The 57,671-nt window shown below is 61.3% G+C and carries 44 protein-coding genes and 1 tRNA gene (1 of these 45 cut by a window edge); 16 read left to right on the forward strand and 29 right to left on the reverse strand.

Annotation, left to right across the window (positions count from 1 at the left end):
- The first annotated feature begins 306 nt into the window (after positions 1–306).
- A complete protein-coding gene (locus tag HS101_04580; GenBank protein ID MBE7505546.1) occupies positions 307–2,478 on the forward strand; it encodes a tetratricopeptide repeat protein in 2,172 nt (723 codons plus the stop codon).
- Between the two features lie 63 nt (positions 2,479–2,541).
- Here HS101_04580 and HS101_04585 read toward each other — a convergent pair whose 3' ends face one another.
- Complete coding sequence (locus HS101_04585; protein ID MBE7505547.1) at positions 2,542–2,694, reverse strand: hypothetical protein; 153 nt, start codon at positions 2,692–2,694, stop codon at positions 2,542–2,544.
- Positions 2,695–2,765: 71 nt separating this feature from the next.
- Here HS101_04585 and HS101_04590 point away from each other — a divergent pair, with 71 nt between their 5' ends.
- From HS101_04590 to HS101_04600, 3 genes are all read left to right on the forward strand, one after another.
- Complete coding sequence (locus tag HS101_04590) at positions 2,766–3,827, forward strand: hypothetical protein (protein MBE7505548.1); 1,062 nt, start codon at positions 2,766–2,768, stop codon at positions 3,825–3,827.
- Between the two features lie 191 nt (positions 3,828–4,018).
- Positions 4,019–4,858, forward strand: coding sequence for a thymidylate synthase (gene thyA, locus HS101_04595; GenBank protein ID MBE7505549.1), 840 nt, complete (start codon positions 4,019–4,021; stop codon positions 4,856–4,858).
- Between the two features lie 6 nt (positions 4,859–4,864).
- The gene (locus HS101_04600; protein MBE7505550.1) at positions 4,865–5,389 is read left to right on the forward strand and encodes a dihydrofolate reductase; all 525 of its coding nucleotides are present in this window, start codon (positions 4,865–4,867) and stop codon (positions 5,387–5,389) included.
- 4 nt (positions 5,390–5,393) lie between these two features.
- Here the strand turns inward: HS101_04600 and HS101_04605 are convergent, their stop codons facing one another.
- Entirely contained in the window at positions 5,394–5,864 is a 471-nt protein-coding gene (locus HS101_04605; GenBank protein ID MBE7505551.1) for an Rrf2 family transcriptional regulator, read from the reverse strand.
- Positions 5,865–6,139: 275 nt separating this feature from the next.
- Here HS101_04605 and HS101_04610 point away from each other — a divergent pair, with 275 nt between their 5' ends.
- Both HS101_04610 and ric read left to right on the forward strand, forming a co-directional pair.
- The gene (locus HS101_04610) at positions 6,140–8,461 is read left to right on the forward strand and encodes a nitric-oxide reductase large subunit (GenBank protein MBE7505552.1); all 2,322 of its coding nucleotides are present in this window, start codon (positions 6,140–6,142) and stop codon (positions 8,459–8,461) included.
- Positions 8,462–8,496: 35 nt separating this feature from the next.
- The gene (gene ric, locus HS101_04615; GenBank protein ID MBE7505553.1) at positions 8,497–9,228 is read left to right on the forward strand and encodes an iron-sulfur cluster repair di-iron protein; all 732 of its coding nucleotides are present in this window, start codon (positions 8,497–8,499) and stop codon (positions 9,226–9,228) included.
- A gap of 55 nt (positions 9,229–9,283) precedes the next feature.
- On the opposite strand, the gene HS101_04620 is transcribed toward ric, so the two are convergent.
- The 3 genes from HS101_04620 to HS101_04630 form a co-directional block, all read right to left on the reverse strand.
- Positions 9,284–10,636 (reverse strand): tryptophanase, encoded by a 1,353-nt coding sequence (locus tag HS101_04620; protein ID MBE7505554.1) that lies wholly within the window; start codon positions 10,634–10,636, stop codon positions 9,284–9,286.
- A gap of 8 nt (positions 10,637–10,644) precedes the next feature.
- Positions 10,645–12,045, reverse strand: coding sequence for a tyrosine phenol-lyase (locus tag HS101_04625; GenBank protein ID MBE7505555.1), 1,401 nt, complete (start codon positions 12,043–12,045; stop codon positions 10,645–10,647).
- Between the two features lie 201 nt (positions 12,046–12,246).
- Positions 12,247–15,192, reverse strand: a complete 2,946-nt coding sequence (locus tag HS101_04630) for a DUF4091 domain-containing protein (protein ID MBE7505556.1) — start codon at positions 15,190–15,192, stop codon at positions 12,247–12,249.
- 181 nt (positions 15,193–15,373) lie between these two features.
- Between HS101_04630 and HS101_04635 the strand changes: the two genes are divergently transcribed.
- Positions 15,374–17,689, forward strand: a complete 2,316-nt coding sequence (locus HS101_04635; GenBank protein ID MBE7505557.1) for a tetratricopeptide repeat protein — start codon at positions 15,374–15,376, stop codon at positions 17,687–17,689.
- Here HS101_04635 and HS101_04640 read toward each other — a convergent pair.
- The 4 genes from HS101_04640 to HS101_04655 form a co-directional block, all read right to left on the reverse strand.
- Complete coding sequence (locus tag HS101_04640) at positions 17,640–18,794, reverse strand: glycosyltransferase family 4 protein (GenBank protein ID MBE7505558.1); 1,155 nt, start codon at positions 18,792–18,794, stop codon at positions 17,640–17,642. The genes HS101_04635 and HS101_04640 overlap by 50 nt on opposite strands.
- Before the next feature lie 33 nt (positions 18,795–18,827).
- On the reverse strand, positions 18,828–19,712 hold the full coding sequence (gene truA / locus HS101_04645; protein MBE7505559.1) for a tRNA pseudouridine(38-40) synthase TruA: 885 nt from the start codon (positions 19,710–19,712) through the stop codon (positions 18,828–18,830).
- A 189-nt stretch (positions 19,713–19,901) separates the two neighbouring features.
- Positions 19,902–20,990: a diguanylate cyclase gene (locus tag HS101_04650; protein MBE7505560.1), complete on the reverse strand. Its 1,089-nt coding sequence runs from the start codon at positions 20,988–20,990 to the stop codon at positions 19,902–19,904.
- A 268-nt stretch (positions 20,991–21,258) separates the two neighbouring features.
- On the reverse strand, positions 21,259–21,879 hold the full coding sequence (locus HS101_04655; protein MBE7505561.1) for a hypothetical protein: 621 nt from the start codon (positions 21,877–21,879) through the stop codon (positions 21,259–21,261).
- A 130-nt stretch (positions 21,880–22,009) separates the two neighbouring features.
- Here HS101_04655 and lpxK point away from each other — a divergent pair, with 130 nt between their 5' ends.
- Positions 22,010–23,113: a tetraacyldisaccharide 4'-kinase gene (gene lpxK, locus HS101_04660; protein MBE7505562.1), complete on the forward strand. Its 1,104-nt coding sequence runs from the start codon at positions 22,010–22,012 to the stop codon at positions 23,111–23,113.
- Between the two features lie 35 nt (positions 23,114–23,148).
- Here lpxK and HS101_04665 read toward each other — a convergent pair whose 3' ends face one another.
- From HS101_04665 to ftcD, 4 genes are all read right to left on the reverse strand, one after another.
- A complete protein-coding gene (locus tag HS101_04665) occupies positions 23,149–24,327 on the reverse strand; it encodes a hypothetical protein (GenBank protein MBE7505563.1) in 1,179 nt (392 codons plus the stop codon).
- Positions 24,314–24,925 (reverse strand): PH domain-containing protein, encoded by a 612-nt coding sequence (locus HS101_04670; GenBank protein ID MBE7505564.1) that lies wholly within the window; start codon positions 24,923–24,925, stop codon positions 24,314–24,316. Before HS101_04670 ends, HS101_04665 begins: the two co-directional genes overlap by 14 nt.
- Entirely contained in the window at positions 24,922–25,464 is a 543-nt protein-coding gene (hpt, locus tag HS101_04675; GenBank protein ID MBE7505565.1) for a hypoxanthine phosphoribosyltransferase, read from the reverse strand. The genes HS101_04670 and hpt overlap by 4 nt, the downstream gene beginning before the upstream one ends.
- A gap of 178 nt (positions 25,465–25,642) precedes the next feature.
- Positions 25,643–27,331 (reverse strand): glutamate formimidoyltransferase, encoded by a 1,689-nt coding sequence (ftcD, locus tag HS101_04680; protein MBE7505566.1) that lies wholly within the window; start codon positions 27,329–27,331, stop codon positions 25,643–25,645.
- A gap of 233 nt (positions 27,332–27,564) precedes the next feature.
- Here ftcD and HS101_04685 point away from each other — a divergent pair, with 233 nt between their 5' ends.
- Positions 27,565–29,874 (forward strand): protein kinase, encoded by a 2,310-nt coding sequence (locus HS101_04685; GenBank protein ID MBE7505567.1) that lies wholly within the window; start codon positions 27,565–27,567, stop codon positions 29,872–29,874.
- Between the two features lie 12 nt (positions 29,875–29,886).
- Entirely contained in the window at positions 29,887–30,549 is a 663-nt protein-coding gene (locus HS101_04690) for a hypothetical protein (protein ID MBE7505568.1), read from the forward strand.
- On the opposite strand, the gene HS101_04695 is transcribed toward HS101_04690, so the two are convergent.
- The 6 genes from HS101_04695 to HS101_04720 form a co-directional block, all read right to left on the reverse strand.
- Positions 30,520–31,809, reverse strand: coding sequence for an imidazolonepropionase (locus HS101_04695; protein MBE7505569.1), 1,290 nt, complete (start codon positions 31,807–31,809; stop codon positions 30,520–30,522). The genes HS101_04690 and HS101_04695 overlap by 30 nt on opposite strands.
- Positions 31,810–31,859: 50 nt before the next feature.
- On the reverse strand, positions 31,860–32,312 hold the full coding sequence (locus HS101_04700) for a GNAT family N-acetyltransferase (GenBank protein MBE7505570.1): 453 nt from the start codon (positions 32,310–32,312) through the stop codon (positions 31,860–31,862).
- 111 nt (positions 32,313–32,423) lie between these two features.
- Positions 32,424–34,343, reverse strand: coding sequence for an ATP-dependent zinc metalloprotease FtsH (hflB, locus tag HS101_04705; protein ID MBE7505571.1), 1,920 nt, complete (start codon positions 34,341–34,343; stop codon positions 32,424–32,426).
- A gap of 231 nt (positions 34,344–34,574) precedes the next feature.
- Positions 34,575–35,153, reverse strand: a complete 579-nt coding sequence (locus tag HS101_04710; protein MBE7505572.1) for a hypothetical protein — start codon at positions 35,151–35,153, stop codon at positions 34,575–34,577.
- A gap of 149 nt (positions 35,154–35,302) precedes the next feature.
- Positions 35,303–35,800, reverse strand: coding sequence for a hypothetical protein (locus HS101_04715; GenBank protein ID MBE7505573.1), 498 nt, complete (start codon positions 35,798–35,800; stop codon positions 35,303–35,305).
- A 116-nt stretch (positions 35,801–35,916) separates the two neighbouring features.
- Positions 35,917–36,888 (reverse strand): FHA domain-containing protein, encoded by a 972-nt coding sequence (locus tag HS101_04720; protein MBE7505574.1) that lies wholly within the window; start codon positions 36,886–36,888, stop codon positions 35,917–35,919.
- A 183-nt stretch (positions 36,889–37,071) separates the two neighbouring features.
- On the opposite strand from HS101_04720, the gene HS101_04725 reads away from it, so the two are divergent.
- The 3 genes from HS101_04725 to HS101_04735 all read left to right on the forward strand — a co-directional run bounded on the left by HS101_04725 (position 37,072) and on the right by HS101_04735 (position 41,561).
- A complete protein-coding gene (locus HS101_04725; protein MBE7505575.1) occupies positions 37,072–37,809 on the forward strand; it encodes a hypothetical protein in 738 nt (245 codons plus the stop codon).
- Positions 37,810–37,826: 17 nt separating this feature from the next.
- Positions 37,827–39,611 (forward strand): adenylyltransferase/cytidyltransferase family protein, encoded by a 1,785-nt coding sequence (locus HS101_04730; GenBank protein ID MBE7505576.1) that lies wholly within the window; start codon positions 37,827–37,829, stop codon positions 39,609–39,611.
- A 1,197-nt stretch (positions 39,612–40,808) separates the two neighbouring features.
- Entirely contained in the window at positions 40,809–41,561 is a 753-nt protein-coding gene (locus HS101_04735) for a hypothetical protein (protein ID MBE7505577.1), read from the forward strand.
- A gap of 715 nt (positions 41,562–42,276) precedes the next feature.
- Here the strand turns inward: HS101_04735 and sdhA are convergent.
- Positions 42,277–44,241, reverse strand: a complete 1,965-nt coding sequence (gene sdhA / locus HS101_04740) for a succinate dehydrogenase flavoprotein subunit (protein MBE7505578.1) — start codon at positions 44,239–44,241, stop codon at positions 42,277–42,279.
- 53 nt (positions 44,242–44,294) lie between these two features.
- Positions 44,295–45,068, reverse strand: a complete 774-nt coding sequence (locus tag HS101_04745; protein ID MBE7505579.1) for a succinate dehydrogenase — start codon at positions 45,066–45,068, stop codon at positions 44,295–44,297.
- Between the two features lie 186 nt (positions 45,069–45,254).
- Between HS101_04745 and HS101_04750 the strand changes: the two genes are divergently transcribed.
- Positions 45,255–47,558, forward strand: a complete 2,304-nt coding sequence (locus tag HS101_04750) for a hypothetical protein (protein MBE7505580.1) — start codon at positions 45,255–45,257, stop codon at positions 47,556–47,558.
- Between the two features lie 128 nt (positions 47,559–47,686).
- Here the strand turns inward: HS101_04750 and HS101_04755 are convergent, their stop codons facing one another.
- The 8 genes from HS101_04755 to HS101_04790 form a co-directional block, all read right to left on the reverse strand.
- Complete coding sequence (locus tag HS101_04755; protein MBE7505581.1) at positions 47,687–47,929, reverse strand: type II toxin-antitoxin system HicA family toxin; 243 nt, start codon at positions 47,927–47,929, stop codon at positions 47,687–47,689.
- Positions 47,926–48,138: a 2-oxoisovalerate dehydrogenase gene (locus HS101_04760; GenBank protein MBE7505582.1), complete on the reverse strand. Its 213-nt coding sequence runs from the start codon at positions 48,136–48,138 to the stop codon at positions 47,926–47,928. Before HS101_04760 ends, HS101_04755 begins: the two co-directional genes overlap by 4 nt.
- A gap of 141 nt (positions 48,139–48,279) precedes the next feature.
- Positions 48,280–50,121: an elongation factor 4 gene (gene lepA / locus HS101_04765; GenBank protein ID MBE7505583.1), complete on the reverse strand. Its 1,842-nt coding sequence runs from the start codon at positions 50,119–50,121 to the stop codon at positions 48,280–48,282.
- Positions 50,122–50,166: 45 nt separating this feature from the next.
- Positions 50,167–50,730, reverse strand: a complete 564-nt coding sequence (locus tag HS101_04770) for a hypothetical protein (GenBank protein MBE7505584.1) — start codon at positions 50,728–50,730, stop codon at positions 50,167–50,169.
- A 253-nt stretch (positions 50,731–50,983) separates the two neighbouring features.
- The gene (locus HS101_04775; protein ID MBE7505585.1) at positions 50,984–53,272 is read right to left on the reverse strand and encodes an HDOD domain-containing protein; all 2,289 of its coding nucleotides are present in this window, start codon (positions 53,270–53,272) and stop codon (positions 50,984–50,986) included.
- Positions 53,273–53,379: 107 nt separating this feature from the next.
- On the reverse strand, positions 53,380–54,018 hold the full coding sequence (locus HS101_04780) for a response regulator (GenBank protein MBE7505586.1): 639 nt from the start codon (positions 54,016–54,018) through the stop codon (positions 53,380–53,382).
- A gap of 771 nt (positions 54,019–54,789) precedes the next feature.
- Positions 54,790–54,863, reverse strand: a tRNA-Arg gene (locus HS101_04785).
- Between the two features lie 77 nt (positions 54,864–54,940).
- Positions 54,941–55,537 (reverse strand): class IV adenylate cyclase, encoded by a 597-nt coding sequence (locus HS101_04790; GenBank protein MBE7505587.1) that lies wholly within the window; start codon positions 55,535–55,537, stop codon positions 54,941–54,943.
- A 243-nt stretch (positions 55,538–55,780) separates the two neighbouring features.
- Between HS101_04790 and HS101_04795 the strand changes: the two genes are divergently transcribed.
- Together HS101_04795 and HS101_04800 are read left to right on the forward strand one after the other, a co-directional pair.
- Entirely contained in the window at positions 55,781–57,307 is a 1,527-nt protein-coding gene (locus tag HS101_04795) for a leucyl aminopeptidase (GenBank protein MBE7505588.1), read from the forward strand.
- Positions 57,307–57,671: the 5' end (the start) of a hypothetical protein gene (locus tag HS101_04800; protein MBE7505589.1), read on the forward strand. It continues 445 nt past the right edge of the window; only the first 365 of its 810 coding nucleotides appear in the window; the start codon lies at positions 57,307–57,309; the stop codon falls past the right edge of the window. Before HS101_04795 ends, HS101_04800 begins: the two co-directional genes overlap by 1 nt.

Raw genomic sequence — 57,671 nt, forward strand, 5'->3', positions numbered from 1 at the left:
GGAATGCTTACCTTTTTGAACGCCCCTGGGTTCCGGAAAAAATCCATTTCATCACCGGTCTTGATGGCGCGACCTGATTCTCATCGCTGGCGTCCGCTCTATTCGCGGACACTGTAAAAATTGCGCGAGACCAGATCGCCGGGTCCGCATCCTGCCCCCGCGCGCCAAACCAACCAACCACGACGGGGCGACCCAGTTACCATCATCATATATGATCAAGATTCATGCGGCAATTTCGTCCCGAAATCACGCCCCTCGTGCCCGATAAACGAAGGATTTGTGCCGCATTTTAACCGAGGCGACCCTTTGAGCGAAATAATCGACTCCCTATCGCGGCCGCCGATGCACCGGGAGCCGGGACGTCCCGAAGGGGCGCTCAACCAACTCCACCCGGGCCTGCTCGCCGTGATGGTGCTGCTCGTCGCAATGGCGGTCTATCTGCCCACCTTCAGCGCCGAGTTTCTCATCCTCGACGATACGCAATACGTCACCGCCAACCCGTATGTTCTTTTCCCAAGCTGGAAAAACCTCGTCGCCTGTTTCGGCGAAGTTCTGCGCCCTACAACCGTCCTCGGCTATTACCAGCCACTGACGATGGCATCTCTCATGCTCGATCGAGTCGTCGAGGGCGCCCTGTCCGGCGGATACACTCGACATGCCGAACCCTTCATCTTTCATTTCGCCAACATCCTCCTTCACGGTTGCAACGCGGCGCTGGTATTTCTTCTTGTCCTGGGACTGACCCGTCGCAGCGGCACGGCACTCTTCTGCGGACTGCTCTTCGCGGTGCATCCGCTCAACGTCGAAGTCGTCTCCTGGGTCAGCCAGCGCAAGGCGGTCCTCGCTACCCTCTTCGCTCTGCTAGCAGTGATGTCCTACGTACGATTCGCCCGCACGAATAGGCCCCACTGGTATATCGCCGTCGTTGCTACCTACCTCGCCGGCATTCTCGCCAAGCCCACAGGGCTTCTACTTCCACTTGTCTTCGTTCTCATGGACGTATGGCCGCTCGGCCGCGACGTTCGCCGACACGCCCGGGAGAAGGTCCCCTTGTTTGTCCTCGCCGCCATCGGTGGATGGATCGCCTATGTCTCGCAGACCCATGCAGTCGATCTGACCAGGCAGGAAGGTCATCGCCCCTTCGGCATCACCGCCCTCGTCGCCTGCCACAATCTTAGCTTTTATACCGCCAAGATGATCCTGCCGATCCGGCTTTGCCCCGAGTACCTGATGCCCGACGAATCCGTCGTGTCGCTCGGAAATGCGACGTTCCTGCTGAGTGTCATCGCTGTGGCGCTTTTCATCACGACCTGCGCCTGGGCCTACCGCCGCGGGATCGCCTTCGCCTGGACGCTGCCCATCGCCTTCCTGCTCATGATCGGTCCGACACTGACGCCGGTGCGATTCACGCACACCATTGCCGCCGACCGTTTCGCCTACACACCCCTGATCATCGCGATTGTGCTGCTCGCGGAATTTCTGGTTCGACGCATCACCCCTTCGGCCGCGAGCATCACCCGGCGCGGCGCGCCGGTCATCGGCGCTATCGTGATCACACTCTTCGCATTACTCACGGTGCGCCAGCAATCTGTGTGGCGCGACAGCTACGCCTATTACAACGCCGTCATCGCCCGATTCCCCGATGCGCCGGCCGGCCACTACGGCCTGGGGAATGCCGCCATCGGCGAATACCACCGCCTCGCTGCATCCGACCAGCCGGACGCTGAGGAACGCCGCGCTAAGAGCCTCCAGAACGCCCAGGCCGAATACCACCGGGCCATCAAGGCTGACCCGGAGTATTGCTACGCCTATTACCGGCTGGGGCACATCGAGATCATCCGCGGCAACCTAGCCGAAGGCATCACCATCATCGAGCGCGGCCTCTCGCAGCCCAATGCAGACCCCGAGGGATACCTGTTCCTCGGCCTCGCCCGCACTCACGCGGGACAATACGCGCAGGCGGTTGATCCCTACGAGCGATTCCTCGCCTATCAACCCGCAAATGTCGAAGCCAGGAAAAACCTCGCCAATGCACTCCTGCGAACCGGGCGAGCCGCGGAGTCGTTGCCGCATTTCGAGAAGCTCTATGAACTTGACCCCACCGATCTCGACGGCCGCCAGAACTGGGGCGTTGCCCTCATCATGGTCGGTCGCGCGGAGGAGGCGGTCGATCGACTCCAAGTTGTCGTCAGTCTCCGCGCCGAACTGACGTCACAAGAGAATGATCCGACGCGACTTGAGCGGGCCAAGGCAAAGCTCGCCGACGCCCGATTCACGCTCGCCGGGGCCTTGGCAATAGCCGGTGCCGACAATGAGGCACTGGCCGAACTGACGGCGGCGATTGAATTGAATCCGGCACTCCAATCCCAGGCGCTCAATCACCCGGCCTTCAAGCGCCTCCGTGATTCGGCCCAATGGCGGCGGTTGTTCCCGCAGGGCGCCATCCCCACGTCCAGTGACATCGACCCGGGCACTTAGGAACTTCGGGGCGATCCAATTCTTCTGCGGCTTGTCGCGAACCATGGATGATCCCCGGGCCGATCAAGAAAAGTCTGCAAATTTCGGAAGTCGCGCGCGGGTGGTCGGTGTATAATCGGCGTCACCGGATACGACCACGTCATCATCGTTGATATCGCCTGAGGCCCGCGCGACCGGAGAAAATACCAATGCCTCATACGCTTCGATCTCCGACACGGAATTCCACCATATTGGTCCTCACTGCCTTACTGCTGACCTGCGCCGGGTGCGACGAAATTTGCCAGCGATTGGGACTTCCCACCGAAATCTGTAATTCGTTCGGTCGATTCGGCGGCAGGCAGATTCAGGACTTGCAGGTGGCCGTTGAGGTGCGATTCATCACCGTGGAGGATGACTTCTTCGAGCGCATCGGTGTCGACTTTGACTTCAATCTCAATTCCGACGCCGAGCTCGTTCCCGCAACGAACGAAACACCCCAGTTACCCGGCAACCTGCCTGATGACTCTTTCCTCACCAATCCATCGCAAGTCGGCGGCCAGCAGGGCGCATTGATGCTCGTGCCGAAGCTGCTCGGCGGCGGCAGCGTCTTTCTCCCCGCCATTCTGCAAAACCAGAGCCCGCCACAAGCCGGCCACTTTCCGGGGCTGCCGATCATCAGAGATCTTCCCATTACCAATATCTTCAGCCGGCCCGATCTGAACAACCTGCCCGGCGGCGCGATGCTGGGCTCCATGTCAAACGTCGATGCCACTTCCATCGGCTTCGCGATCCTCAGCGACATCGAAGCGTTCTTCTTCCTCCAGGCCGCCCAGGCAGACACCCGAAATAACCTCTTGGTAGCGCCGCGGCTGACCCTCTTTAATGGTCAGCCGGCACATATCATCTCGCGAAATGAGCGCACCCTCATCGCCGACGTGCAGCCGGAATTCGCGGCGGAGTTCTTGAATGTCAATCCACAGACAACGGGCGTGACTTCTGGCCCGATGTTCAAGCTGACTCCCGTCATTTCCGCCGACCGCCGATTCGTCCAGTTGGCGATCCGCCCGATCATCGCAGCCGTCGGCGATGCTGATTCAATTCAGGTCGGCGGCACAGATCGCCTGATCCAGTTCCCGGTCATTCAACTCACCACCGTTCAGACCACCGTCACCGTGCCCGACGGCGGAACGGTCCTCTTGGGCGGCATTAAGACGACCCCGGGAGGCACGTTGCAGCCCGGCGTGTCGATTCTCAACAAGCTCCCCTACATCAACCGGCTCTTTAAGAATGAGGCGACCCTAAGAGACACACAGTCGCTCATGATCATGGTGACGCCGCGCATCATCATTCAAGGGGAAGAAGAGCAGTAAGTCGGCGGCGAGGCCCACTGGCTGTTTCTCGTTGCCGGTTGCCTGTGAATTCAAGCTCAACTCATGGGTCGCTGATTGCGGCCCCGGGGCCCATCCTGCACATCGCCGCACAGGCGTCACGACGTTACAATCTCCACCTGAATTCACTCGATTCGGCTGAAGCAGCCCATAGCGTTCACGGAGGAGCGAACATGCAGGTCTATCTCGATCTTGTTCGGCGCGTGCTCGACGAGGGCGTACGCAAGCCTTCTCGCACCGGCGTCGACACCATCAGCCTATTCGGCGCGCACTACCAGGTCGATCTCGCCCAAGGGTTTCCCCTCCTCACCACGAAGAAGATGCAGTGGCCCTCGCTCCTCCGCGAACTGCTCTGGTATCTCTCCGGCGAGAACCACATCCGCAACCTCCGCGAATACACAAAAATCTGGGACGCATGGGCCGACGAAGACGGCAACCTCGACACCGCCTACGGCCACTACTGGCGGCACTTCCCCAGCGCGACGAAGGACGAACACGGCAAGTGGCAGGTCCGCGAGGTCGATCAGATTCGCTACGTCATCGACACCCTCAAACGCGACCCATCCAGCCGCCGCCTCGTCGTCACCGCCTGGGAGCCGGGCAACGCCATCGCCAGCAAGCTCCCGCCCTGCCACTACACCTTCGCGTTTCACGCCGCCGCCGGCAAGCTGAACTGCCATCTCTGCCAGCGTAGCGGCGACATCGCCCTCGGCATCCCCTTCAACATGGCCGCCTACGCGGCATTGACGCAGATGATCGCCCAGGAAGTCGGCCTCGGCCTCGGCCGCTTCGCGCATACTATTGTCGACGCCCACATTTACGCCGCCGACCCCGGCAGCCCGATGGCCGAATACGACCACGTCGCCGGGCTGCGCGAGCAGTTGAAGCGAAAGCCCACAACGCTACCCAAGCTGGTCATCGCAAAAAAGCCCTTCGACGAGTTGCGCTATGACGATTTCGAACTCGTGGGCTACCAGACTCAGGACCCGATCAAGTTCAAAGTAGCGGTATAACAGGCCATGCGAACCGTCATCATCGTCGCCATGAATCAGAATCGCCTCATCGGCAAGGCCGGCGGCCTGCCTTGGCATGTCCCCGCCGATCTTAAGCACTTCAAGCAGACGACCATGGGCCATGCCCTCATCATGGGCCGCAAGACCTACGACTCCTGCGGCAAGCCGCTGCCCGGTCGGCGAAACGTCGTCATCACCCGCGATCCGACAAAGTACACGGCCGTGGCGAATGCGGACGCATCGATGCCGAAGGACACCACGCTCGATTTTGTCGCAACTCTGGACGCGGCAATTGAGCTGTGCCGATCGCGTCGCGAGGAGATCGCCTTCATCGCCGGCGGCTCGCAGATTTACGCCCAGGCGATGCCGCTCGTCGACGAAATGATCATCACCATGATTAACGCTCCGGACGCCGAGGGTGACGCGCTCTTTCCGGAATTCGACGAATCAGCATGGGAAACATCCCCCTTTACGGCCGATCCGTCACTTCGCGTCACTCACTACCGGCGTAAGCCGACATCAGGATCCTGATTCGTTACGCCTGCTTCGGTCCTTTACCCTTTCCAACCGAGAGCGCGATCGTTTTAGTCTCGCAGAGCGGTGTGCTCGTAGTCGGCTCGGCCAGCAATTCCGCAATGGTCGAGCTCGCGAAGGCCTCTTCCGCCTTGGCCATCGCGTCATCCAGGCGGCGATGAAGGGGGCACAGGTCGACGCCGTGAGTCTTCAAATCGAGCGGACATGTCTTGATCCGTTGAATCGGGTCCACGGCATTGATCACATCAAGCACCGAGATTTCCTCGGCACGCCTGACCAGGGCAAAGCCACCGTTTCGTCCGGGATGCGAGACAACCAGTCCCCTGCGGGCAAGGGCTTGAAGCACCTTTGACAAATATCCGGCGGGAACGCGAGTTGCCTCCGCGATATGCTGCGTTCCCAGCGAACCGTCGCCTTGAGACGCCAGCCAGACGACGGCCCTTAGTGCGTACTCTGCGGTCTGGGAAATCATTGCGGCGCCCTTATATTATTTGAGGGAGGGTCAGGCTCCGATTCAGAATCCTTCGCAGCCCCCAGCCTTACACCCAGGGGTGGATCATGGAGCACGGACCCGCCTCAACAGCAAGATTCTTGCAGGAAAAAACCGTAAACCTATCTCTTGACATCCAGATTATACCATGCTAACTTTGTAACATCAACCTAGATGTCTAGGTATATGTTAAAAGGCGCGGCCACTTGGAGCATAAACACTTTCTGCACAGCCCTTTAGAGAAACGGATGCCGAATATGAAGAACTATCGACTCTGGATTTCGTTGGCTCTTGTCATCGCGGGTTCATTTCTGGTTCTCATCTACTACGGGATCGAAATCTACCGAGTAGCTCCCCCTATTCCCTCTGCCGTAGTGGGCCCCGACGGCCGAGTCCTCATGACCGACTCCGACATACGAGACGGCCAGAACGTCTGGCAATCTCTCGGAGGACAGGAACTTGGGAGCATCTGGGGACACGGTGCGTACGTCGCACCAGATTGGTCGGCGGACTGGCTGCATCGCGAGGCTGAGCAGATTCTCGAAGAGAAGGCCCGAGGCCTTGGTGCGGAGAGTTTCGAAAAGCTGGACCTCGACCGGCAGGCCATGCTTAAGGCGGCGCTTCAAAGGGAATTACGCGGCAACCAGGTGAATGCCGAAACAAATGTCCTCACCATCTCCGCGGAGCGCGCGGCGGCCATTCGGACCGTCGGAATGCACTACGCGAGCCTCTTCGCCGATGACCCTGCGATGGAGGAGCTGCGCGACGCCTACGCGATTCCCGCCAACGCAATCAAAGACCCCTCGCGGCAGTCGGCGATGAATGCCTTTTTCTTCTGGACCGCGTGGACCTGCGTGACCAATCGGCCCGGCAGCGAAATCACCTATACAAACAACTGGCCACCGGATGAACTCGTCGGCAACAGGCCGACCGGCGCCATTGTCGTCTGGTCGGTAATCAGCTTCGTATTGCTGCTCGGCGGCATTGCCGCCCTGGCATGGTACTTTGCCATTCAGCGAAATAAGGATGAGCCCGAGCACGCCGCACCGGACATCGATCCGCTGATGGCTCTGAATCCGACTCCCTCAATGCAAGCCGTGCTCAAATACTTTTGGGTCGTCGCCGCGCTTATTGTCGTCCAGGTCGGCTTTGGCGCGGTCACGGCGCATTACGGCGTCGAGGGATCGGGCTTCTACGGCTTTCCCCTCGCCAAGTGGCTGCCCTACTCGGTGACGCGAACCTGGCATACCCAGCTCGGCATCTTCTGGATCGCTACGGCCTGGCTTGCCACCGGCCTGTACATGGCCCCCGCAGTCTCCGGACACGAACCGAAGTTCCAGCGCGCAGGCGTCAATTTCCTCTTCGTCTGTCTGCTCATCATCGTCGTCGGGTCGATGGCCGGACAATGGTTGTCCGTTCAGCAAAAGCTCGGCTTCACGGCGGGCTTCTGGTTCGGTCACCAGGGATACGAATACGTGGACCTGGGCCGCTTCTGGCAAATATTCCTGTTCATCGGTCTTATTCTCTGGCTGTTCTTGATGGGCCGGGCGATGTGGCCCGCGCTGCGACGACCCGGTGAACACCGCCAACTGCTCAGCCTCTTCTTCATCGCATCCGTCGCCATCGCCTTGTTCTACGGCGCAGGCCTCATGTGGGGACGCCAGACGCACCTGGCCATCGCCGAGTACTGGCGATGGTGGGTGGTGCACCTGTGGGTCGAGGGCTTCTTTGAGGTGTTCGCAACCGTGGTCATCGCGTTCCTGTTCACCCGAATGGGTCTCCTGAGAACCGCGACCGCGACGGTCGCCGTACTCTTCTCTACGACGATTTTCCTCGCCGGCGGAATCATTGGCACGTTCCATCATCTCTACTTCACCGGCACCCCCACGATCGTGCTTGCACTCGGCGCAACCTTCAGCGCCCTGGAGGTGGTGCCGCTCGTCCTGATCGGCTTCGAGGCGTACGAAAATCTCACGCTCAGCCGCGTGCGGCCGTGGGTCATCGCCTACAAGTGGCCGATTTACTTCTTCATCGCCGTTGCCTTCTGGAACCTCGTCGGCGCGGGCCTGTTCGGGTTCCTCATCAATCCGCCGATCGCCCTCTACTACATGCAGGGATTGAACACCACGCCGGTCCACGGCCATGCCGCCCTCTTCGGCGTCTATGGAATGCTGGGCATCGGGCTCATGTTGTTTTGCATGAAGGGACTGGCCTCTCATAAGCAGTGGCGCACTGGCGCGCTGGCGTATGCATTCTGGTCCATCAATATCGGTCTGGCCTTGATGGTAATGGTCAGCCTGCTGCCCGTCGGACTGATGCAGACCTGGGCGAGCGTCCATCGCGGAATGTGGTATGCCCGGTCCGCCGAGTTCCTTCAGACCCCGATCATGGACACCCTTCGGTGGCTGCGCGTCCTGGGCGATACCGTGTTCGCAACCGGCGTACTGGCCCTTGGCTATTTCATCCTGGGGCTGAAGACCGGATGGTCGCTGAGTCCATTGAACGAGACCATAGGACAGACGATCCCCAATAATCGTGGCAAGGGCACGCAAACTCCCGCGACGGCCACTGCGAACTGAGTCAACCTACCCAGGCAATTGAAAGGACGATTTCCATGAACGATTTGAATCCGAACACAACCGTTGGCGCTCTTGTGGCTGAGCAGCCCGCTCGGGCACGCGTCTTTGAGAGCTTCGGAATTGACTATTGCTGCGGTGGGAAGCGACCGCTGGCGCAGGTCTGTGACCAGGGCGGAATCAACTTCGACCGGGTACGAGATGCACTTCTGGAATCAGACAGGGCGTCTCGAACCACCGAGGAAACCGACTGGTCCAAAGCATCACTCACCGATCTCACGCAACACATCGTGAACCGACACCATGAGTTCTTGCGCGAAGAATTGCCCCGTTTGGCGGCCATGCTCGACAAAGTCGTCGTCGCTCACGGCCAGCGGCACCCCGAAATGCCCATCTGTCGGGACATCTTCTGGTCATTTAGGGCCGAGATGGAGGCACACATGCACAAGGAGGAGTCGATTCTCTTTCCACTCATACGTACATTGGAGACCGAGAAGCATGTTACGCCGTTTCATTGCGGCAGCATTGCAAATCCAATCAGCGTGATGGAGGCGGAGCACGACCACGCAGGCGATGCCCTGGCGAAGTTGCGCGAACTGACCAATGGATTCCGCCCCCCTCCCGACGCATGCACGACCTTCCGCGTTCTACTCAATGACCTCCAGCGATTGGAAGCCGACATGCATCAGCATGTGCACAAGGAGAACAACATCCTGTTCCCTCGTGCGCTGGAACTCGAAAAAAATCTCGGAACCGTCGCGAGCGCCTAGCTCCGGATGGTCTGATCAAGCCGGCGGACGATTGCGCCTTGCGCCGGCATTGAGTTCATATCTCCTCAAACCGCGCCGTGAAGTGTCGCAGAACCGGCGGCTCCTGGACGAAGCGAAGCCCGCGAAGCTCTCGCTTCGTCGCCGCCATTTCCGCGGCCGCCTCGATCACGTAGTCAATGTGGCTCTGCGTATAAACCCGCCGCGGCATCGCCAGTCGCACCAGCTCCAGCGGCGGAGAAGCGGTGGCTCCGAACATCACCGAGCCGATCTCCACCGCGCGAATCCCGCCGACACGATACAGCCCACAAACGACCGCCTGCCCGGGGAACTGCTCGCGCGGAATATGCGGGCACAGAGCCCCCGCATCGATATAGATCGCATGGCCGCCCGGAGGTTCGACGATCGGCACACCCGCGGCCAGCAACTTCTCCCCGAGATATTCCACACTGCGAATCCGGTACGCCAGATAGTCCTCGTGAACGACTTCCTCAAAACCCTGGGCCATCGCCTCCAGGTCGCGCCCGGCCAGCCCGCCGTAAGTAATGAATCCTTCGGTGAGGATGAGCAGATTACAGGCGCGCTGAAATAGCTGCTCATCGCGCAGGAGCAGTAACCCGCCGATGTTCACCAGCCCGTCCTTCTTCGCACTGATCGTCGCCCCGTCAGCGAGCGCAAACATCTCGTGCACGATCTCCCGTACCGATCGATTCCCCATCCCCGGCTCGCGCAGCTTGATCAGGTAAGCGTTCTCCGCGAAACGGCACGCGTCGAGAAAGAGCGGCAGCCCATGCTTGTCGCAGACCGCCCGCACCGCGCGGAGATTCTCCATGCTGACCGGCTGACCGCCGCCGCTGTTGTTCGTCACCGTCACCATGACCAGCGGGATGCGTTCGCGGCCGACTTCACCGATGAGTCGCTCCAGCGCCGCGACATCCATGTTGCCCTTGAAGGGGTGCCGGTTCTTGGGATCGCGCACTTCCGGAATGGAAAGATCCACGGCCTTGGCCCCGCTGTGCTCGACGTTTGCCCGGGTCGTGTCAAAGTGCGTGTTGTTCGGCACGATCTTGTCCGGCCCGCCAACCAGTTCAAAGAGAATCCGTTCGCTGGCCCTCCCCTGGTGCGTCGGCAGCACGTGTTCAAAGCGCGTAAGGTCCTGAATCCGATCCTGAAAGCGATAAAAACTCGAAGCCCCCGCATACGACTCGTCACCGCGCATGACCCCCGCCCACTGCTCCGCGGACATGGCTCCCGTCCCGCTGTCCGTCAGCAGGTCGATCAGCACGTACTCGGCCGGAATCGAAAAGAGGTTGAAACCGGCCTCGCGCAGCATGACTTCGCGCTGACTGCGCGTCGTCATCTTGATTGGCTCGACGCTCTTGATGCGAAATGGCTCAATGATCGTCTTCATGCACTGCCTCAACTCAGAAGTACCCGGTCGCCCGTGACCGGCTCAAAACGCGCCTGAAAGAACCGCAGATGCCCGGGCTCGTAAGTGAATCGCAGCCCCACGATCTTGTCCCGCTGCTCCAGCAGACTGATGACCGACTCAGCCGTGACGTCCATGTGGGCCTGAGTATAAACGCGCCGAGGCAGCGTCATGCGAACCAATTCCAGTTTCGGAAACAGATTCTTACCGCTCTCCTTGTCGCGTCCGGCAGACACAGCGCCGCGCTCCATGCCGCGCACGCCCGAATCCATATACAACGCCGCCGCAAGTGCCTGTGCCGGGAATTGCTCCCGTGGTATGTGCGGCAGAAATCGCGCGGCATCCAGGAAGATGCCGTGCCCCCCAATCGGACGAACAATCGGTACATCGGCGTCTTGCAGCAACTCGCCGAGATACTGCACCTGTCCGATCCGGGCATGCATATGGTCCAAAGACACCGACTCCGCGATGCCGATGGCCATCGCCTCCAGATCGCGCCCCGCCAGTCCGCCGTAGGTGTGCAGTCCCTCATAGATGACAATCATGTTCCGTGCCGCGTCGGCCAGATCATCGTCGTTGACGGCAAGGAACCCCCCGATGTTTACCAGGCAATCCTTCTTGCCGGACATCGTACAGCCATCGGTATACGAGCACAGTTCCAGAAGAATATCGGCCAGCGTTCGCTTCGAACAACCCGGCTCCCGCTGCCGGATGAAGTAGCAGTTCTCCACAGCCCGTGTCGCATCGAGAAACACCTTGATGCCATGCTGACGGCATAACCGCGATGTCTCACGCAGGTTGGCCAGGCTGACCGGCTGTCCGCCCGCCATGTTCACCGTCGCGCCCACGCACAAATAGGCAATGCGCGAGGCCCCCTCCTGGTCGATGAGCCGCTGCAATTTCGCAAGATCGACGTTGCCCTTGAACGGCGCCTCACTCTGCGAGTCGTGGGCTTCATCGCAAATGACGTCCACGAATTGCCCCCCGACCAGTTCCTGGTGTGCCTTCGTCGTTGTAAAATACATATTGCCCGGCACGAAGTCGCCCGCCTTGATGCAGAGTCGGCTGAGAATATGCTCCGCCCCGCGGCCTTGATGCGTCGGAATAAGATGCTTGTAGCCGTAATACCGCCGGACCGCGTCCTCAAGGTGATAGAAGTTCTCCGACCCCGCGTACGCCTCGTCGCCCAGCATCATTCCCGCCCACTGCCGGTCGCTCATCGCGTTGGTCCCGGAGTCCGTCAGCAGGTCGATATATACGTCGCGGCTGCGCAGCAGAAACGTGTTGTAGCCGGCCTCTCGAATCGCCGCCTCCCGCTCCTCCGGAGTCGTCATTCGAAGATGCTCGACCATCTTGATCTTGAATGGCTCCGCCCAGGATCGCTTGTTCATTCCGATGCTCCCATCTTATGGCGATTGCGTGCGCGGACTCACCGCCCGACCCGACCTACGCATCTCGGATAGGCTTGGCAATTCCGGGACCACGACCGATTGTGGAGTTTTCACCCTAAAAAGAAAGGATGTCACGGCCCCGGTCATGAAAGAATTCGGGGAATTGCCCCCCGGAGATGCGGAATCAGTCGGGCGTCTCGCTTATTCGCCGACGCCGCCATCGGGCCAGATCAGGTTTCCAAACGAGGCCGGATCGTAGCAATACCGCTGCGCCCGGGCCCAGTCCGAGTACTCACCGCGAACCGGCTCCAGTCGAGCAAGATTGAAGCCCCATACAAGATTCCGCGACTCACGCGGACCGAAGCACTCCAGCGACATCGCGATCTCCGCCGTCCAGCCGTCCGCACCTCTGGTCACGGAATACTCCGGTCTCGGCCCCGGCCAGGGCGCAACGGACCCGATCGGCGGCGACACCGACACGCCGCGCTCGAAGATCGGGTTCCCGGTGGATTTCACCACCACGTGATAAATGTCATCGCTTTGTGTCGCGACCCCCGTCGGATCAATCATGATCTCGACCAAATCGCTGCCGACCGGACGCAGATCTTCGTAAGTCACGATGTTGCTCTCAACATTCGAAACCGTCGGGCCTGCCGGGCTCAGCGCCTGAATGCCGAGGTACAGCTTCGACCCGTCCGTGCAGCAATACCCGATCGTCTGGCTCTCTGCGCGCCGTCGCGCCGAACCGTGAGTAAACGCGATCAGTCGAAAATCCCCCATGACGTTTTGCGTGCCGGGAGGCCAGTCATCGAGACTCCCATCAATCCTTGGTGGCTTCGACACCTCCGACACGCGGGAAATCGAAAACGTCGCCTGTGCCTCCACCAGTCCGGATCGACCCGCATCGAAAACAATCGACTGGATGTAGTGACCGTCGAGATCGCAAAGCGGCGCCTCGGGAAAGCGCGCCGTCAGGCTGCGACTCGCCACCGACATCTCTTCCAGCGGGCCGATCTGCTTGTCGTCGTCGATCGCCGATGCGCCCTCCGCAAGCGGACCGAATTTCAATCGACCCTCCACCGACGTCCGCAACTCACTGCGCACCTCCGCATCAATTGTCGCTAGATATCCCGTTTGCCCCGGTCGGGGATCTTTCCGCAATCGGGCGGAGCCCACCCACACCTCCAGCGATCTCGTCGCGGCCAGGAACCGAAGCCAGTCGGCGCGATTCTTCTCCAGGCTGATCGGCTCGGCCGGATGCTCACTTACCGCGAGCTCCGCTTCTTCACGGAGAATCGCCGCCGCCAGATCCCAGACGTCAGGGTCGTCAATTCGCCGATCCCAATGAGCGTCCTGAAAATTATCACCATAGGCGCCCGTCCCGCAGGCCTTGATCAGTGAACGCGCCAAGAGCCCCGCCGTGGCGGCGTGTCCGTGCTCGCTCAACAGACGCAGGCACTGGTAGTCCTGAATGCCCGCCTGCAAGAGCTTGAGCCGCGCCGACGGCACCGGACCATCGCAGCCAAACAGCTTGCCGGGATACACCAGCCACGCATCTGACGCCTGGTCGTCCTGCGATATGGCCTCATCGAGAACTTTGCCGGGCCAGTCCGTCGCACGCGGCAGCCAGATCGCCTCGTGTCCCTGCAAGTACGCCTGCCAGGCAATGCTCCTCGCGTGCGTGGGCGGAGCTTCCACCGCGAGACTCCCGCAATAGGGAGGACGATCCGGCAGCAGCCATGTCCGCTTGCCAAGACGCTGAAGCTCCGCAAGTGTCGCGGCATCCTGGTATCGCGCCGGCGTCGCCCAGATATCTACAACTCTTGTCAAATCAACATAATGATAAGCGGTCCAGCCAAACGGCGTCATCGGCTGGGGAATCAGCTTGCTCATGTATGGAAGCTCAATCCCCGCATCGTGCACCCATTCGATCAGCCTGCGCACTCGCTGAAGCTCACTCTCATTTGGATCAATGACCGACGGATAGTCGAAGTAAACCACCGCCCGTTCCAGCCACCCCTTCTCCTCGAAGTGCGCCCGCGCCTTTGAAAGATAATCTTGAAGCACCAGCATATAGGCGGCCGAGTCCATGCCGTCGAATTGTGAAGGATGCGGCTGGCTCATTCCGACCGGCAGAGGCCACGCAAACGCCCCGCGGCCTTCCGCGTTACCGCCGCCCTCGATAAACGGCCCACAAAACGCGTCGTACTCGCTCCAGTCGAGCACCGTATTCCCATCCACATCCTGCGAAAACCGTGGATAGATCTCATCGCAATACGGCGACAAGCCATGCTCGCTCAAAAGGGCAAACGTCTTCTCAATCGCCTTTCGACATTCGGGCTTTGAGATCGCGACGGACTTATTCTGAGGATCGATATCCGTGAAGCTCGCGATCACCGGCCCAAGCTGCACGCCGGCGACAACAGGAATACTCACCTTTGAATCCAGATAGACGTCCCGAACCAGCACCTCGATCGGCGTGCGAAGCGGCGTGCAATTGGGGCCGACCAGTGAAATCGCCGTCTTGTACCGGCCCGGCCGCGCCTCCGGCGGAATGACAATCTCCACGTACAAGGCCAGGCTTTGCCCCGCGAGAACAACGAGCGGCTGCGCGGCGATGCTGCCCGGCGACGCCCCCACGCCATTCACCGGAATAGGAACAAGGGCATCAGGATATGCCCGCGGCTCCCGCAGCCCCTGCGTCCGCAGAAACCAGTTGGGATACCGCTCTACCGTGATCGGATAGGGACGATAGGCCCGGATCGCGCTCGCCGAGATTTTCCCCTCTGTCCCCGCAAGATCATCCGCGCGAAGCTCCACCCCGGAAACGGCGCTATCGACAGCGGAGATAACCAGATTGAACCCGATCTTCTCGTTTACAGCGCTCGTCAGACGGATGGTCCCGTCTCCGCGCGCAAAGATCGATGTCTCCGCGCGAGCCAGTTCAAGCGAATTGACCCGATAAGAAGGACCCGTCGCCCATACCCGCGCCGGGATGATTCTCTCCTCAGTTCCTCGCCCACATCCCGCCCACGTGCAGCCCCAAACCGGCAGAATCGCCACAAGCACGGCGGCAGAGCGCCGGCGCTTCAACGCCTGACTGCGAAATCTCTCATCACCGCGATGTCGTCTGAGCTTCAATCGCAAGCAAGGGTTCCCGGGGGCATGAATCCATAGTCCGGTCGTTGGCGTGTCCGTCGCGGGGCCTATCATATACTATTACTTCTCTTCGGTCGGGGAGTGACCCCAATCGGAGAGACTTGCACATTGAAACCCTTTTTTGCGGGGACGCCGCGCACAGTGCCGCTGTCCTCCCCTAGGATCGCCCTTGACCAGGCAGACCAAACCCTCACGCGGCTCGGCAACCGCAAGTCAGGCAGCCCGCTGCGAGCCGCCCCCTGCCCGCACCGACTTGAAGCTCCCCGTCCTCCCCGCGGACAAGCCCAGAGTCCGGCCCTCCAGGGCGGGAAAGTGGCGGGCCTACTCCCTCCTGTCGGTCCACGTATTCATAATCGCGCATTTCATCCAATGGATGCTTGCCGGAGAAACCATCTCACCGGTCGAGCCCTCCGAATCCATGGAGACAATTACCAGCGGGCGAATCAACGCCGGCTTCATCTTTTTTGCCGTCGCGCTTTTGGTGACTCTCCTCCTCGGCCGCTGGGTCTGTGGCTGGGGCTGCCACTTGGTCGCCTACCAGGACCTGACCCTCTGGGTTCTCAAGAAGCTCAAGCTGCGCCCCAAGCCATTTGCGACGCGGCTTTTTTGGATCGTCCCCCTCATCGCCGCGCTGTACATGTTCGTCTGGCCGGAGATCGTACGACTCTATCTGGGCGTGGAAAGATCACCGACAACCTGGCATGTGAGCACCACCGGCTTCTGGGACACCTTCCCGCAATACGGCATCGCCATCCTCACCGTCCTCTCCTGCGGCGTCGCCATCATTTATTTCCTCGGGCCCAAGGGTTTCTGCACCTTTGCCTGTCCTTACGGAGCCTTTTTCGGCCTTACCGACAAGCTGGCCGTCGGCCGCATCCGCGTAACCGATGCCTGCCGCGAGTGCGGCCACTGTACCTCGGTTTGCACCTCCAACGTCCGTGTCGCCGAGGAAGTAAAGCTCTACAAGATGGTCGTCGATCCCGGCTGCATGAAGTGCATGGACTGCGTGACCGTCTGCCCCAACGACGCCCTCTACTTCGGCTTCGGCCCACCCTCGCTGGGACGCCAACCAATCGCCCCGCCTGCCAAACGACGATTCGATCTCTCCCTCGCTGAAGAGATTCTCGCCCTCATCGTCTTCGCCGGTGTGTTCCTCGCCTTTCGCGGTCTTTATGGAAAAGTCCCGTTTCTCATGTCGCTCGGCATCGCCGGCGTCGGCGCGTTTCTCATCATGAAGGCCGTGCGAATCGCTTACGTCCCCGATGTCCTCATCCAGCGGACGCGCCTGAAGATCGGCGGCAGGCTGCAACCGCTCGGAACCGCCTTTCTCCTCGGCGTCTTTGCGATCTTGGCGTTCACGGTCCATTCCGGCATCTGGAGATTCCACGATTGGCAGGGACATCGCGCCTTCTTGCACTCCCCGCCCGAGACCTTTCGCTGGCAATACGACCCCGCCGGCCCTCCCGGTTCGAGAGACCCCCACAAGGCAAACGTCGACACGGCGATTCGCCATCTCGAGTTTTGCAATCGCTGGGGGCTCTACCCAACACCGGAGAACGATCTCCAGCGGGCCTGGCTTTACGTCTGCGCCAATCGCCTCAATAAATCCGCGGAGTGCGTGCGCGCTGCCCTGGATCGAAATCCAGATGACTTCTCGACCTGGATGAACCTCGCCAAAGTACTTACCGCGGCCGGAGAATTGGCCGATGCCCGAGCCGCCTATGAGGGCGCCCTGAAGCTGGAAACCACGCAGCGCGAAAAATGGGGACGAAAGATCGCAGATCGTCCCATGGACGGCTCGGCCCACCTATGGACTGAATGGGGCATGTTTCTCGTCCACATGGGAGAGCCCGATGCCGGCATTGCGGCACTCGAATTCGCCTGCAATTACGACGCCCGATTCGCCGACGGTCCACTCGCCCTGGGTGACTGCCAACTCCGAATGGACAACCCCGACGCGGCCCGTAGAGCCTTCATCGCCGCCGTACTAATCGCTCCGCAGCGCCCGGAGGCCAACGAGGCCCTGCGCATTATCAACAAGTCGCAGCAGCATTACGACCGCGCCGTCACCGAGTATCGGGCAGCAATCAAAGATCGGCCCGAAATCTTTTCGCTCCGCAACAACCTCGCTTTCGCGCTCTCTGAGTTGATGCGTTATCAGGAAGCCGCCGCCGAATACCGCGAAGCCCTTCGACTGCTGCCCGGCGCCTGGGCCACCCGTGCCGACTACGGCGCACTCTTACTCATTCTGGGCGATGCCGCCGGTGCGATTGAGCAGTATCAGCAAATCGTAAGCGCCGAGCCGCAAAACGCCGAGGCACTCCTGCGACTGGGATACCTCTTCATTCAGACCGGCGACTACAACGCCGCCCGACCCCCCGTCGAAGCCGCTCTCCAATTCGGCGACGAAGCCCAACAGGCGACGGCTCGAATGCTCAGCGACGAGCTAACTCGCCGTACAGCGCCTCAAGCCGCTCGACCATGACTCGATGATCGAACTCCGTAAGACACCGAGCCCGGCCGGTGACGCCGTACCGATTTCGCAGCGCGTCATCTGCCGATAGCTTCTCGATCGCGTCGGCGAATCCCTCCAAATCTCCGAGCCGAACCAGTTCGCCCGTCTCCCCGGGAATCACGACTTCCGGCCCGCCGTCGATGTCGAAACTGATCGCCGGCTTCCCCATGAGCATCGCCTGCACCACCGCCCTCGGAAGCCCCTCCCACTGAGACGTATGAGCCAGCAGGTCGATCGAAGAGAGTACGCGGGGCATCTCGCTCGGCGGCAGTAGCCCGGTGATGATCACCCGATCGCGCAGGCCGCGCCGGCTCAACTCCACCTCATACATATCGCGCTGGGCCCCATCGCCGACCCAGACGAATTTCAATGGCAAAGCCCGTTGCGCCGCCAGCGACATGATCGGGATTAGCTGCTCGTAGCCCTTATTAACAAAGAGCCTCGCCACCGTCCCCACCAGCACGTCCGAATCAGACACCCCCCACTGGCGACGAAGCTCCCGGCCGTCATGTTTCACGGGGTCGAAGTCCGCCGTCACCATGCCGCTGCGAATGGTTCGAAACTGCTCGGGACGGCCCACGCCTGCCGCAAGCGCCTGCCGGGTCATCGCATCCGCGACGCTGACAATCCCGTGACACCGCTTGGCGCAGTGACGCTCGGCGGCGGCGTACATCGCGCTCGTCAATTCGCCCTGCGTCCGATTGAAGCTCATCCCGTGAATCGTGTGCACGATCAGCGGCACGCCGGCCAGATCGGCGGCGATGCGCCCCAGTACTCCCGCCTTGCTCGAGTGCGTGTGCACCACGTCCGGCCGCAGCAATTCAAACGTGCGGCGAAGCGACCGAAGCGCCGCGAAATCCCTCAGGGGGCTCACCTGCCTCACAAGGTCCGGCAACTCTTCAAATTGATAAGGCCCCGTCCGGGCGCGCCCCGTGAGTGACCCCTCCGGCCCCTCCGTCGGTCCGCTGATCAGATGCACTTCGTGACCGCGCGCACTCAAACCCTCGCAGGTCAGCAGCGTGTTTTCCTGCGCCCCGCCGATGATCAAGCGCGTGATGACGTGAACAATCCGCATGGTGCCGCCGAAAGAGCCGGATGGCCGACCTCTCTACGCCGAGGGTTCCTCCAACTGGTCTACGCCCTGAGGCATCGGAGCGGTCGATCGCGGATGGTGATCCACGTGCTCACGCGGGCCGCCCCGGGGAGGCTCCGCGGCCTCGGCACGCTGGATCATCTCCGCACTCGGCGCCGGCAGATTCGGCAGGTCGTACTTCACCCACTGAAGACAAAGCCCGCGAGGCGCCGCCGTCGGGCCCGCACGACTTCGATCCTTCGCTTCGAGTATCTCCCGCGCGGACTGAACCGACCAGCGACCGCGCCCGATCTCAACGAGCGTCCCCATCATGTTACGAACCTGCTTGTAGAGAAACCCCTCGCCCTCAATGTCCATGCGGATTTCCTGATCGACCCGATAGAGTTCGATGCGTCGAATTGTCCGAACATTCGACTGACGTGGGTTTCCCGCCGAGGCGAATGACGTGAAGTCGTGCCGCCCCACCCAGTTCGAGGCCGCCTCCTGCATCCGTTGAAGGTCCAGCGGTTGCCAAAAGTGATAAACGAATCGCTGTGACAAATGCTCGCAGGGCCGCGCGGCGACGTTATGAATCCGATACCGATACAGCTTCGTAATCGCCGAGCGTGTTGCGTGAAACGTCAGCGGCACTTCTGCCAGGTGCAGCAGGGTCATGTCCTTCGGCAACCGCGAGCCGAGACTCCGCGAAATCGAATCCGCGTTTGTCCGACTGGTCGTAAAACAGTTAGCCACGTACCCCGATGCATGAACCCCCGAGTCGGTCCGGCTGCAGCCGATCAGCGCGACCTGGTGACGAAGGCACCGCCGCAGCGCTTGCTCCATCGTACCCTGCGCCGTCCGCAGATTGGGCTGGTTCTGCCAACCGTGAAAGTCCGCCCCGTCATAGGCGAGGATCATCATGAGATTCCGCATCATCGCGGAGCTATGTTAGAAGCGACTCGCGCCGAGCACAAAGTTTTACCAGGACTCGCCGCGCAGGACCTCGGTAACTTGAACAGGTGTTCCTGTCGGGCACACATGTCTCCGGCCTTGCCGAAAAATGCCTGCGGCAATTTGCGAGGAAGTGTAGGCGGTGCGGGATAGCGCGGTTCAGGCCCCTGCCTTGGGGGATGCCGGTGGCGCAGCGTCGGGCTCGACCGTGACATCTTTCTGCACGCCGACAAACGACCGGTTCGTCTTCTCTCGGCGCTTTGTGCGGCTGTGGCGCTTGGACGCCTCTATGACTGGCAGATTCTCGGCGTCCAGCTCCCAGAAGACGTTCGAGCGGCCGCGACCCAGAAGCTTCGCGGCATACAGGGACGTGTCCGCCTGCCGCAGCACTGCGTCGGCGTCCATCGTCGAAGCCTCTCCGCCGAATGCCGTGCAGCCCACGCCCAAAGTAAAATGCTTGGGCTGCGTCGTCGCATCAAACGCGATCGCCGCGAACGTCCGGCGCAGCCGGTCCGCTGTCTGTTTGATCGCGTCGCGCGTCGTGTGCATCATGACCAGCGCCATCTCGTCGCCGCCCAGTCGGCCGGCGAGACAGTTCTGCCCGGTAAGCCGGCGCATCAGCCGACTCAACGTGAGGATCAGCTCGTCTCCCAGATCGTATCCGTGTCGGTCATTCACAACCATCAGATGATCGATATCCGCGATGATCATGCCGCCCACCGACCCGTCGCGGCGTGAGGACATCAGCGCCTCCGTGACGTGAATGATCAGTTGCCGGCGATTCGACAAACCCGTGAACGGATCCTGCAACGCCAGCTTTCGGTATGCCTCGCGTGTCTGCTGCTCGCGAAGCGCCACCCTCAGTCGCCCCAGGAGGTCAACGCTGCTGATCGGCTTGAAGATGATATCGTGCGCGCCGACCTCGAAGCCTTCACTCAACAACGGGTCGCTGCGATCCAGGCCCGTCACAAAAAAGACTGGTATGTCCGCCGTCCCCAGGTTCGCCTTCAGCTCCCGACAAACGTCAAAGCCGCTCCGCGGGCCGGACAACTTGATGTCCAGGAGTACCACGTTGGGACGATACTTCTCGCAAATGGCCAGCGCGGATTCGCAGTCGCTTGCCAGCGTGGAACGAAAGCCGTGATTGCGCGTGATCGTCGCAAGAAGACCTACCATGTCCGGATCGTCGTCAACGATCAGAATCAACGGTCGATCATCGCGACGTCCATCGACCTGGTCGCCTGCCACGCTGGAACCCCCGAATTTCTGCCGCCGCTCGGACGGCGGATTTGACCCGGACAATCTATCGGCCGACTGATCGGGGGCCCGAAGCTTCAACCGGCACAACCTATTTGCGCAGGATTCCCACCGAAATACTACGAGGAAAACGACAAGTATCGGGAATTTATCGGGCGACGAAGATGCGAGATCGAACGAGGTGAAACGTCTCGAAGTTCAACGCGGTTTTCGGACCCGGACGAGTCAAGGAACGTTCGATGAGAGGCGAACCATCGGTCTATGGCTGAATGTTGACCGACGCGGGCGTGGCCCGACTCTTAAGCACGGCCAGAATCTCCCGTTCCAGACCCCGATCGCGCGGCATTTCCGTCCAGGCCTCGTCCTGACGTGCCGACACCCCGGCCTCGCGGTCGATCGGCGTCTCCGTCGGGTAATCCTGAAACCGCGACTGATCGCGGAACACCCGATGGTCGGCCGTGTCCAATCGCTCCACCTTCACAATACATCGCGCAACGCTCCCGGCTGCCGATTCTTCAACAACCAGCGTCGCCTGCCGGCGCATGCGATTGCGATAACCCAGCGCCGCGTCGCGAATGCGACCCGTCCCGCCCTTCTGCTCGTATTCCGACATGACGCTCTGCACCGAACCGCTTTCGGGAGCCACCGACTCCAGCCGAAACCATTGACGCATCGCATAAACGCCCGCGTCAAATGCCTCAGCCCTGGAAACCTTCGGCAGCGTCACCCGTGACCAGCTTTCCCCGCGCTCACCACCGATGCCCCCGGCCTCCAACTCCGAACACCCGCCGGCTGCCCAAACGATCTGCGCCACGGCGGCCAGCGCAATAAGCCGATCGCGGCGAACGCCGAGGCTTCGGCAAATTCGGCGGAAAACCATATCGAGAACTCCTTCCGGAAAGCGGCAGAGAACTGAAATCTCCCTCCCGTTGCCGCGAAAGCCTAGCGCGCGGTACCGAGCCCGTCAACGCGCCCGGCCCGTCCGAATCTGCTAGACTCCCGGTCTGACCATGAACTTGACCGGCAGCTATCTCAACCTCATCGCCGAACGACGACGCGGCCTCTTTTTCGACCTGATTCGAGCCGCCCTCGCCGTCCTATCCGTCCCCTACGCCTCGATCATCATCCTCCGAAATGCCTATTACGACCTGTCCAAAAAGTCCCTGGCCCGCGCCGCCTGCCCGGTTATTTCCATCGGAAACATCACTACCGGAGGAACCGGCAAGACCCCCATGACCGTCTTGATCGCCGCCCGACTCTTCGCCCGAAACCGAAAAGTCGCCATCCTCCTGCGCGGCTACAAGGCATCCCGCGCCGACGATTCCAATTCAAAAAAATCGTCCGAACGCACCAAGTGGGCCTCCCACAGCGATGAGGCCCTGCTGCTCAAGCGAAGGTGCCCGCAGGCCGTTGTCCTGGCCAATCCCGATCGAACCGAGGCCGCCCACCGCGCCGTCACCGAGGGCGCCGATGTCATCGTCCTCGACGACGGCTTCCAACATCGTAAGCTCGCCCGTGACCTCGACATTGTCCTCATCGACGCCACCACGCCCTTTGGGCACGGCTACGTCCTTCCGCGCGGCCTCCTCCGGGAACCCGCCTCGTCACTGCGACGCGCCGACCTTATCATCCTCACACGAAGCAACGAAATCGATCAGGCAACGAGGAACGTCCTGCTGGGAACCCTGCGCCGCGTCTCCGGCGGAAAGCCCATCGTCGAAGCCTCGCACCAATCCGCGGGCCTCATGGACATCAAGGGACGCCCAGCCGGCATCGACGACTGCTCTGGCGTGCAGGCCGTCATCTTCGCCGGAATTGGCAACTTCGACAGTTTCCGCCGCTCCGTCGAAAAATCAGGCGTACGCGTCCTCGCCGCCTATCAATACCCTGATCATCACGCCTATTCCGATGTCGAGATCCAGGGCCTGCAGGACGTCGCCGCGCAGTTGGAGGCTAACGCCGTCATCACCACCGAAAAGGACGCCGTCAAACTCGTCGGTCGCTGGAACGAAACCGCCGGCCGGCTCTTGGTGGTGCAATTGGAAATCAGCATTGACGCGCAGGGCGAACAGATCATCGACGACCTGCTCACCAAAACGCTAAGCAAGAAATGATACGTGGTGAGACATCCGAGCGAGCACGGGGCCTATTACCGCTGCCCCGACGTCGCGGACGACCCCGACGCCGCGATGGGCGAACCGAACTGCTCGCGCTGCCTCGTGGTCAGCACTTCCATCGTCAGTCGCTTTTTCATGCGCTCGAAAATGTCGTTGATCGGCCGCAGCAGCCGATCAAGATCGGCCTGATAACTACCTTGGGCCGTCGGGTTGGACGACGAGGCAAGTTGCTTCTGCGTCTTTTCGATCTCCGCCTTCCGACCATTCCGATAGTTGATGGCTTCCGTCTTGGAATTCTTGAGAATCCCCGCCGCCTGATTGATCTGTGACTCATCGCACCGGTAAGTCTGGCAAAACTGACGCACGTATTTGTCCCACTCCGTCTCGTCGGTGGAGAAACGCTTTTCGTCCATCTGCTGCTTGAGCTGAGCCTGGGCAACCAGCGAATCGCGGTTCGCATCGCGCGACGCATATTGCGCCATGACCGGCGCGTGTACCGGGTCATTCTGAAGCCCCCAGTCCGTCGGCGTCCATTGACCCGATTGCCACTTCTGAACCAGCTTCGTCACGTCGTTATGTCGCCGATTGAACGCCGCGAGGTCCGCCTGCATCTGCTTCCGCTGATCGTCGCTCATCGTCCGGTCAAGCTGCTGCGTGACCCGCTGAATCGCCTGACTGCTCTCGTCAATCAGCGGGCGAAGACGCGTCACCCATTGCTGAACCTGCTCCGGCGTAAAGGGCTGGTTACTCGCCCGCGCGCGTGTGATATCTACCATGACCGGAAGCACGTCCTTGAAGTGCTTCAGCGTCATCATCATCGCCTCGCGCTGAACCGTCGTATCAAGCTGGCTCCGCTGATCGTGGCTCAGGCTCCATCGCGACTGCACCGCGTTCAAGAATGCGTCCTGTCGCGCCACCGGGTCCCACGGCGGAATCCGCCCCACGTCTCGCATCACCGTTCGCGCAAACTGGTCCTCCGGCGAGTTCCAGCCCTGCTGCCGAAAAATGTTGTCCGCCGCGTCCTCTAAGAGCGGAATCTGGTTTTCCCACGGGCCGATCTGCTTGGCGACTTCCATCGCCTCCTCGACCTGCTTGGCCTGGTCGTCCGGAAGCTTCACCGCCTGGGCCGCCGCGACCGAAGAAAACGCCGCGACCGCCGACAGAGCGGCAACCGAGAACGTTCTCCGCTGTGTCTGCTTAAGAGAAATCATGATGTCCTCTGTTTCGGGATCGAATGACTGCCTCGCGAAGTTGTTCGTGTACCTCCAGCGGTCGGGCAACGATCCGCCACGACGCCGTGCCGGTCGAACCGCCGGAGCCCGCCGCGGTCTGAAAGGAGATCGTCCCTGTGCGCGTGACGCGCTCGAGGATACTGAGAGTCAGATACGTATTCTGAATCCGATCCAGCGAACATTCGAACATTTCCACGTTGAACACGCCGCGAATGCGCATCACCCGCCGATTCGTCAGTACATAGAGCCGCGAAACCCATTCCAGCATTCCCCAGCCGATGCGCGCCGCCGCCAGCGAAAATCCGAAGTAATAAAGGTACCAACGAGAAGCATGCGGCACCCATTCGGTCATCGAAAAATAAGATAGCGCGATACCCACCGCGACCCATCGAATCGAAACCAGCACCACGAACCACGGTGACGGCTTCAGCGCAAAATGCACCACCTCGCCACCGTCCAGCAGGTGCGCAGGTACCACCTGACCCAGTTCCAGTCCCACCACCGGGCCAGCGCGACCCTCCGCGTGGGCCACGACGCCCTGTGGACGCTTTACCGGCGGCTCCACGATTGCCGTCACGCGTACATCTCCGGGCGAAGCACGCCGATGTCAGGCCAGTTTCGATAATGTCCATCGTAGTCCAGTCCATAGCCCACGACGAATACGTCCTCGATGTCAAACCCAACGAAGTCCGCAAGCCGCTCTTTCGGCGCCTTCGACGGCTTCCGAAGAAGGACGCAAACCTTGATGTCCGCCGGCCCACGCTCCATCAGGTGCTTGCGAACCGCCTTCAGCGTCCCGCCGCTGTCCAGAATATCGTCCACGATCAGCACATGTCGACCGCGAATGTCCACGCTCAGATCCTGCACCAGCTTTGTCTCCCCCCCAACCGTGGTCTCACCCCGATAACGACTCAGCGTCATCAGCCCGATCCGCATCTTAAACGGCAGGCATCGAATCAAATCGGCGAGGAAAATGATGGAGCCCGCCAGGATCGGAACGATGATCAATCCTTCGGAGTCGTCGGCATACGCCTGATCGATCTCGCGAGCCAGCTCTTTAACGCGATGAAGAATCTGATCCCGGGGAATCAGAATCCTCGCAATGTCTTGCTCCATCGACGGTATTATAGACGCGACGCCCCGCCTGTCACCAAAGCACCGCCGGGGCAGATCCGGCCGCCCCCCTACCCGATGAAATCCCCATTTCCCACCCACTTGCCGACGACCCGCCAAGGCCGACCAACCGCGGCTCCGCAATTTCTGCGCTCGCGATCACCCGACGAAGTCCGGCTCCTTAGCTCTTCATCCGCGATCGAACCACCGACAGAATCTCCTGCTCCGTCTTCATCGACTGCGCCTCGATCTCCTCTGCTCGCGCGAGATACTTTCCGGCGACGGCCTTGTCGTCGAGCGATCCCGCGTTGATCCGCACATTGAGGTGCGCCCCGCGAACCGCCGTCAGCGCGCACAGTGCCGCAACGCCAGCATCCGATACGCTCGCCTCCATCCCGATCTCCGCCATCTTTCCGATCACCCTCATGCTCTCGTGCGACTCGACCATGACCGCCAGCGGAGTCTCGATCGCCCCGCGCGTCGCCGACTGCACCGCCCCCTTGCGCGCCTGCTTCTCCGCATCCGTGCCGTTGGGCAAGCCAAACGCCGCCATGATCGCGTTGAACGCTGCCGTGTCCTCATCCACCAATTGCAAGAGGCGCGTCCAGTGCTTCTTGCCCTGCTCGGCGTAATTCGAAAACTCTTCCCAGCGATCGTCCCAGCCGCGCTTATGCGATGACAGATTCGCCACCATCGTCGCCAGCGCCGCGCCCAGCGATCCGCACAGCGCCGCAATGCTCCCGCCCCCTGGCGCAGGCGCTTCCGAAGCCGTCAAATCGGTAAACTGCGCAACCGTCATATCAACCAGCCGCTTCGCGCCCTTATCCGCAATCGCGTACTCGATGATCTTCTCCTCCGGCTTGAACGGATACAGGTCGTTCAGCCCCAGGCTCTTCACCGCGATCTTGATCAGTTCTGCGTCGCTCACGCCCGTCGACCGCTGCTGCTTTCGCAGAAAATATCGCCCCGCCTCGAGCATCGCCGCCAGCGGAACCAACCCGACAATCTCGCTGCCCGTCACGCGAATGCCGCGCTCCGCCGCCTTTTTCACGCACTCATCAAACGCAACATGGATCGGCGTCACCCCCAGATTCGTCAGGTTGATCGAAATCTGCGCCACCCCGAACTCGTCGATGAACCAGCCGATCGCCTTCACGCACTTCAGCGTGCCCGGCTCCCAGACTTTGCTTCCCTTCTCATCCACCACCGCCTTGCTGCCCGGCTTGCCGTCCACCGTCTTCACCCGGCCCTTCTCGCGGATGTCAAAGGCGATCGAGTTCGCCCGGCGCGTGCTCGTCGTATTGAGATTGACGTTGTACGCCACCAGAAAATCTCGCGCCCCCACCGCCGTCGCCCCCGCTCGCTCATTAAACGCCGCAGGTCCGAAGTCCGGCTTCCACTCCGGCTGCTTGAGCTTTTCGGCAAGCCCCTCGTACTCACCCGCGCGGCAATTCGCCAGATTCTTCCGCTCCGATTTCGAAGCCGCATACTCGTACAGATAAATCGGGATCCTCAATTCCTCGCCGATTCGCTTGCCGAGCTTCTTCGCATACTCGACCGTCTCCTCCATCGTGATCCCCGCAACGGGAATCAACGGGCAAACGTCCGTCGCCCCGAATCGCGGATGCTCACCCTTGTGCTTTCGCATGTCGATGATTTCCGACGCCTTGCGCACCGCCCGAAACGCCGCCTCGCAAACCGCCTCCGGCGCACCGACCATCGTCACCACCGTCCGGTTCGTCGCCTTGCCCGGATCGACATCGAGCAATCGCACCCCCTCAACGGTCTCGATCTGATCGGTGATCTGCTTGATAACGGCCATATCGCGCCCCTCTGAGAAATTCGGGACGCATTCAATCAGCGGCGGCATAACACTCCTCCGGGAATGCCGGGCGTCGCGCCCGACGAATGATGATCAAGACTACTCTGGACCGGTGTCCGTGTTGACAGCACCGAAACTGTACCCTCCGTGACGCCAGGTGGGCCAATTGTCCAGATTCGGTCTCTGCGATTATAATCAAGGGATCCAACGGGCTCACGTTTTTGCAATGAGACCGTGCGCCGCTCAAGTATCTTTCTCGTTATCGTGGGCCCGAACGAGATATGACAGACCGCGAGAAATCCAAGTCGCCGCGCACTCCGGCCAACGAAGCCGAGACGGTCGCGCTGCCGGCCGGTATGGATTCGGCGCCCATACAGGTCTATGGCTTCGAAGGATATGAAATCCTTCGCGAGCTGAGCCGCGGCGGGCAGGGCGTGGTCTATCTCGCTCATGAAAAAGCAACCAAGCGCAAAGTCGCCATCAAAGTTCTGCGCGATGGCCCTCATGCGTCGAACGAGGCGACAAAACGATTCCAGCGCGAGATCGAACTCATCGCCCGGCTCGAACATGCCGACATTGTTGCCGTTCTCCACGCCGGCGTCACCGCGAACGGGCTGCCCTATTTTGTCATGCCCTACATTCGCGGCCGACCGCTGACCGAGTTTGTTAACGCTGAGTCGCTCACGCTGCTTGACGTCTGCCGTATCTTCGCACGCATCTGTGATGCCCTGCATCACGCCCATGGCCGCGGCGTCATCCATCGCGACCTCAAACCCAGCAACGTGCTGGTCGAAGACGAAGGACAGCCCCGCATTCTCGACTTCGGGCTGGCCAAAATCCTCGCCGGCGCGGGCGACTCGCTTGTCTCCGTCAGCCGCACGGCCTTTGGCACGCTTGCCTACATGGCCCCCGAACAGGTTCGGGGTAACCCCGACCTGATCGACGCACGGACCGACGTCTATGCCATTGGCGTCCTGCTTTACAGCTCGCTCACCGGGCAGATGCCCTATCCGACGAACGGCCCGCCCGTCGAGACCATGCAGCACATTCTCAATACGGAGCCCGTTCCGCCCAGCCGCCTTCGCGCCGACCTCGACCGGCAGATCGACACCATCGTCCTGAAATGCCTGGCCAAGGAGCGGGGCGATCGGTATTCCGGCGCCGACTCTGTCGCCGAAGACCTTCGGTCATTTGTCTCCGGCGAACCAATCTCGGCGCGCCGCGACCACTTTGCCTATGTCGTGCGGAAGCTCGCTCGCAACGTGATGAGCCGGCACCCGATTGTCACCGCCGTGCTGATTGCTCTTGCAACGACGGTTCTCGGCCAGGCTGTGCTCAATCCGCTTGTCATGCGCACGACGATTCTCACGCACCTGTTCGAGCGTGCCGTCTCTCAAATCGCCGACACCACGCCCCCGGGCGCTTCGCTTCGACACGTACGCATCCTCGGTATCCAGGACGACCCACCAACGTCCGCGCTTTTTAAACGAGCCGGCCTCCCGGACGAATCAATGGACAATCCGCGCTCGTTGCGGCGCGTCCACGGAGTCCTCCTCAAGCGGCTCGCGGCGGCCAGCCCCCGCGTGGTCGTGCTGGATATCGTCTTCGGCGCCCGCAGCGATTTCGACAGGGAGTTGATCGACGGCGTTCAAACTCTGAACGACGCGGGCGTTCCAGTGATCGCCGCCGTCCAGACCTGGTGGACCAACGAACAGGGCGCGCCCGAACTTAATCCCGAGCTTGCCCCACTCACGCGCTGGGGCTGTATTCAGGGTGAATTCGAGAACAACCCATGGAGAATACTTCTCATCATGCGCCGCGGGCCCCGGCATCCGCTCCCATCCCTCGCCCTCGCGGCCGTCGCCGCCTACGCCGAGCCGCGCGGCGCGCCAACCTACGAATTCGATGACGCGAAGAATACTGTCACCATCGGGTACCAGAAGCCCGCGCCGAACGATTCCGGGACCACCGCATGGCTCCCGACCGAATCCGAACTCATTCTGTCGTATGTCCATCGCGTGGAATCCGGCACTGCGCTGGATGCGTGCGAGGGGCTCGAACCAAACGATCTCGTCGGATTCCGCGTCAGCTCCATGACCGATCAGTCCGTTCTTCACCGGGCCACGTTGGGATACGGCGACGTTCTCGCGGCGAGCCCGCATCAACTTAGGGACATTGCCGAAGGTCGCGCGGTCATAATCGGCGATTTGCGCAGCGGCGTGGATCGTCATCGCTTCGGCCAACCCACCGGGCAGCCCGGCTGCTATGCCCATGCTGTCATGATCGAGCAGCTTCTTCAGGAGTTGGCCTTCCCCGGTCGCCGTCCTGCGCCGCTCGCCTTCTCGGCGTCCGCGGCCGTCGCCATGTGTGCAGTTGCCGGCGTGGTCATCGGGTTTTGCTCATTCTGGCGGCGCGAAGTCCTGGCAGCCGTGTCAATTTTCGCGATCTGCGCGATCAGCGGGTTGGCGGCTCAGCAGGCCAAGGTCCTGTTGAACCCCATTGTTCCCATCCTGACGCTCTTGATTGCCTGCTATGCGACAGCATTGTTGAAGCTCGGCCCGGCTTGGGCCGCGAGTCGAAGGCCTGTTTGAAAGGAGACACGAATGTCCCGGCGATTATGTTTCGTACAGCTCATGATGGTGCTTGCGATGAGTGGATGTGCGATGGAGCGCGTCACAAAAACTCAGCCCGTCTATGCGATCATCGGCGTAGTCGGTAAACCGCCCGCCGCCATGGACTATTGCTTCGTCAATCTGGCTGACATCAACCTTGATAACAAGACACTTCGCCAGGAGTTCGACGCCAGGAAGTACATCACGACCCGGACGATTCTGAAGCTTGAAATCGTCGCCCTTCCGAAAACAAACGTCCTTGCTCTGTTCGGCCCCAACTTTGGCTCCGCGGAGCTGGCCAGGGCCAAAATCGAGAACACCGATCCGATGGTCTTCATCGAATGCGGATGGGTCTACTTGACCGGACAAACCCCGCTCATCGAGACGCCATACGGCACTGCGGGCGCGAATGGCAGCGCGATTGCAGTCCAGATCTTTGAGTCCGCCGGCGTTTCGGTGCATCGGGTTTATTTCTTGAAGGGCTCAAGCGCCCGGGTTTGGACAACAAAGATGGACAAGATCATGGGAACGATCGGTTACTTTGTCGACATGAATGCGGACGGCACCATCACCGCCCCGGCGCCGATATCCAGCAACGCGGACGCGACGGCCTTTCAGAGCAATCTACTCCTGACGATCGAGGCGGCAATCTGACGATAGGAAGTTCGGCGACAATACTTCCCGGATCGGGACGACCTGGCCTTTCTTGATCACCGTCTTCACCGCGTTCACCCCCACACGATAGGGCCAGAGGTCCAGATTCGGCACATCCAGAATCAGCAGGTCCGCCTCGTGTCCCACTGCGATGGCCCCGATCCGGTCCGCTCGTCGCAGCGCCGCCGCCGCGTTCGCGGTGCACGCAACAAGACACTCCGCCGGCGTCATTCGCAGGATCGTGCACCCCATCGACATCACCAGCGGCAGCGACTCGATCATCGCCGAGCCCGGATTGCAATCCGTCGCCAGCGCCACCGGCAACCCCGCGTCGATCAGCTTCCGCGCCGGCGCCGCCGCGGAATGCAAAAAGAACGAGCAGCCCGGCAGCAAAACAGGAATCGTCCGGCTCTTCCTCATCGCCGCGATCGTCGCATCATCGACATATTCCAGATGATCCGCCGACGCCGCATCCATCTCCACCGCCAGCCTCGTCGCCCCGCTGTTCGAAAGCTGCTCGGCATGTACCTTCGGCATCAGCCCGTGCGACTTGCACGCCGCCAGAAACCGCCGCGACTGCTCCACCGTAAACGCCCCACGCTCGCAGAAGACGTCGGCAAACTCCGCCAGCTTCTCGCGCGCGATCCGCCCTAGCAACTCGTCACTGGAAATCGCCGCGATGTACTCGTCCGGCCGCCCTTCAAACTCCGGCGGCAGCGCATGCGCACCCAGAAACGTCGGCACGATCTCAATCGGCACGCGGCTCGCCACTTCGCGGACCGCCAGCAGCATCTTCAACTCAGAATCCGCCGAAAGCCCGTAGCCGCTCTTGATCTCCAGCGTCGTCACCCCCGCCGCCATCATGCGACCGATGCGCGGCAGCGACTCGGCCACAAGCTGCTCGACGCTCGCCACGCGAACCGACCGCATGGTGCTGCGAATCCCCCCGCCCGACTCCAGAATCTCCAGATAACTCGCCCCCCCGATCTTGCGGACGAACTCGCCCTCGCGCGACCCCGCAAACACCGCGTGCGTGTGGCAGTCAATCAGCCCCGGAACAACCGTCCCGCCCCCGGCATCGATCTTCGCGTCAAACGCCCCGCTCGGCGCATCCGCCACCGCGCCAAACCACGCAATCTTCCCGCCCTCAATAACCAGCGCGGCCTGCTCGATGATCGGTGGATTGCTGAACGCACCCCCGCCCACCGGCCCCGGCGGAACCGCAACAAGCTGCGAGATGTTGGAAATGATGCTTCGCATGATTGCCGCGAACTAAGGATAGCGAAGCGCGCAGGAAGAGAGAAGTCGATTTACGACTCCGAAATCTGCTTCTCAAAGATGATGAGGTTCTCAGTCCGATCCGGATCCCATCGCACACCGACGATGTCAAAGCCCATCTGGATCGCCATGTGCAGGATCGCCCGATGCGCGTTGTGGCACTCCATGCGAATCCAGTGGTAGCCGTGCTCCACCGCCCAGCCCATCTGCGCCTCGTGAAGCTGCGTGGCGATCGCCGTTCGCCGAAAGTCCGCATGAACGCCCGTCAGCCACGAAAAGAAAACCGTCGGCTTCAACTCAAAACCCGTGGCGAATCCCACCGGCCGCTTGTCCACCTGCGCAACCAACAGCAGCGGGTTGTAGCGACCCACCAGCCGGCGCCGGAAGAATTCCACGTCGTGCGGCGGCCGAAAAATCTCGTTGTAGAGATCGGTGATCAGCGGCAGTTCGCCCGCCCCTACAATGACCACTTCTGCATTTGCCATCACGCCTCGCGTCCCTTGAAGAGACGCCTCCACGCGTTCACGCCCCGCGGCATTCCGCCGCGCAGCAAAAACCATGACCCATCAACTGCCCATCTTATACTCAAGGATTAATCAGCCCAAGCCCGGCTGGGGTAGTGAGCCGCCCGGCGGAAGCTGCGGCTCCGGCCTGGCCACGACCGGTCGGGCCGTCTGCTTGGGCGGCAGATTCTCATCGGCCAGGATGCCCGACAGAGTCGGTCGGTTCAGCGTTTCTCCCTGACACAGCCGGCGCACCTCGTCTGCGTCCAGCGTCTCGTGCTTCAGAAGCGCCTGGGCCACGGCATCGACCTTCTCCCAGTTCTCGTTGATGATCCGCTCGGCATCCCGAAATGCCTCGTCAATCATCCGCCGAACTTCCTCGTCGATAAGCCGAGCCGTGTCGTCGGAATACTCTCGCTCGCGAAACATCGACTCGCGGTTTTCGCGCGGCGAGTAGCGAACGAAGCCGAGCTTGTCGCTCATGCCCCACTCCAGCACCATCGCCCGTGCCGTGTTCGTGGCCATGTCGATATCCATGGCCGCGCCGCTGGAGATGTCGCCGCAATGCCGAAGCTCGGCAATACGACCTCCGCAAAGCACGCGCATCTGAGTGCGGAGCCACTTCTGTCCATACCCATAACGGTCCTTCTCCGGCAGCGACATCGTCGCCCCCAGAGCCCGGCCGCGCGGGATGATCGTCACCTTATGCAACGGATCGCCGTCAGGAAGCAGCAACTGGAGCACCGCGTGGCCCGCCTCGTGATACGCCGTCGCCAGTCGCTCTTTCTCCTCGATCGTCCGGCTCTTGTTCGACCGGCCGAAGCGAATCTTGTCGCGTGCCTCTTCGAGATCGTCATTCTCGATAAGGTCCTTGTTCTGCATCGTCGCCAGAATCGCCGACTCGTTGACGATCGCCGCCAACTCAGCCCCGCTGAACATCGGCGTCCCCCGGGCCATCCGCATCAGGTCCACCCGCGGCGACATCTTCACCTTCTTGGCGTGAACCTTCAGAATCTCCAGCCGGCCCTTCACGTCCGGCAGCGGCACATAAACGCGCCGATCGAATCGCCCCGGCCGCGTCAGAGCCGGATCGAGAATGTCGTCCCGGTTCGTCGCCGCAATGACAATCACCTGATCCGACGTATCGAATCCATCCATCTCAACGAGGATGGCGTTGAGTGTCTGTTCGCGCTCGTCGTGGCCCCCCCCGCTGTAGGCCGCGCCGCGACGTCTACCCACCGCGTCAATCTCATCCAGAAAGATGATGCACGGCGAGTTTTCCTTCGCGCTCTTGAACAAGTCGCGCACCCGGCTGGCGCCGACGCCGACAAACATCTCCACGAAATCCGCGCCGCTGATCGAGAAGAACGGTACGTCCGCCTCGCCCGCGATCGCCTTCGCCAGAAGCGTCTTGCCGCACCCCGGTTCGCCCACCAGCAGCACGCCGCGCGGAATCCGCCCGCCCAGCCGCTGAAACTTCTTCGGGTGCTTCAGGAATTCAATCAGCTCGGCGACTTCTTCCTTTGCCTCATCAACGCCCGCCACGTCCTTGAACGTGATGTTCGTCAGTTCCTTGTTGCTCACCCGATGGCGAGACCGCCCGAAGCTGCCCAGCATCCCCGCCCCGCCGGCCGAAGCCCGCAGATGACGGAAGATCATGAAATACACAAACCCAAAAACCAGGATCCACGGAACGATCCCGATCAGCATGTTCATCAGCGGAGCGCTCGACGGCTGATACGTCACCTTGGCCCCGGGCGACGTCCGGCGAATCTTCGCCTCCACTTCAGGAACCCGGCCGAGCGTGTTGTACGAAACCTTGAAGCGCCGATTGGCGACCCCCTGCGGAAGCCCCTGCGCCGTCGCCGAATAAGTCCCGGTGATCTCGTCATCCTTGACGATAATCTCATCGAACTTCCCGTTCTCCGCGTCCTTCCAGAACGCGTCGATGCTGATCTCCTTCGGAGACGTGTAACCCTGGGACACTACAAGCGCGATCATCATCGCGATCATCAGGAACCCGATCCAGCTCATCACCCCGCGCGACATCTTCATCCGCGGAGGGGGCATCCCCTTCTGCGGAGGGCGCTTGGGCCGCCCGCCTTGCGGGTCCTGCTGCTCATCTGGTTGTGGGCCATTTTCAGCCATGAAGCTCCCAGATCTCTTGACGGTCCTGTATCTTACGAACGCCCGACAATGGGGGATCGTGCTATCAACTATCGGATTATAGTCGGCGAGCCAACATCACCAATCCGTGGTCCACAGTTCTTCGATCATCCGCTCGCTGACCCGATCCATGGCCCGCTGGCTCGCGTGATAAAAATCTTCCCCCAGGGGCGGAATGTAATCCACGGTCTGGACATAGTTTGGGCGATCTACCAGTACCTCGTTGGTGCGAAGATCCTTCCATTGAAAGCTCAAAACCACGGTCGAAGTCGTCTCCCGGGGCCGAACCGTCCGAAAATCCCGCCCGATCGTGGATTGCCGGACTTCCCGAATCTCCCCGGTCAAGATCGTGTCCGCCAGATCCTTCTTCGCCAGCTTGAACGGCGTCTCCGACTCGATCCGTTTGGCCAGCGCCTCGGTCAACTGCAATTCCAATCCCCGCCGAAATTCCTTCGACTCGAAGATATCCAGCGCCACCGTTCGAATCCGGTCGTTCCGCGAATTCTGCGTCCGAACCACCGCCGTCCGATCGGTCGAATAACCGCAACCGGTCAATTGGACCAAGGTCGCCAACACGCCGAACGCGCCCGCCGCGCGCCATCCCCTTCGCAAAGTCGTGTCGTTGTCGCCGGATGTTGATCGGGTTTGGATCGTCATGAAAAGCCGCATCGCTGGACCGGCCGGGATTATATCCGCCGCTCACCCACTCGCAACGCGGCCACGTTTCTCCCGGCCGTATGCGTAAAACAGCCTTCTGGTGCAGGCCCCCGGGCTTCCAGTCCCGACCGCCCCTATCGCTGTCCCGATCAATAGAAAATCGTCACAATCAGATGCTGCTCGACGTGTTTCGCCTCAAACGGACCGACCGTCGTGTTCACCGTCTTGATGTAAATCTCCGGATGCGAGTCAATCCACTCGTTGATCTGGTCGTCCATGTGCGCCAATGCCGCCGGAGTCAGCTTGCTGTGAAAAGTTCGGATACGCGTCGCCGCCTCCGTCGGCCCGGAGACACCACGCTTCAGTTTTGCGTCATGATGAACCCCCGCCAGCGTGCTGCCTTCCGCGAAGCTGCGGATTTTTGACGAAGGTTGTTGCTCACCCGGGTGGTCGTCTCCCTCCAGCGTCAGATTCTCTTCCGCGGCCGCCGCGGCGCGCTGCGCCTCTATCGCCTCCTTGCGCTTCTTGTCCACGCACCCCGGGCAAAGCAGCACCCCGTGAACAAGCCCCGCCTGTCGATTAACAATCTGGTCCGCGGTGATGGCCGCCCCGCATCCCTCGCAAGCCTTGGCTGCTGTCTCACTCATGCGATGTTGCTCCCTCCCGCGCGGTACGCGCGTCGACTTGTGCGCATCCGGAATCAGACGCTTAGCGAAGCAGCCCCCATTCTAGAAGATTCGTCGCGTGAGATACAACCGCCGATTCACGGCGTTGAGAATGAACTGCCCGCAGTCATTGCCAGCCCCGTCACCAGAATCGTGACCGAGCACACTCCAACCGTCGTCCCGATCAGCGCCAGTGCCCCGCCGGGAATCCGCAATATCAACACCGTCACGCACGCCGCCATCGCGAAACCCGCGATCGCCGGCACAGGCATCGACCACGCCAGATCGAGAATCGCAAACAGCACCAGCACCGCAAGCGATCCATATTTCAGGTGCTTGTGCGCCAGCGCCACGCGACGGCCCGACAGGAGAAAGATGCCCGCGATGCCCACGCCATACGCGATTCCCACCAGCCACGGTCGCGATGAATCCGAAGTCCGATGTATCTCAAAAAGGTGAAACAAACCCATCAAGATCGCGAACGCCGTCATGAACGATCGGGCAATCATGAACCGGTTGATGCTGAACCACCGTAGCGGATTCCGCCGGTCCTTCACCTCGCGCATGACCGGCAGAAACGCCGACTCGTCCAGCGGCATCGCCGCGCCGGGCGCCGCCACCACCGTCGTTCCGTCAGAAGATTGGATGTCCAGCCGAAATCGAAATTCGCCCGCCCGAAACGACTGCTTCGTCCCCAGCTTCCCCCGCTCGATCCGCTGCTTATTGATCCACGTGCCCGATTCGCTCTTGGCGTCTTCCAGAATAACCGTGCCGTTTTCCCCCAAATTCAGCCGGCAGTGAATCTGCGAAAGCCCCTCGGCATCCAATGCCAGCCAGTTTCCGATCGCCTTGCCGATGCGCAATTCGTGCCCGACCGGCATGATAAACTGCTCGCCCACCCAGAACGGCCCCTCCATCACCGTCAGAACCGCCCGGCTCGATCGGCCCGCGGAATCTTCCAGCTCCAGCGTTAACTCCTTCTTGCAAAGCGGGCAATTGACCGTCACAACAAGGTCGAGCTGGTCACAATCAAGCGGATTGCCACAAGGGCAGCAAACGACGAGCGCCATCCCAAAAGCTCCTCCTAACTCGCTCCGGTGCCCCCATTCTCGTGTTCAACACACCGATAGGCAAGTCGATTAGCGCCCCGGTCGAGTCCGAAATCCCAAAGGCCCACCGTCTCTTAGCCGATGTCACAATGGAAGACACTGCGCGGAAGGTCCGCGCAGCGCAATACTTGCGCCTGTACAAAGATGATCTACGTCTCTGCATCGCTTTGGGTCCTCGTCATCATCCTCCTCGCCTGGGGCGTCGACAGGATTTGGAAGGGCCTCGCCAAGCCGCAGACCATTCGCGTCTTCCTCTGGCCCGCCGCGATCCTCGCCCAGATCGGCAGAGTCCTCGCCCTCCTCATCACCGGTGCAAAAGTCGTCAAAGCCCCACCCGAAAATGGTGAGCCCGGCCCCGCAGCCGACTGGGCCCCGAAGATGCCCGTCATCGGTCCCATGGTCGTGGCCCTCGTACCCATGACGATGATCACGTGCGTCCTCTATTTCGTCGGCGTTCGGCTCGGATACGCCGTCGTCGAAAAAGTTCCCGCCTCCACCGTCTCCACCGTGCCGCCACTCACCCTCGCCGCATTCTGGGATCAACTCCGCGCCCTGCTCACCCTCTCGCAAGGCACGCTCGATGCCCTGCGTAACGCCGACCTCCAGCCGTGGAAGCTCCTGCTCTTCACCTACTTGATGATCTGCTTCACCGTCCGACTCGCCCCCTCCCCCGGAAATGTCCGCGGACACTTCGGCGCCATCGTCGTCATCGGCGTCGCCGCCGGTCTCGCCGGAACCGTGCTCACCGAGCTGCCCAACCTCATTCAGGGCGCATGGCCGCTGCTCGCGCTCGCCCTCGGCTGGCTGCTCCTCATGCTCATGGGCTCGCTGATCCTCCGCGCCGCTGTCTCATCCGCGAAAGTCATCCTCAAGACCGACTAAGCCGCGACGGTACCCACATGAATCACGACTCACCTTCCAGCTCGCCGCCGCCGACCACAGACTTCAGACGCAAGATCGTCTCCATCGACTTTCTCAAAGCCGCCATCGACGCAGCCAGGATGAGCCCCGCCGATCGACCGGGCGCGCCCATCTTCGTCCAGTGCCACGGATGCTTCGACATTGTCCATCCCGGCCATATTCGCTATCTCCAGTTCGCCAAGAGTCAGGGGAGCGTCCTGATCGTCTCCATCACCGGTGACGCCGCCATCGACAAGGGCAGCGTCCGGCCCTACATCCCCCAGGAACTCCGCGCCGAAAACCTCGCCGCCCTCGAAATCGTCGACTACGTCGTCATCGATCCCAATCCCACCGCGTCCAAGCTCCTCGCGACCGTCAAGCCCGACATCTACGTCAAGGGCGAAGAATACGCCGTCAGCCGCGACCCGCGATTCCTCGACGAGAAGAAAGTCGTCGAGTCCTACGGCGGCCGCGTCCTCTTCTCCAGCGGGCAGGTCGTCTTCAGTTCCACCCGGCTCGGCGAAGGCATGGAGCGCAGCGCCGGCGACCGTGACGAACTGGCTGATGCCCGGCTGGGGCACATGTGCCGACGGCATCACATCTCGTCCGTCCAACTCGTGACAACGCTCGAAGCAATGCGCGGCAAGCGCGTTGTCATCCTCGGCGACCTCGCTATCGAGGAGTACGTCCTCTGCGACGCAAAGGGCCTCGCCGGTGAATCGCCGATGATGTCGCTCACCGAACTCGACCGCCGCGAGCACCTCGGCGCCGCCGCGATCCTCGCCGCACAGTGCGCCGCCCTCGGCGCATCGCCCGTCCTCATTACCGTCCTCGGCCGAGACGAGTCATCCACCCGCGCCGTCAAACAACTCGAAGATCGCGGCGTCACGATTCTGGCGGCGGCCCGGCGCGACGAATTGCCGCGACGCACCCGTTTCCTCGTTGACGACCAGAAGATGCTCAAGCTCGATCGCGGCGCCCCGCGGCCCCTCGACTCCGCCGGGCAGCGGCGCGTCATCGACCTCGCACTCACCGCCGCCGGGCCCATCGACCTCGCCCTCTACTACAACGCCGGCTACGGCCTCTTCTCCTCCGGCCTGCTGGAGCAGCTTGGCGTCCAGCTTCGCGAACGCGCTCCGATCCTCGCCGGCATGGCCGCCGAGCCCAACGGCAGTCTGCTCCACATGACCAACGCGGACCTGCTCCACGTTTCCGAGCGCCGCCTGCGGTCCGCCACCGCCGACTATGCCGGGGGGCTCTCATCCTCCGCCTACGACCTCATGGCCGCTACCAGCGCCGCCGGGCTGATCGTCACCCTCGGCAAGCGCGGCCTCGTCACCTTTGACCGGCCGACCCACGACCGCACCGATCCTGCGTGGATCGACCGTCTGCTCAGCGAGCATTTCCCCTCGTTCGCGTCGCACGTCGTCGATCGCCTCGGCGCGGCCGAGTGCCAGCTCGCGGTCGCGGCCCTGGCTCGCGCCGGCGGTGCAACGCTCATGCAGTCGGCCTACCTCGCCCAGGCCGTCGCGGCCCTTCAGGTTGTCCGACAAGGCCCGCTCGAGGTTTCGCTCGATCAACTTGAGAACTGGCTCCGCCGCCGCCCCGAACTGGCGGACCCCGCCGCGAGCGACGCCAGGAGCGGCACGCCGCGTGAAGACGATCACCGCGCGGCCCCCAGCGCGAATCGCCGGGTAGCCCAAGAAGCGAAGCAAAGTGGCCGTGCCCACGGAGCGAAGCGAATCAACCCAGCGACGACCCAAGAACCCGCCCCTCTTCCGTAGCGCCACCCCAAATGGCCACCGTTTTTGCTCCCCCACTGTAGCGCCACCCCTTGTGGGTGGCGACGTCGTAGTTCGCGTCAACATTCCAAACTCGATCATCGAACTCCCACAGATAAGCCCCGCATTTCGATGAGCCCCGGACTTCAGTCCGGGCGGTTCTCCATCCACCAGTCGCTCCCATTCGCGCACAAAACGCGTCCAAAACCAAGGTGACAATAGGCGAAAAAAGGGGCCAAGGGATCGAGGGGTCAAGGTGTCGAGGGTGAATACAATCGCGCGAATCGCGCGCAAGTCTCGCAGAATCGAAGGTGACATATAGTGACACACGCGATTTTTTTCGTTTGCAACTCTTGTGGCGGTCATGCGTTGGGGCGGTTCGCGTTTGGGGTGAAAAACGGTGAAGAGAGGCGGCAATGCGGGAAAGTGAAACAAGACCGGTGTATGCCCGAACAGGCACGGAAAATCTCGGGAAAGTTCGTTTGTAAGTCCTTGAAAAACGCGATGAGAAGGTGACACAAAGTGGCCAAGCATGATGCAAGGGCAGCGACACTCGGCGGCGCGGATGGGCTCTGGCCATGCGCCGCGCCGCTCGGAGCGTAGCCCAGTATTGGAGTGGAAAAGTGGATGACATCGCATAGGAGACTCTTGCTCCATGTGCGCGCCTGCGGCATCTGATCCTGATGCTCCTTCAATCCGCACTCCGCGCCTGAATGCGCTTTTGCAGTTAAGTCTCGTTGAATGTCGAGTTCAGCCCCCGAAGGGGGCGCTGGAATGTAGCCACGGGTGAAGCGAAGGCGGCGCATGCCGCCGAGCGCAACCCGTGGACCAGATCGCGCAGCGCGACCCGCCCCGGCTGGGGCGGAGGAAGTCTTCGGCCGTGCACAACGCATCAATCATACACACCCTCTGGTAAAAAAGATCTCCAACGCCCCTCCGGGGCTCCTCATCCTCGCCGAATCTTTCCACGGGTTCCGCATCATTCGGCTGGCGCCTCAGTGATGCTCCACCCGTGGCTACACCCCAGCGCCCCGTTGGGGCTTACCATCGCACGCCCTACCGGGCGAGGTCCTAGCATCGATGGATGTCCGAAAATCGAGGCACCGCAGCACATTCTCTACGCCCCCCGGTGAATTCCCATCTCGCTGCCGGTACAATCAATGGCGGGCCGCAAGCCATCCGCCCCGGGGGCCGCACAGCATGAATCACCTGCCGACAATCCTGACCACTGCCGCCATCCTGGCATCGGCAGCCTCCGCGCGAGTTAAGGCGGACCTCGTTGTGGACTCATGGAGTCTCCTGACGCTTGTCAATGACTTCACGCCTCCCGCCAGCGAGTCGGATGCTTCTTATTTTAAGGATGCCCAAACTCCATTCAGTGCGTCCCACACCGCATCGCTTCCCGCTGGTTCCTATTCAACTGCCTCCTACGACATCGGCTGGCTCCTGGACGATGCCCATTTCGACATCACCACGTCGCATCACCTGGCGCAGCTCGATGGACAGACCGGGACCTCCGGCCGCATCTACCTTACCCCGTCCGTCGACTCCCTCGTCACGTTCTCCGGCAACTGGCAGTACGCCTGGCCGGGCTCGGTGATCGGCGCCACCACGTTCGGAGCCGGCGTTTACGACTACGAAACGCAGGAGGAACTTGTCACCTTTGTCGGTCAGGGCGGTAATGTTGGACTGGACCCTCCCTTCGGCGCATTCAATTTATCAGCAAGCACTAATCTCACCGCGGGCCGCGAATACCTGCTTATCTATCGGGCACAGGTCTTTCACTTCGACCCCACGCCGCCCGGAACCTTCGGCGAAGGCTCTGGGGAGTTTCACTTCACCATCACGCCCATCCCAGAGCCCGCCTCCGCGTTGCTGCTCGCGCTACCCATCCTCGCCAAGCGCTCCCGCCGCCGGCGATCGGTCGGTTCCCGACGGTGCGGCCTGCATTAGGTCGGCTTTAGCCGATCGGCGTTTGCCACCAGCTTGAGCTGGTGGGAGCGGACCCCAACACACCCATTCTCCTATTCCTGTCTTTCAGCCGGCTTCAGCCGGGCTTGGGATTGCCCGATGCGCCCAGTCGCGAGCGCACGCCGAAACAAGTCCGGCTAAAGCCCGGCTGAAGTGAGACAGGAAGCAAAACAATAAGACTGGCCCGTCCACCCCCGGTTGAAACCGGCGGCAAACACCGGCCGGCTGAAGCCCGGCCGTGAGTAACGCATGTCAAAACCGCGCGCACGCGGAGCAAGATTGGATACATGGAGATCAATCCAACCATTGCCCCGCGAGGTAGCGCGCGATGTCACCGATGCCGGCTTTCCAAACCTCAAACCCCAGGCCGCAAGCCTCAGGGCTTTTTCACCAAAAACCACCCAAAATGCGATGCGCCCCAACACATGACCGCCACAAGACTTGCCAGCGTCCGCCAAAACTTTTTTCGCCTATTGTCACCTTCGATTCTGCACGACTAACTCGCATCCCGCGCCCTGCCGGACGCACGATTCAGGATCGCTCTCGAATGAAAACTCGCAGACTCGCCGCTGCTCAAAGTTTTGACTTTTTGAATTGTTGCCGTTTTGACGTTTCCACCCGCAATTCCAACACGCGCCCGCTACGCGAGTTGCCGTCGGCTGCAAATCGCTGTGTCACCGTATGTCACTTTGGCCGTCTACACGGCGGCGGGTTCTTTGGCGGGCTTGCCGGAGAATTCGGTCTTCCAGATGCGCTCGATTTCCTCGGCCCCCTTGAGCCCGTATGTGCGAGGCCGGGGATGAACGAGAGACGTGTCCACGGCCTCGTAGGAGAGCTTGGGGCCGTCCTTGCCATGCTCGGCGACGGTCGTCTTGAGCCACTTGTCGTTGCGCGTCTTGAAGATCTCGCACCACTTGCGGGCCTGGTCGGCGAGGTTTCCGGCGTCGGGATCGAGGCCGGCGATCTCGAAGTCGGGCTTGTAGTGGGCCCCGCGGCACTCGTCGCGCTGCAGCGCCCCTTGGGCGATCACCTTTGCCAGGATCAGCATGTCGCCGAGGGCCCGGGTAAAGGAGAGATTCTGATTGGTCCACATGCCGGTGTCGGCGAGCGGGGCCTTCTGGTAGCGGGCCGAAAGCTCGTCGATGCGGGCGAGGGTCTCTTTGATCTTGTCGTTGTGCCGGACGACGGTGACGTTCTGCGTCATGGTGCGGCCGAGCTCTTCGTGCAGCTTGTAGGCGTTCTCATTGCCGGTGCGGGCGACGAGGGCGTCGAAGCGATCCTTGTGCTTGCGCACGGCGGCATCGAAAAGCGAGGCGGGCTGATCGGCGGCGGTCGACTTGACCGACTTGAAGTAGCTGGTGATCGACGGAGCCGTGATGAGCCCCGCGAAGATGCACGAGAGCAGCGAATTGGCGCCGAGGCGATTGGCCCCGTGGTACTGATAGTCGGCCTCGCCGATGGCGAAGACGCCGGGAACATTGGTCTGCTGATTGCGCGGGTCGCCCAGGATCAGGCCGCCGCTCTTGGCGTCTTTCGCGAAATCGACCCACAGGCCGCCCATTGAATAGTGGACGGCGGGGAAGATTTTCATCGGCGTGACGCGAGGGTCCGCGCCGGCGAATTTCTCGTAGATGGCGAGAATGCCCTCGAGCTTGTGATGCGTCGTGCCCGGCAGATGGGTCAGGTCGAGATAGACGCAGAAGTCGTTCTTCTCGACGCTGAGGCCCTCGTTGGCGCAGACGTGGAAGATTTCCCGGGTGGCGATGTCGCGCGGGACGAGGTTGCCGTATGTCGGATAGCGCTCTTCGAGGAAGTAATAGCGCTCGGCCTCGGGAATTGAACGGGGATCGCGCCTGTCCTGCGGCGTGCGCGGAACCCAGACGCGGCCGCCCTCACCGCGGGCGCTCTCGCTCATCAGGCGAAGCTTGTCCGCGCCGGGCACGGCGGTGGGGTGGACCTGGATGAATTCGCCGTTGGCGTATTTGACGCCTTCCTGAAAGACGCGGCTGTTCGCCCCGCCGGTGCAGATCATCGACATGGTGCTCTTGCCGTAGATCAGCCCGCAGCCGCCGGTGGCCATGACGACGGCATCGGCGCGGAGGGCGACGATGTCCATGGTGAACATGTTCTGGACGATGCAACCGCGACAGACGCCGGCATCATCGAGGACGAGACCGAGAAACTCGTAGAACTCCCAGTTCTTGATGAGGCCCTCGGACCCGTAGCGGCGCACCTGCTCGTCGAGCGCGTAGAGAAGCTGCTGGCCGGTGGTCGCTCCGGCGAATGCGGTGCGCTTGTAGAGTGTCCCGCCGAATCGCCGCCGGTCGAGGTGACCTTCGCCGGTGCGGTTGAAGGGGACGCCGAGACGATCGAGGAGGTCGATGACCTTGGGACCCCAATCGGTCATCTCCTTGACCGGGGGCTGGTGATTCAGAAAGTCGCCGCCATAGACGGTGTCGTCGAGGTGCTTCCACTCGCTGTCGCCCTGGGCGCGGGTGGTGTCGTTGACGCTGTTGATGCCGCCCTGTGCGCAGACGCTGTGCGAGCGCTTGACGGGAACCATGCTCACGAGATCGACGGCAAAGCCGTCCTCTGCGAGCTTCATCGCGCCGGCGAGGCCGGCCAGCCCGCCACCGATCATTGCGACACGTTGCTTAGCCATGAGTGCTTAACCTTCGTCAGGAATCGAACGTACTGTGTGCAGACCAGACAAACTCAGTGTGATTCGGCGGAGATCACCGCGGCCTGCTTTTCTTCCTGGCCCGGGGCTTTGGCGGTACCCAGGGCGTACAAACTGCCGAGACCCCAGATGAACAGGAGCGCCGCGACACCCATGCCGACGAGACGGACGCGGTCCTGTGCCTTCTGTCCGACGGTAATTCCCCAACTAATGCAGAAACTCCAAATGCCGTTGCCGAAGTGGAAACAGGCGGCCCAGAGTCCGACGATGTACATGGTCATCGTCACCCACACTGGAACGATGAAGCCCTTAATAGGTTGCCAGGCCTGCATGCCATTTCGCGTGACCTCGAACGGGTCCTCGCTGCCGATGAACTCGGGCCCCCAGCCGACCCAGTGGGCGAAGCGGAACTTGAGCAGATGGACAATGAGAAAGAGAAAAGCGATGTAGCCGGTGACGCGTTGAAGCGTGAACCGGCGGTTGTCCATATAGGGATAGGAGCGGGTGTTGAACTCGGCGGTCATGGCGATGCGAATGCCGTAAAGGGCGTGGAAAGCGAGGGGCAGGAATATGAAACCTATTTCCAACGCAAGGAGATACGGCAGATTGTGGATCCAGTGAACTTCCTCGTTGAAGACTTCGCGACCTCCTTTGAAAAGGCCAAACCAGTCGAAGGCCCGCGAGTTGGTCAGGAGGTGCTCAATGAGGAAGGCGCCGATCGGGACGATGCCGCTGAGAGAATGGAGTTTTCGGAGCAGAAAATGATGCTTCTGCTCAAAGGTTAGTGCGTCGGAAGTAGGAGTGGCCAAGGCAGGAATTCCTGTTGAATGCGTCGATAATCCGGGCGATCACCACGGATGGACGAAGCGTATGACACCCCCATCGGATCGTCAACCCCGCTTGGGCATGGGAAAGGGATCGGCGTTTCATGTATGATGGAGTCAGATCGCGGGGCGGACCGCCCCGTACTTAAAACACGTAAGGAGTGGGACACCGTGCACAAAGTCACTTCGCTCGTACTTGTCGCCTTTCTGAGCTTATCGATTCCCGAATCGCTCTTCGCGGCAGACCTGACCATCAAGCCGGGCGACCGGGTTGTTCGGGTGGATGTCCAGAGTGACGAGCAACTCAAGCAGTTGATCGACATGGACCTGGATGTGTGGTCTCACGAGATGGGCGTCGGACCGATCGACGTTCACGTCTCGGCTCAGGAATGCAAGGTGCTCGACAACCTGGGAATGACCTATACGGTGTCGATTGATGACTTGAATGCGCTATATCAGGCTGAGCAGGCCTCGCATCTGGTCCGAGGCGCGGGGCCGTTTGATAACTACATGCAATTGTCGGAGATGGTCACTTTCATCAATGACATGGCGACGGCTCGGCCCGACCTGTGCGAGGTCATGAGCATCGGCACATCGCTGGAAGGCCGGCCGATCTGGGTGCTGCATATCACCGGCGCGGGCGCGGGGCCGAAGCCGGGCGTGTTCTATCACGGATTGCAGCATTGCCGGGAGTGGATCACGGGGCCGACGGTTCTCTACCTCGCCGACTATCTGGTGAGTAACTACGACACAGACTCGTGCACTCGGGCACTGGTGGATCAGACCGACTTCTATCTTGCGCCGTGCGTGAACCCTGACGGGTATGAGTACACGTGGACGGCGGGCAATCGACTGTGGCGGAAGAATCGGCGCGATAACGGAAACGGCACATTCGGCGTCGATCTGAACCGTAACTGGGGATACCAGTGGGGATATGACAACGGCGGATCGAGTCCGACGACCAGCTCGGAGACTTATCGGGGACCGTCGGCGTTCAGTGAGCCGGAGACACAGGTGCTGCGCGACTTCGTGCTGGCCCATCCCAATGTCCGCGCGTATATGGACTACCACAGCTATTCGCAGCTTATCCTGTGGCCTTATGGATATGACAATGTGCTTGCACCGTTGCCGGATCGGACGACGTTCGATCTGATCGGCGGCAAGATGCAGTCGCTCATTCAGGGCGTACACGGCCGCTTCTACGACGCCGGGCCGATCTGGTCGACGATCTATCCGGCGAACGGCGGTTCGGCGGACTGGGTGTACGGCAGTGCGGGGCGATTTGGATTCAGCATTGAGTGTCGCGACACGGGCGAGTTCGGCTTTCTGTTACCGGTGGATCAGATCATTCCCAACTGCGAGGAGAACCTGCCCGCGATCCTTCATCTGTCGCGCTGGGCTTCGTCCGGCATCCTGCTGGAACTGGAATCGACTCCGCCGGAAACGATTCTAGCGGATCAAAACACCGTCATGAATGTGCGGATCACTGATTCGCAGCAGATTTATGCGGCGGGGTCGGGGCAGTGTCACTATCGTTTCGACGCGAGTGATCCGTTTTCGACGGCGCCGCTAGCGGCGGTGGGTGGTGGGCTTTATACGGCGACCATTCCCCCGACGCCTTGTGGGGCGATTGTTGAGTATTACTTCACGGCGACGGGGAGCGAAGGATATCTGGCGAAGAGTCCCTGCGACGCGCCGAATAGTGCGTACTCTGCGCGGGCCATCGAAACGGAAATCGACTTCGCCGATGATATTGAGGCGAATCTCGGCTGGACGGTCGGGGACACCGGCGATAACGCCACGACCGGCATCTGGAACCGCATGAATCCGCAAGCAACCGCGGCGCAACCGGAGGACGATCACACGCCCGGCGCAGGGACGATCTGCTGGGTCACTGACGGAAACGCGGGTTCATCCGTGGGGTCGTTTGACGTGGACGGAGGCAAGACGACGTTGAAGTCGCCGACGCTGGACCTCAGTGTGCCTGCCGATCCAAGCATCAGCTATTGGCGGTGGTATTCCAACAGCGCGGGCAGCGCGCCGAATGCCGACGTATTCACGGTCGACATCTCCAACAACGGCGGGGGAAGCTGGGTCAACGTGGAGACGGTCGGCCCGACGGGGGTCGGCACGGGCGGTGGATGGTTCCAGCACGAGTTTCGCGTGGCGGATTTTGTGGCTCCGACGAGTACCGTACTACTTCGATTTATTGCGTCGGACCTGGGCAGCGGATCGATTGTTGAAGCGGCGATCGACGACCTGGTGGTCGGAGAGACCAAGTGTCCCTGCGCGATACCCGGGGACCTCAATTCGAGTGGAACAGTTGACGGACTAGACGTGCAGTTGTTCGTACAGGCGATGACGGAAGCTCCGTACTACGCGGCGTGCGCAGACGTGGCGTTGCCGCAGAATAGCTTCGTGATCGATGCGTATGATCTGTCGGGGTTTGTTGATCTGATTTTGGGAATCCCCTGAAGTCCGAATCTACGAGTGGGATGGGCGGATGCCCGAGTGAGCGATCGCTTCGGGTCGGCCATGACAAATCGTTGGAGGAATGCAGCACCGGCTGGAGGGATATGGAAAAAATACGAATCGGCGGGCGATCAGAGCTTGAGATGTTCCACCAGTTCGTCGCGCGTCATGCTGTGGTGTTCGGCAACCTGCTTGAGAACCTGAGCGAGCGTGCCCGGCTTGATCGGCCGATGCTCAGGGACAACCACGTGGTGCTCGCCGTACCGATCCGTTACGAGGTGGACATGGCTGCCCCGCTGCCGGACTTGTCGATAGCCGAACCTGACAAGGGCGGCGACAAGAGCGTTACCAGACACGTTGCGCGGCAACTTCACGCGGCGATGACCTCGTCGCGAACAAAGTGGAGGCGTATCTGTCGCGGTTTGACCGATTCATCGGCGAAACGACACTCGACAGCCTCGGTTACGTTGGCGCGGAGATCGTCGAGGTTGTCGCCCTGCGTGAACACGCCGTATCGGTGGCAGACCGCGCTGTAACCGCCGGCTTCCTCTTCTTCCTGTACAATGAAGACAATCTCGTCGATTTCCATGACGCTACTCCTGAAAGAACTACGCACTATGAGCATATCGCGAGCATCGGTCGAAGATCAATAGAATCCCGTGTTGGTCCGAAACACTCGGTCCGCAGGGCATCGGATGACAACGACTAACTGGTGTGGATGCCGCTAGTCGTCGGACGAATCCAGCACGGCCATGAAGGCGGACTGCGGGATGTTGACGCTGCCGACGCTCTTCATGCGCTTCTTGCCTTCCTTTTGCTTTTCCAGCAGCTTGCGCTTGCGGCTGACGTCGCCGCCGTAGCACTTGGCGGTCACATCCTTGCGGACGGGCTTGATCGACTCGCGGGCGATGATCTTGCCGCCGATGGCCGCCTGGATGGGGATTTCGAAAAGGTGACGTGAAATCTCCTTTTTGAGCCGGATGATGAGTCGGCGGCCGCGCATCTCGGCGCGACTGCGGTGGACAATGACGCTGAGGGCGTCGACCGGTGTGCCGTTCACGAGGATGTTGAGCTTGACGAGGTCGTCGGGGCGGAAGCCGATCAGTTCGTAGTCCATGGTGGCGTATCCACTGGTGACGCTCTTGAGCCGGTCGAAGAAGTCGTAGATCACCTCGGCCAGCGGGAACTCGTAAGTCAGCACGACGCGCTCGGGCGAAAGGTATTCGGTGCGCTTTTGCGAGCCACGCCGCTCCTCGGATAGCTGCATGACGGCGCCGATGTATCGCGAGGGGGTGATGATCTCGCAGCGGACGTAGGGCTCGCGGATCTCGGTGATCTGGTCGGGGCCGGGCAGGTCGGCGGGCGACTCGATGATGCGCACCGCGCCGTCCTTGAAGACGACTTCAAAACCGACGGTCGGCGCGGTCTGGACCAGATCGACCTCGCTCTCGCGCTCAAGTCGCTCCTGAATGATCTTCATGTGGAGGAGGCCGAGGAAACCGCATCGAAAGCCGACGCCGAGGGCGGCGCTGGCCGCGGGCGTGAAGTTGAAGCTTGAATCGTTGAGCCAGAGGGTTTCCATCGCCTCGCGCAGCTCGGCGCTGGTGGTGCCGGGGCCGGGGTAGAAGTCGCAAAAGACCATCTGCTGCGGCGGGCGATAGCCCTGAAGGGCGGCATCACACGGGCGGCTTTCGTGGGTGATGGTGTCGCCGATGTTCACGTCGCGAATTGTTTTGATGCCTGCGAAGATGTAGCCGACGCGACCGGCGTCGAGTTCGGGCTTGCTGGTGATCTTCGGCGCGAAGACACCCACATCACTAACCTGATAGGTGCGGCCGGCGGCCATGAGGCGCACTTTGTCGCCCTTGCGGACGACGCCGTCGAGCACGCGCATGTGGCAGACGACGCCGCGATGGACGTCGACCTTCGCGTCGTAGATGAGCGCCTTGAGGGGCTTGTTAATATCGCCTGTCGGCGACGGTATGCGCTCGACTACGGCGTAGAGAATGTCCTCGACGCCGGTGCCGACTTTGGCCGAGGCGAAGATGGCGTCTTCGGCGGGAATGGAGAGGACCTGTTCCAGTTCCAGGGCGATGTCCTCGGCACGCGCAGAAGGCAGGTCGATCTTGTTGATGACCGGAATGATGACCAGACCGGCTTCGATGGCCTTGTAGGCATTGGCGAGGGTCTGGGCCTCGATGCCCTGCGTAGCATCGACGAGGAGCAGGACGCCTTCACAGGCGGCGAGGGCGCGGCTGACTTCGTAATGGAAGTCGACATGGCCGGGCGTGTCGATGAGATTGAGGATGTAGTCGCCGGGCAAGGGGCTGGTCACGCCGTCAGGGGCAACTGTGCGCGGTCCGGGGTACTTGTAGTTCAGGCAGGCGCGGTTGGCCTTGATCGTGATGCCCATCTCGCGTTCGAGGTCCATGTCATCGAGGAACTGCTCGCGGAATTCGCGTTCGGTGATGGCCCCGCAGCGCAGGAGGAGACGATCGGCAAGGGTGCTCTTGCCGTGGTCAATATGGGCAATGATCGAGAAATTTCGTATGCGGCTTATTTCCACCGCACGATTCTAGCAGATGCGTTTTTTTTAGATAGCGCTTGGGGGTTAGAACTGCTCAGAGTCGTCCGGGTAGTCGGCCTGACCGATCTCGGAGGTGCTGACGACCTTATGGGCGAGGCGCTGGTACGCCTGAACGAGGTCGCGGCAGATCAGATCGACTCGCTGTCGAAGTTCCCGCCGGTCCTTAATGAGGCGACTGGAAACGCGGCGCAGGCGAACGTTTCGACTAACGGTCCGCTTTCGGCGTCGGCTGTCGGCCACGAAGTGGCGAATCCGATCGGTGAGGACTTTGGCGTCGGCGCTGGGATCAATAACGTCGACAAACCCGGCACGGAATGAATCCAGGAGATGGCCGACTTCGGAGATCCGGTCCAGCAGCATCATGGGCGTGGCGCACTCGGAGACAAGTCCCGCTGAGGGACCGTCGGAAAGCACCGGCGCCGCGAGCACGATGTCAAAGGCGTCGCTCTTCATCAACTCGGCGGCTTCGCGGACTGTGTCCACGATGGTGAGGTTTGCGTCGAGGCGCGCGACAATCTCGGCCGCCAGGACGGCGATGGTCTTCGAGTCGTCTGCAACAATGAGTAACTGCATATCCTTCCGCTTCATGGTGGCTTCCTTCACCCTGTCCGGCAGCTGCCTTGCTTCTTTCCCTGAACTTACTCGCCGAGGATTTTCGGAGTCCTCAGGCATCAACAAAAAAGGCCGGCGGGACGCTTCAGCCGTGAGAGCGAGGGGAGGAGGGAGAGAGGCCTACACGACCCGCCCGGCCCGGATTCCGGCGGCATAATTTTTTCGCACTAAGAGAACAACCCCCCAAGGTTGTGCTTTGGGCCCCCGCGCCCAATCAGCAGATCTCAATTCAGCCCGCGTTCGACGCATCGGACACTTGTGTCCGACGAATCGGAAGGCGGAGCTGGGCCTCAGTCCCGATGCCCGGGCGGCTCTCCAAGCGGATCGATCCACCACCCGCTTCGAGCAGGCGATGAACGCGCGAGAGGCCGACTCCTCTGCCGCGACCCGCAGGCCGGTGCGAAAAGAAAGGATCCATCGCACGGGCCAGAACATCGGGTGTCATTCCCCGGCCGTTGTCGGCACAGGTCACAACAAGGTTTTCTTCGGTCAGATCGGTCGCGGCCTTGATCGACAAACGACGCCCTTTGGGCTGCGTCGCTTCGAGCGCATTATCGATCAGTTCCCGGAACACTACGCTCAAAGCCTCGGGATCAAACCAGATAACCGGGCACGCGGGAGGCAGGTCCAAGGACATGGCAGTGGCATCCAATAATCCCTCGGACGCCATGTCAGAAATGATTGAATTCAGGAGGGCCGCGATATCGACGGACTCGGGCCGGACGATGGCCGGTTGGGTGAAGGACAGCAGGTCCTTCAGGATTTCGCTGCACAACCCGGCCTGGGCGGCGATGGTTTCAAGGTCCCTTTTGGTCTCGTCATTATCGACCCCTGTGGCGAGGAGCTGTGCCCGACCGGAGATGACGGCAAGCGGATTGTTCAGTTCGTGGGCGGCCCCGGTGACGATGGCGGCGACGGATTCGAGGGAGCGAGCGCGAAGGAGGTCAGGTTGAATGGCGGCGAGTCTTCGATTGGCGGCGGCGAGATGCTCGGCGAGGGAAGCGGCCGCGGATTGCGCCTGAGCCTGAGCGATTGCGAGGCCGAGGGCGGCGCCCATCGCGGCGATCTCGGCGGATTCGTCGCGAAACGAAGTGACGGAATCGGCCTGGGCAACGAATAAAACGCCCGCTATCGGTTGGTTTCTTGAGAGAATGGGAAGCAGCCAAACGGTGCCTGCGCCGAGGTCCGGGCGGCACCGATCGATCAGGCTATCCAGCGATCGATCCGGCGGAAGTATCCAGGCTCCGCCGCGAGCTAGCTCGGCGGCGTTCTTGAGGGCCACTCGAAAGTCGGCCACCTGCTCGTTGAACTGTTCCAATCGGAAACGAGTCGTTCCATCGGAGATGCCGAGCTCCAGCCAGGACCCGGAGGGCGATGGAACGAACACAACGGCGCTACGAAGTTCCAGAATCGCCTGCATGGCGCCGGCGCCTATTGCGGCGGTCTGGCGCAAGGAGAGTCCGGGCGTCACTTGTCGATTGAGTTCATCAATGGCGGCCAAGTAGCGTGCGCTTCTTTGAAGGCGACGATTCTGCTCGGCCAGTCGCGTGTTGACCGAGGTAAGCTGTTCGCTGGTCTTGAGCAGTGCGCGGAGATAGACCTCGCGGCCGCCGGACTGGTCCTGTCCGATCCATGTAGAGCGGGATTGAAGTTCATCCGCAATGGATTCGATGATGCCGACCCGAGCGGCTTCCGTCAGACCGAGCAGGGCCGACAGTTTGGGCGAGGCGAGGGTGGAGCCGAGATTGCCGGAAAAGCCGATGTTGTGCTCTCGGGCCATGGCGTCGGCAAGCTGTACGACTTTGATGTAGCGCGCGGCGGCAAGGTCTTCGGGAAGGGCCTCGGGCGGATGATGGTGCAGCCAGATGACATCGATGATGGCCTGAGGCAGGCCCCAGCGCTCGGCGAGGCGGCGTCCGACGACCGTGTGGTCGACGCCGAGAACTGCTCTCTCGACGTCGGTGAATTCGGCGCGCGTTTCCTCTGAGCGCTTCAGGACACGCGCAAAGCTCTTCGGCAGGGCGCAGTCCAGGGCGATCTTTCCCAGATCGTGAAGGAGACCAAGAACAAAGGCCTCTTCGGGATTCACGCCGGGGGCGAGGGCCTGTGCGATGCGGCGAGAGGCGCAGGCCACAGCGAGACAATGACGCCAGAACTCGGCGCGATCGAGGCCGCCGACTTCCGCGGGGTCCTGCGGCAGGGAGAATACTTCGAGGATTTTCTGGGCGAGGGTCAGGTGACGAATTGTCTCGAAACCGAGCATCGCCACGGCCTTGTCGATGGTCATCGATTCCGGCCTGGCGGCGACGGCGGCCTTGGAGCAGGCCGATAGAACGCGCGCCGCGAGAGATGGATCGCTGGAGACGAGTTCGGTGAGGCGGCGGATGCTGCCCTTGTCATCCTGGGTCAGCGCGAGAATGTGAGTGGCTACGGGTGCGAGCGGCGGCAATTCGTCGAGCCGGGAGAGCAGTAGCTCGACATGCTCGGGGTTTGCGACGGTTGTATTTGCGGCGGTCATGGCGGCGATCCTCGCCGGCCCCCCCAGATTCGTCCGCTTGCGGCCTGATACGAGTTTATGGACTCGACCTGCCGCGGCGGTCGGCGAAGGCGCCTCAGAAATAACAATTACGCCGCGACAAGATCGGCAATCGATTCGATGAGCCGGGCGATGTCAAACGGCTTCTGGATGAACTCGTCCGCTCCGGCCGCCTTGAGCGTATCGATCTCCGCCGGCGCTACGGCACCGGATACGATGATGATTTTTGTATGGGCCAGTTCGGGATCGCTCTTGATGCGCTGGCAGACGACGTTGCCGTTGATGTCGGGGAGCATGAAGTCGAGCAGAACCACGTCGGGCCGAAACTCCTTGGTCAAAGCGCCGGCGTCAAAGCCGTTGGAGGCGGCCTTTACCTCGAAACGACCGTCGCGGCCGATGATGTCCACCAGCATGTCCACGATGGCGGGATCGTCGTCGACAATGAGCACACGGCGCTTGCCCGAGTCGAGGTTCTCGATCGGGATCTCGTTGGTCTTCATGAACCGAATCAGCTCGGCTCGGGGAACTCGGCGAAACTTCGAACCGGGTACGCGAAAGCCTTTGAGACGACCGCTGTCGAAGCAGCGGATGACCGTCTGCTGACTGATCTTGCAGATCTCGGCGACTTCGCCAGTTGTGAAAACAGATTTCACACGCCACTCCGGTCCTTCGGCAGCCAGGGCTTCGGCCACGGCCTGTCGCTCGTCCAACGGTTTTCGCGGGTACATGTTACCTAGTCCCCCTAAATTAACAAGTGCCTCCTCGTTATCGAGCAGTCGAGCCTGCCACTTCATACGGAGCAGTCCGAATGGAGTATTTGGTCGAATTATGCCCGGAGCCCTACCACGGATCTCGCTGCATGCCCCATAAGACAACGAAGTCGAGTTGGCTAAGAATGGCAAAATGAGAAGCGTTACCGGAACCTCACCCGTGGAGAATTCGCTGTCTCGGTGACGCCAAGGGCGCGGTAGATGAGGGAAATCGCGGCCAGAAGTCAATGAAGGCTGATTCGCTTGACAGTTTTTGGCCCGGGGATGAGACTCCAACTTGAGTACAGCGTGTTCCTCGGCGAATATTCGCCGCGGGACAGGACAATCCGTCTGGATGATGCGGCAATCGGCAAGGGTTCGCCTGCCGCGACTAGGATAGGAGCTTGAAATGGCCGGTCAATTACTGCTTCTCGGGGAAGGCATTTCTGACTTCCTCCCGTGGTACACCTGGGTCTCCATGGCTGCCCTCGTAGCGATCATCGTCGGCTACAAGATGTATCAGAAAAAGATGATGAGCTGAGATCGAACAGTCGGTCCGGACTCGTTCAGTAGAAACCGATTGCCGTCAATCTCCTTCTCGGCTGCGATCCGGCCTGTACCCGTCTTGATCCACGCGCCTCAGGTTGCGCCTTCCGAGTGCGCTGTGGGGGATCGCCAAGCGGACGCGGTCGACTGGTTCTTCTCATGGTCGCATGGATGAGAAAACCGAATTGACTCAGTCAAATTCAACGCGCCCGGCAGGACTCGAACCTGCGACCGTCGGATTAGAAATCCGATGCTCTATCCAACTGAGCTACGGGCGCTCTTACTTAGCCTTATCAGTATTTCCGCGATGACCGGCAAGTTCAAGCTTGCCGCCATTTCCACATTGCCGAGAGCTTCAGAACTTCACCACCCAGGGGGGCTGGGTCTCACCCATGCGCTTGGCCAAGAGTCCGGGATAGCTGGTCTGGATGGACCTTGCCGCATCCAGACCCAATGCTTCGAGACACCTGCGAATCTCATGATCGTCCGGGCCTTCCACCTCGACGAAGCGACCGAGGAGCGGCAGTTCATCGAGTTCGATTGCGCATTCATCAAGCTGCCATGATTCGCGGTTTTTCTCAAACGTCAGCCACTCGGCAAAGCCGATTGCGTGCAGGAGCCGTAACATTCCCTCGCCGGCCCTGGCCCCGTTTTCGGGAGAAGCCGGGTTGCGATCGGGCAGATCGATCTGGATTTCCTCGCGGCACTTGAAGGCGGATTCCTGAACCGGTCCCTTGAAGGCCAGGCTGGAAGGCGGTCCCGTGCCGTCGAGCACTTCAATTGTTCTGACGCGGAGTCCGCAACCGCGATGAACGAGCGCACGATCGGGCGTGTCCAGCAGCCGATTCGTCTCGCGCACGCGACCGATGCGATTGGCGCCGGCTGCGCGCAGCAGCTCGACGAGCCGATCGTGCGAAGGCACGGCGATCTTGCATTCGAGCTCCTGAGCCATGGCGACGAATCCTTTGTGGGGCGATTAGCCACCCCCTCGCGCGACCGACGAAATCCAAGCCTCGAAGACCAGGGGCGCACCCTGCTATTGAACACTTGGATGACTCACTGCGAGTCTCCGGCGGAGGTCCCGTGATTCTATCTTCATTGGAGAGGCGAGGAAACATTGACGGACGGCGCGGGCGGCGATTTGTTGCGGCCCGGGCCGCAGGCTTCTAACATCGACGGTCCGAGAGGAGCGTGTATGGCTGTTCGTAAGACTCAGAAGGGATTATCCATTCAATTTGCGCGACTTGGCGGCACGATCCGTGCGGGCGTGCTTTTTGTTCCAGTTACGATCAAGGACGGGAAGGCCGTCCTCGGTCGGAAGTTGAGCCTGCCTGCGGAATTGTCATCGCAGGCTAAATTGCTCGCCGCTCGCCACCACGGCGCCAAGCAGGCAGGGGCCATCGATGACTTGATTCTCCCGTCGAAGTCTCGCATTGGGCGGATGGCACTGGTCGGACTTGGTGAGGAAAAGTCCATCAAGGCGGCCGACGTGAGAAACGCAGCGGCCATTTCCATGGAATGGGCCTCTCGTCATCGGGCGGATTCTGTCGTTGTGGCGCTCGACGCACTGCAGGAGATCGCCGGGGCGGATGCAGTTACGACGTGGGTCGAGGGTTGTGTTCTGGGCAGCTTCCGCTTTCTGGAACATCGCTCGCAACTTCCGGATGAGGCGCGAAAGCCGGTCACGCGACTTGTCTTTGTATCGAAGTCGCCCGTGAGCAGATCAATACGCGACAAGGCCGAGGCATCACGACGCCTGGCGGAGTGCGTGAATCTGACCCGGTCGATCAGTCACCAGCCTCCGAACGTGATCAATCCCGTGACGCTGGCGCGAGAAGCGCAGGCGCTTGCACGGAAGCATGGACTTCGATGTCGGGTGATCGACGATCGGCAGATGAAGGCGAAAAAGATGGGGGCGATTCTTGCGGTGGGCGGCGGCTCCCGATCGGCGCCGCGGATCATCGTGCTGGAACACCGGCCGTCGCGGGCGAAGGGCAAGCCGATCGTAATTGTCGGCAAGGCGGTCACGCATGACACCGGCGGGTATTCGATCAAGCCGACTGCCTCAATGGTGGAGATGAAGTACGACAAGTGCGGCGGGATGACGGTGCTGGGGACGCTTGTCGCCGCTGCGCGACTGAAGATTCCACGGCATGTCGTCGGTGTGATCGGCGCGGCGGAGAACATGATTTCCGGGACGGCCTATCGACCGAGCGACATTCTTCGGGCATCGAACGGCAAGACGATCGAGGTTCTCGATACAGACGCCGAGGGCCGACTCGTATTGGCGGATTGTTTGCACTATGCGGAGAAGACGTTTTCACCTGCGGCGATGATCGACCTTGCTACGCTGACCGGCGCGTGCACGGTTGCCTTGGGGGATGCCTGCGCGGGACTGCTGACGACGCATGACGCGCTGGCCGAGTCGCTGATTGCATCGGGCGAGCGAACCAACGAGAGACTCTGGCGGCTTCCGCTGTGGCCGGTATATCGGGAACAAATCGCGGGGACCGACGCGGACTTGAAGAACGTCGGCGGTCGTCTCGCCGGCACGATCACCGCCGCGATGTTTCTCAAGGAATTTGTCACCGACAAGACGCCCTGGGCTCATCTGGACATCGCCGGAGTTGCCAATTCGTCGAAGCCTTCACCGATCTGCCCGGTCGGCGCGACCGGGTTCGGGGTGCGGTTGCTGGTGGACTATCTGCTCGGAGGAAAGTAATGCTGCCGACGTTTTTGGCACAGCTTGCGGCAGGCTCGGCGCTGGCGGTGGGGGTCAGCGAGATGCGGAAGGTCGACTGGCGTTACCTTCGCCTGATGGCGATTGTATCGCTGGCGATTGTGCTTATCTCGCTGCTGCTTGTGGTTCGCGAATCGTGGGTCGAAGGGTCCGCCCGACAACAACCGGCGATTGCGGCGCTGATCGCCGCGTGCGTCATCGGCGTTATTTGGCTCTTCGTCAACGCTGCGCAGGGCGAGACGGTCCGTGCGATGCAGCGGCTGTGGACATTCCTATTCGGCGCGGCCGCGATGGCGGGGGCGGTTTTGCTGGCGACCGGGCCGGACGTTGTGCTGGCTGAAGGCGA

The organism is Planctomycetia bacterium (genome assembly GCA_015075745.1).
Taxonomy (GTDB): Bacteria; Planctomycetota; Phycisphaerae; order UBA1845; family UTPLA1; genus UTPLA1.

Bases quoted from the DNA above. Each gene is read 5' to 3' on its own strand.
- truA (MBE7505559.1), bottom strand. From the start codon at position 19,712: ATGATGATCCTCGCCTATGACGGGGCGGACTTTCACGGTTGGCAGAAC.
- HS101_04620 (MBE7505554.1), bottom strand. From the start codon at position 10,636: ATGAAGACGATCATTGAGCCATTTCGCATCAAGAGCGTCGAGCCAATC.
- hpt (MBE7505565.1), bottom strand. From the start codon at position 25,464: ATGGAGCAAGACATTGCGAGGATTCTGATTCCCCGGGATCAGATTCTT.
- HS101_04600 (MBE7505550.1), top strand. From the start codon at position 4,865: ATGCGAACCGTCATCATCGTCGCCATGAATCAGAATCGCCTCATCGGC.
- HS101_04625 (MBE7505555.1), bottom strand. From the start codon at position 12,045: ATGAACAAGCGATCCTGGGCGGAGCCATTCAAGATCAAGATGGTCGAG.
- ftcD (MBE7505566.1), bottom strand. From the start codon at position 27,331: ATGCCGCCGCTGATTGAATGCGTCCCGAATTTCTCAGAGGGGCGCGAT.
- hflB (MBE7505571.1), bottom strand. From the start codon at position 34,343: ATGATCGCGATGATGATCGCGCTTGTAGTGTCCCAGGGTTACACGTCT.
- HS101_04710 (MBE7505572.1), bottom strand. From the start codon at position 35,153: ATGACGATCCAAACCCGATCAACATCCGGCGACAACGACACGACTTTG.
- HS101_04640 (MBE7505558.1), bottom strand. From the start codon at position 18,794: ATGCGGATTGTTCACGTCATCACGCGCTTGATCATCGGCGGGGCGCAG.
- HS101_04605 (MBE7505551.1), bottom strand. From the start codon at position 5,864: ATGATTTCCCAGACCGCAGAGTACGCACTAAGGGCCGTCGTCTGGCTG.
- HS101_04695 (MBE7505569.1), bottom strand. From the start codon at position 31,809: ATGCGAAGCATCATTTCCAACATCTCGCAGCTTGTTGCGGTTCCGCCG.
- HS101_04685 (MBE7505567.1), top strand. From the start codon at position 27,565: ATGACAGACCGCGAGAAATCCAAGTCGCCGCGCACTCCGGCCAACGAA.
- HS101_04720 (MBE7505574.1), bottom strand. From the start codon at position 36,888: ATGGCGCTCGTCGTTTGCTGCCCTTGTGGCAATCCGCTTGATTGTGAC.
- ric (MBE7505553.1), top strand. From the start codon at position 8,497: ATGAACGATTTGAATCCGAACACAACCGTTGGCGCTCTTGTGGCTGAG.
- HS101_04690 (MBE7505568.1), top strand. From the start codon at position 29,887: ATGTCCCGGCGATTATGTTTCGTACAGCTCATGATGGTGCTTGCGATG.
- HS101_04725 (MBE7505575.1), top strand. From the start codon at position 37,072: ATGATCTACGTCTCTGCATCGCTTTGGGTCCTCGTCATCATCCTCCTC.
- HS101_04610 (MBE7505552.1), top strand. From the start codon at position 6,140: ATGAAGAACTATCGACTCTGGATTTCGTTGGCTCTTGTCATCGCGGGT.
- HS101_04775 (MBE7505585.1), bottom strand. From the start codon at position 53,272: ATGACCGCCGCAAATACAACCGTCGCAAACCCCGAGCATGTCGAGCTA.
- HS101_04770 (MBE7505584.1), bottom strand. From the start codon at position 50,730: ATGAAGCGGAAGGATATGCAGTTACTCATTGTTGCAGACGACTCGAAG.
- thyA (MBE7505549.1), top strand. From the start codon at position 4,019: ATGCAGGTCTATCTCGATCTTGTTCGGCGCGTGCTCGACGAGGGCGTA.
- HS101_04735 (MBE7505577.1), top strand. From the start codon at position 40,809: ATGAATCACCTGCCGACAATCCTGACCACTGCCGCCATCCTGGCATCG.
- HS101_04665 (MBE7505563.1), bottom strand. From the start codon at position 24,327: ATGATTTCTCTTAAGCAGACACAGCGGAGAACGTTCTCGGTTGCCGCT.
- HS101_04795 (MBE7505588.1), top strand. From the start codon at position 55,781: ATGGCTGTTCGTAAGACTCAGAAGGGATTATCCATTCAATTTGCGCGA.
- HS101_04780 (MBE7505586.1), bottom strand. From the start codon at position 54,018: ATGTACCCGCGAAAACCGTTGGACGAGCGACAGGCCGTGGCCGAAGCC.
- HS101_04790 (MBE7505587.1), bottom strand. From the start codon at position 55,537: ATGGCTCAGGAGCTCGAATGCAAGATCGCCGTGCCTTCGCACGATCGG.
- HS101_04715 (MBE7505573.1), bottom strand. From the start codon at position 35,800: ATGAGTGAGACAGCAGCCAAGGCTTGCGAGGGATGCGGGGCGGCCATC.
- HS101_04700 (MBE7505570.1), bottom strand. From the start codon at position 32,312: ATGGCAAATGCAGAAGTGGTCATTGTAGGGGCGGGCGAACTGCCGCTG.
- sdhA (MBE7505578.1), bottom strand. From the start codon at position 44,241: ATGGCTAAGCAACGTGTCGCAATGATCGGTGGCGGGCTGGCCGGCCTC.
- HS101_04655 (MBE7505561.1), bottom strand. From the start codon at position 21,879: ATGGTTTTCCGCCGAATTTGCCGAAGCCTCGGCGTTCGCCGCGATCGG.
- HS101_04730 (MBE7505576.1), top strand. From the start codon at position 37,827: ATGAATCACGACTCACCTTCCAGCTCGCCGCCGCCGACCACAGACTTC.
- lpxK (MBE7505562.1), top strand. From the start codon at position 22,010: ATGAACTTGACCGGCAGCTATCTCAACCTCATCGCCGAACGACGACGC.